Raw genomic sequence first — 57,671 nt, 5'->3', positions numbered from 1 at the left:
TGACCAGAATGCAGAGACCTACACCATTGAGCTAGCCACCGATCCCGGTTTTTCTAATATAATAGAAAACACCACTACAAATGAAAATACATTTACACCTTCTCAAACTGAATTTTATACAAGTTACTACTGGCGGGTAAAAAGTGATAATGAATGCGGAGCAAGTAATTTTTCAGAGGTGTTTACGTTCAAGACATCATGCAAAGATCCGGCTAATATCACAATCACCGACATTACCCATCAATCAGCGACTATTTCGTGGACAGATGATTTTTCTTCAGATTGGGAGATCAGAATTATTGAAAATGCCCCAACACCAATAGAAAGAAACATAATGTCCAGCGCCAGGTCATACAATATTTCAGTACTAAATTCCAGTACTGATTATGACGTTTTTGTAAGATCATTATGTGGAAGTGATTTTAGCAGTTGGATAGGACCTCAAAAATTCACCACACCAGTTTCATGCCCGGCACCTTCAGATTTTGTGGTAGAGGACATCACTTCTGACGCTGTTAATTTATCGTGGATCAGTCACGGAAGCGAGACAGCATGGGAGTTGGAATACGGATTGGAAGGATTTGCACCCGGAACAGGGACTAAGATTTTAACCACTACTAACCCTTATGAGCTGGAAGGATTGGATGAAGGCGTAAATTATGAGGTCTACCTTACCGCTGTTTGTGGTCCGAATACCGGAGATGATGATAGTTTTATAATTGGCCCGGTACAATTTAAGTTCCCTATCAATTATTGCGAAATAGGTAAGTTTTATGATACCGGAGGACCTCAAGAGAATTATGGAGAAAATGAGCGTCTTGTGATGGATATTTATTCATCAGGAGAAAATATTCCGGTGACAGTTGCATTCAATGCTTTCGATTTGGCAGAAGGTGATCTTATGTGGATCTTTGGACCAGATGTTTCTCGTGAAATCTACAGTGGAACAGATAGCCCGGGAACAATTACCTCAGAAAAAGGTAGGATAACTGTTTGGTTTGTCGCGAGTGATAGTGAAACAAGCGCTGGCTGGGATGCTACCGTGATTTGTGGGGCTCTGAGTTGTCCAATGCCTTCAGGTTTTGTTGCAGATAATACAACCGCCAATACTGTTGATCTGTCCTGGACCAGTAATGGAAGTGAACCACAATGGGAATTGGAATATGGAGAAGCAGGATTTGCACAAGGTCAAGGCACCAGGGTTTTAACCGACACCAACCCGCACTCATTAACAGAGTTGTCTGCAGATACAGATTATGAGGTCTACCTTAAAGCTGTTTGCGGTCCGAATACCGGGGATAATGATAGTCCTTGGGTAGGGCCACTGGATTTCACCACACCGGTTTCATGCCCAGGTTGTAGCAATGAAACACGACCTTTTATCACCATCTGGCAGACTACAGCGGATCACAAAGAAATTACCATCCCTACCAATAGCGACAGTGGCCCTTACAACTACACGGTCGATTGGGGGGATGGAACTGTTACTGACCAAACCGGAAATGCTACCCACGAATATTCCACCCCGGGAGAGCACGTGGTAAAAATCACTGGAAATTTTCCTCATATCCATTTTAATGGTCGTGAGGGATCAGGTAAGATACAGGCGATAACACAGTGGGGAGACATCCGGTGGAAAAGTATGAAGGAGGCCTTTGAAGGATGTAGTAACCTGGAAATCATCGCCACGGATGCCCCTGACCTGTCTGCTGTGAAAGACATGTCTAAAATGTTTCAAAATGCAACTTCATTCAATCAGGATATCAATGGTTGGGATGTGAGCAAGGTAATAGACATGACCGGGATGTTCGAAGGAGCTACTTCGTTCAATCAGGACCTGGGCAGCTGGAAGTCTCATGCTATCAATAGACGTGACATGTTCGATGACTCAGGTTTGGACTGTACCAACTATTCGCTAACCCTTTTTGGATGGACGAATAATACGAGCGCAAGCGATGTCCACCTGGGAGCTGATGGCATGGAATACGGGACCGATGTCTCTGACTTAATCAATGAACTAATAACTAATCGTAACTGGGTCATTAATGATCACACAAGTTCTGGTGGCAAATGTTTGCCTTTTGAGATCGATCACGAATTGGTCACTGGAACGGTCACTCCGCCTAATGCGGGAAGCGTGCAGGTTTATCCAAACCCGGTAAAGGAACAGCTGAACATCGTCCTGGACTCGAATCATGGAAAGATACAGCAGATGGTCATCCGAATGGTTTCTGGCCAGGTACTAAGAAGAAAGACAGTTTCGCAAGGCGACCTGGCTGATGAAGGAGTGCTTTTCGTGGATATATCGAACCTGGCAACAGGCCTCTACTTATTGGAAGTACAAGGAATCGGAACCAGCTCCATTTTCAGGACCAAATTCTTTAAACAATAATTCTCCGGAAGTTGAGTAAACCTCCCCCGATGAGCGGGGGGTCTATGAGGGAATATGGAGACCACGCTCCCTCAAAAAGTTCTTTAATAGGTCACTGTTAACTAAGGCGAGTGTGAGGTTATAGGTCAAAGTAATATTTATAACACCTGACCTCTGAGCTTCACACTAACCAAGATGCGTAGTTGTTAAATTACTCTCTGGTTCATACATAGATAGCTTTTAACGGTTAAACTGTGAGCACACATGCGGTTCTTTGGTATGCTCCGACTTAAGGGACCGATTTTTGGTATGTTCCGGCTTAAGGGAGCGACTGTAAGTGACAGTGGCCCCTTATTTTAAATCATTCATCCTTAGCCTCCTTCATCATCTGATAGGGTGATCATCTCGCTTGAATTAAAATAGGGTTGACTGAAGTTGATCACTCATTACCTTTTATTTTCTGAGTTTGAATGGAATTACGCGCTCAAGCCTATGAGATCAATTCCGGAGATCTACAAGAACTGGTGAAAAAATAATTTTTTAAGTACAGCTAACCTTACATAAATCAATAGTTAGCAATTAAGATTAATCATTGTAAACCAATATCAGAGATTAAGTAAAACCCTGTCAACTTATTGGACTGTACATCAAGCTATTCAGGACAAGTCACTTCAAAGTGTACACTCATGGCGTACAAATGCATAATTTCATCGGGGAAAAAGGATTGTTAAAAAAGAAACTCTATTCTGATATGTAAAAATAAATACTTCAAAAGTGAAACAACACAAAAAAAACAATATGATGAGGGTTTTCGCATAGATTTTAATGTTTTTCGCATGCATGATTTGCCCCCCTCTTTTTCATCTTTGAATAAAAATATTTGACACAACGTATTCTTAAATACTATTTCATGGCAATAAAAACACTCACCGAAAAACTTGAAAAGGAATACCAGGAACAGAGCCTTGCTTATGACAAGTTATACTCAGAGAAGGATGATGCCGAAGCAAACTTTGATCGAACATTGAAACTAATGAAAGTTCTGTCCCAAAATGATAAAGACTTACAGAATAGATGGGGGTTACAAAATGGTAGAATCTATGCGATTGAATCATGGATTGAAAGCTCTACAAGCTTTTATAATCGGTTACTCAAAGAATATAATCGGTTACTCAAAGAATCTGATTTTGTAGCTAAACTTGGGAATTTCAAAGCAACTACTGACCAACTGAATGCAGTGAAAATGGCCATTGAAAACCTTAAAAAACTGCACAATGAAGCCACCGCTGAGAAAGGACAAGCTCAGGAAGCAGCCCGTCTCAGAAATGAAAAGCTCGATGAACTAGACGACTATGCAACAGAGTTAAAAGCTATAGCCGAATTCGCTATGTGGTATGAAAAGACAAAGTGGTATGAAAAGACAAAAAGCTGTTTACGGCTGATTTAAAGAACGTCTACCAGGCACTCAACCGGCAGATGGCAGAGCAAACCTTAGAAGAACCGGCAAAAATGGGAGCATAAATACGGTTATCTACACTATAGTATTACAAATAATAACGGACGATTATTTTCGTTGCACTTTCAATAACTAAGATATCTTATTGCTTCTTGAAAAAGTATGGTAAACTTTAATAAACGAATTAAGAAAATAAAAAAAATACTGGAAAGAAAAAATTGGACTCTTTTACTATTAAGCATTTTATTTATTGGTCTGATCTCTTGTGGGGACGATGATGATCCTGCAAATAGTATTGAAACTGAACATGCAGCTACAAAGCAAAAATTAATTGGAGAATGGAGGCTTGTGAGCAGTACAATTGAGGGAGAAGCGGTAGGGACAGAAGATTTTTCATATCTACAAGAATCAACAGCAACTTTTAATGCAGATAATACTTATGAGCTTGTTTATATCAAACGTAACGGTAATTCATCCTCAACATCGATTTTAGCCGGAACATATACAGTTGATGATGTAAATAGCGTAACTTTTTTTAATTCCGCATCTGACATTGAATTAATAGATGATGCGCTACAAATCACCTTCAATACAGATGATGACAAAGCGCGGGTTGACATTTTTATTAGAGCTGATAATGAGGAATTTGCGGATGATGAAGAAAGTAGCGGGAATCTATTAGAGGGCGACGAAGATGACAGTTCAAACCCACCGAATTCTTCCTATGATGGTTCAGCAATCATAGCCCGGATACAAGGAAAATGGGAGATAACCAATGTATCGGATGATTGCCTAAAAAAGAACACGCTTGAATTTGTAGGTTCTGATGAAGTTATTTTCACACAACATCAAAAAACGTTCAATAGAAATGACCTACTGGAATACAATGTTAGTGTAAGTTATCCTCTACAATCAGATTTTTCGGGTGTCGTAATACAAGGATTTAACACTATAACGTTTGATAATACTGCGGATTGCAAGTTTATAAAGAAAAGTAGATTAAGTTATCAGGTTCAAGATGCCGAAACCATACTAATCCAAGAATCTTCCAGACTGACTTTTAAGATTATAGATGATACTACCATAAATTTAATATGCGAATGTCCCGATGAACAGATAATTCAATTTGTTTATATAAAAACATAAGAAAAAATGATGGTGAAATGCTTGTTGAACTGGAAACAACTCGACCTTGGGAGAGTTGTTCTATTTCAACAATGCCGCATAATATTGATAATAAATTCCGCACACATCTACTACTCTCCTTCCCTCCTGTCCTACGTCCCTTGCTACAGCATGGTAATTCCTCGCTCCGCGGGAGTGGCAAAAGAGTGCTGTGATTTTCAATGGAATGAAAGTGATACTTTTAATAACAGGGTTACCCCCCTTCCCTCCAAAACTTTATGCCGACCACGGCTCGTTTCCCCCTGCCCGCTTTGCTCCCTGGCCCATCACTAAGACCATTCACCGGATGGTTTCTTAACGCTCGACCCTCTCCTGGTTAGGAAAAATAACCCAGTGAAAAGCGTCTAAGCCATTTAACCTAACACGATGAGCATTATGTAGTAACAAGACCTCAATTACCTCAGAAGGCTATTCAGACTTTAGAAATTTATAAGATCGACTTTGATTGGTCCCTGATTCCCATATTGTCAGGATGTAAAGACCCCTTTTGAGTAAGCTTACATCAAACTGATAGTTATTCGATCGATTGACTGTTTTTTTGATGAGATTTAAGCCACTTATATTATATATACTGAGTTCTGACCCTTGTGGAATGCCAAGAATATTCAGGTAATCTTGGGTCGGATTTGGATAAATATTAAAAGGATTTTCAGATGAATCAAAAACTTCGTGTAACTCCCAGGCCCCAGCTACACGGGCCCCACTTGGTGGAGGGGTAACCTGATCAATCACCAGCCTGGGCGCCAACTCATAATCGCTCTCTCTACTGGTAAAGTTCATATAATTACCATCCGCAGTTTTAGTTCTTAAAAGGAGAGATACTTTTGTACCATTATAAATGGCTTGAAGCACGGCGCTAGTGACGTCCCACTGGTAAAAACCGGTTGTTGAATTCACCACAGTTGATGATACCAGAGTCCCAAGCGAATCAATATCATTTCCTGTGACGTTAGTTTCATCCCAATCATGTGAGTTCGTGTTAAACACATTAACCTCAGACATACTCCCCCCCGAGCCCTGAATGGTGAAGGTGTTAAGGTGCATTTTAAGCGTTATGGATTCAGGGGCGCCAACGATTGCAGACACATCAAAAGAAACCACAACGTCACGATCAAAAGAGGGGTTTGTCACATTCTTGATGGTAAGTAAGGATGAGTTATAATTATTTCCCGAATAGCTGCCGCGCCTGACAAATGTATCATGATCAGATACCAAAGGATTTATTTCTTGCCGGATGTCCAGCCTTGGGGCAAAATCACTTTCCTTGCTGTCGAATGATAAGTAATTGGCATCATTAGTGGCACATTTTAGTAAGAGAGAAACCAGCGTATCTCCATTATTTAATACATCCTGAACCGCACTGGTCACGTCCCATTCATAAAGCCCCAATGCTGACGATACGGTTGTTGAGGAAATGACATTGCCTGTGGTATCAATATCAGCACCTGTGACTGTGGTTTCATCCCAATCGGAAATACCGGCTTTAAAAACCTGAATCTCACTTGTTGAAGCGTTTTGTTGACCAAATGAGTTTAAATACATCTTTAAAACCACTTTTTTGGGAATTATGCTGATATCGCTGACATTAAATAATAGCAGGGTTTCACGGTCATAAGAGTTATCGTTGGCTCTTTTGATCACCAAGGTCGAAGTGTTGTAATTATTGCTTTCGTAAGTCCCTCTTCTTATATAAGCATCTTGAACAGATAAAGAAGACAGATGGCTCGTTCCCATATAGACTCGACCCGACGGTGGCGCTGCGTAGCCTGCCTCAAAATTTTGCGTGTGATCATATGTTCTTCCGGCAGCTTGAGCTTCTTTCTTACCGTCAATCGGTCCTGCAAAAACATCGGCATTTGCCCCATATTGACCCAGGAATAGGGTATCTCCACCATGGTTATTTTCTTTGAAGTAATTATTGTAAACATAGTTGTCATTCAAAGACATGTCATGCTTGACGGACCATGTGCCCATTATAGCGTAATAACCGACCGGCATATCAGCCGGCAGAGTTACTCGGTTACCCTCTACCAGATTGTATCCCGAGTCTTCTACATGAAAACTTATCTCCTGGTCAAAATCGTTGTTATTCAACACGTTAAACGTAGATCCTGTCCCTTGCATAGTGATATGCCTGATCTCTGTGACGCTACATTCCGTTACCAAGTTATCCCGTCCTCCAATCATAAAGTATCCCATGGCCCCTCCTCCTTTATTAAAGGCTCCTTTGACCCTTACATTTCTGATGGTATTATGATACGCATTACCTGAAATCCATAAAGGGTGCCGGCCACTATTGTAGATACTGACATCATCGACCCAACAATTATAAGACTGGCTAATCGAAATACTCCGATTTGTTACATCGGGAAGTTCGTTACATGTATCACATCCCCATTTATTGATAGGTGTTGTATGGTAGGTCCCATCTCCTACCGGAAACATTCCTCTAAGTGTCATTCTATAAACACCGCAGTTATTGTCATTAAACATAGCGATAGCGTTTCCGGAATTAAATTTTATCAAAAGTTCTGTTCCGGAGCGACTTTCTCCTACAAGGGAAACCCCTGTTGTCATTTTTATAGCTGCTGTCAGGTCATAGGTGCCATTGGGTAAATAAACCCAGTTTTTGCCTTCTGATTTGGCAGAGTCTATCGCTTCCTGTATACCTGCGCTGGTAAAAGCGGTAACATGGACAGCATTAGCACTTGTAAAGGAATCCGGCACAAAGGGAATGCCGCCGTTTACTCCTGCCATATTCCATCTGGTAATAAGCGAGTCTGGTAAAACCGGCAATTGGCCAAAGGCAATTTGACTACAAAGACATACTGATATTAAAATAAAAGTAAGATTTCTCATATAATTTTTCTGATAGTTAGTACATCTAAAATGCTTATGCACGTTTAAAAACTCTTTCACTATCATTCAGACTTTTTGAACAATTGTTCGTTCTTTTTTTTGGGAGAAAAACAGTCCTTAGATTTGATTTAGTTTTGTAAGCCAGACCGACTTGGCGTTAAGATTTATTAAACTTGATAATTAATGAATTACTGCTACATAAACTTCATTTTGATTTTCCTGATCAGTGTAACTTTTATGAGTGAAGTCAGTGGTCAGCCTAATCTAATTCCTCTATGGCCATCGAACAGTGATGCCGTCAACACAAGTAAATCTGAAAAAACAGATCCGAACAGAGATATCCTTTGGATAGAGCATGTACAGATTCCTACCATAGAAGTCTTTCTGCCAGTCAGGCGACACTCCACAGGAATGGCGCTTTTAGTTTGTCCCGGAGGTGGTTACAGCGGCCTGGCTTACGATTGGGAGGGTACGGATATCGCCAAATGGCTGAATACTCAGGGAATAGCAGCCTTTGTTTTAAAATATCGCCTGCCCAGGACTACTTCCGAAAAGGATGAGTCAACTTATGCACTTCAGGACGCGCAACGTGCTTTGAGACTAATACGATATCATTCAAATCAATGGAATATAAATACCGACCAGGTTGGAGTGATAGGGTTTTCGGCGGGAGGTCATCTGGCTTCAACTCTGGCAACTCAGTATGATCAGAAAGTCTTCGGTAGTACTGAGCCTGTCGATGCTTTAAGCGCACGACCGGACTTTGTGGCACTCATTTACCCGGTAATTACTATGAACGCAGATTTTACGCATAGCGGAAGTCGAAAGAACTTAATTGGCCCAAATCCAAAAAAGGAAACGATAGATCTTTTTTCAAATGAACTACAGGTAACCCATAGAACCCCTCCCACTTTTATTGTTCATTCGTCTGATGATAAGGCAGTTCCTGTAAAGAACAGTCTACTCTTTTATGAAGCTCTCCGGAAAGCCAATGTTTCTGCCGAAATGCATATCTATCCGGAGGGAGGCCATGGTTACTCCCTTGCTATTGGAAAAGGCTACTTACAAAACTGGACGGACCGGATGGCTGACTGGTTAGTATCCCTGCAAAAAAGGCGACCATGAAATTATTCTTATTACTCTTTACAGCTTTCATGTATTTTACCTGCCAGTCGCAAGGAAATCACAACTTCACCAGGTCGGAACTACTCTTCGAAGATACAGGGACCCATAACTGGAAGGACCAATGGATGCTGGACGGAGAGCGGTCTCAGGTGATTAACACACCTGAAGGCATGGAACTTATAGCAGGTCCGGAACATGGGAATGACACCTGCCACACCGTCTTATGGACGAAAAAGGTTTTTGAAGGGAATTTGCTCATTGAATACGATTATACACGAACGGATACCACCACGCGATGTGTTAACATCTTGTATTTTCTTGCTACGGGCAAAGGCGATAAAGAGCATCCGGAAGATATTTCCTTATGGAATGATCAACGACGGGTTCCCCGTATGAAAACGTATTTCAATACTATGAACACCTACCATATCAGTTATGCAGCTTTTGGGGCTAAAGAATTTTCGGGAGATAATGATTACATACGATTAAGAAGGTATGATCCAAACGGCACGGGCCTGAATGGAACCGATGTAAGTGGTGATATCTTCAAAACCGGTCTGTTCCACCCCAATGAGACCTATCACATTAAAGTCATCAAATTTGAAAGCCAGATTGAGATGCATATTCAGCACAAGGAATACGCCGGGCACCGACTTATCTGTCAATGGGATGTGAGTGATTTTCCTGATTGTGACAACGGAAGAATCGGATTGCGACACATGTACACGCGAAGTGCCCGATATAAGAATTTTAAAGTTTGGAGTATCGACAAATAAAACGGAACAATCCATGTTGAAGAAAATAACATTCACCCTGCTCTTTTACATTAGCATTATTTGCATCTCAAATGCAGAGATCACCTTACCCGCCATTATTTCTTCCAATATGGTACTACAACGGAATACCGAAGTGACTCTTTGGGGATGGGCGGATCCTAAAGAGAAAATTACGATTCAAACCTCCTGGCTAAGGGATGCCATCAAGACGCAAGCTGATAAGGAAGGCCATTGGAGAATCGAATTAACAACAACCAATTCAAAGGCAGCACAGTCAATACGAATTACTGCGAAAAATGAACTTTATCTTGAAAATATCCTCTTCGGAGAGGTGTGGTTATGTTCTGGTCAGTCCAATATGCAGCAGCCAGTGAAAGGCTACAGCGCACAGCCAACATATGGAGGTCTGGAGGCGATCGTAAATGCACGAAATCCGAATATAAGATTGTTCAATGTAAAAAAACACGGATCTACCACTCCCTTAGAAAACGTAAAAAGCTATGAATCCTGGGCAGAAGCATCACCCGTATTAGTTTCGAAGTTTAGTGCGGTTGGCTATTTTTTTGCCAGCAAGCTTCAGCAAGTACTGGATGTTCCGGTTGGTATTATCCACACCTCCTGGGGTGGCAGCTTTGTGGAAGCCTGGATGAGCGAAGAGGTGCTTTCTGAATTTCAACGTGTAGACCTGAGCGGCACAAATGAAGACACCAAAATGAACAAAACGCAAACGATGCTGTTCAATGCCATGATCAATCCTCTGATTCCTTACACCTTAAAAGGATTTCTGTGGTATCAAGGTGAAGCCAACCGTTTCAAGCCCAATGAGTACAAAGAACTATTCCCTGCAATGGTGAAAGACTGGAGAGTACGTTGGGGAGGAAATATGCCCTTTTACTTCGCGCAGATAGCACCTTACATGTATACAGGTAATGATGTCTATCAGGATGTTCAAAATACTGCTTTCATTCGTGAGGCACAACTTGAATGCGCAGATCTGATACCAAACTCAGGAATAGCCATCACTATGGATCTGGGTGATTCCATATGGATCCATCCACCAAAGAAAAAAGAAGTTGCGGACCGGCTCTTGTATCAGGCTTTAGCCAAAACTTACGGTTTAGGTGGAATCAATCCCGATGCTCCACGGTACGATAGTATGGAAATCCGGGAAGATAAAATTCAATTGCACTTCAAGCATGCTGAAAACGGTCTCTATGCCTACGAGGGTGAGATCAGGAACATAGAAATAGCCGGTGAAGACAAAGTATTCTATCCGGCACAGGCCAAAATTGAAAAGCGTCAAAAGTTATTGGTATGGAGTGAAGAAGTGAAAAAACCGGTGGCGGTCCGCTACGCATGGCAGAACTGGGTGGACGGTTCACTATACGGTACGAATATGCTACCTGTGTCCTCCTTTAGAACCGATGATTGGGAATTGGACCAAGAGGTGAAGAGAAGCAAATAACCCAAATTATCTATTCATTCGTGAAATAAGGAACAGCCGAGTTATGGCTGTGCACATGGTTAGGTTCGTTTACATTTGGAAGTAATTGCACTAATTGATCAACCGAGCTATGTTTCTTGTTATCGCTTAGCAGATTAACCCACTCGTGTTCATCTTCTTTAAGATCGTACAACTCTTCTGATCCATCATTGTACCGAATGTAGTGCCAGTTTTCATAAAAGACCGAATGATTGTTGGGACCATAGGTGGTCACAACGCTATAATCCCTACCGGATTTTTCTCCCTGAAGTAATGGCAAAAGGCTATTGCCTTCAAGATGGTCAGGGGGTATCAGTTCACAGATCTTTGCCAGCGTAGGATACACATCCAAAAGACTAACCGGTTCATCGGTTTTTGCGCTCTTAATGCCCCGACCGGCCCATATCATCGGAATATGAGATGACCGTTCCCAAAGAGTGCCTTTCTGAAACAGTCCCTTCTCCCCCAGGTGGTAACCATGGTCGGAAACAAGGACGACGATGGTGTTTTCAGCATATGGGCTGGATTCCAATTTTTTAAGTACCCTCCCGATTTGGTAGTCTACAAAATACATGCTGGCCAAATAGGCTTTTACAGCATCCTCCCACCTGCTTTCCTCTAACATCCAGTCCATATCTGGCATAGCGGGCCATTCGGTGATCTTTTTGCCTATCTCGGGCACATCCTTCCAATCTTCGGGTAAATACGCTGGGGTCTGAATACTGTCACTATTAAATGCATCCAACCATTTTTGAGGAACATACCAGGGTACATGCGGACGCATAAAACCTGTGACCATAAAAAACGGTTTGTCATGTTGCTCTTCAAGACGGGCCATGGTCCAATCTGCTATTTGCTGGTCAAATGTTAAAGAATCATGGGCCGGATAAGCTCCCCAATCTGTTGAAGTGCCGGGCGGTTTATCAAACCAAACCGGGTCATATACAAAATGCTCCTCCGGTCTCGGATCAAAATCGCAATACCCTCCATATTGGTTAAACACCCTTGCCTGATCTCCTAAGTGGAAGACTTTGCCCACCCCCATGGTTTTGTAGCCATTTTTTGCAAAGTAATCAGGCAGTAGCTTTGCCTTCAGGTCTCCGTTTCTTACCTGGTTTACCAAACTCTTGTCCTGGATATGAAAATAAACCCCGGAAGTGGATGGTCGTAACCCGGTGAGCATGGAAGACCTTGACGGACCACAAAGTGGCGAATTGGAGTGGGCATTCGTAAATGCCATTCCTCGATTCGCCAGTACATCAATATTGGGTGTTTTTGCTTGCGGATGACCTCCCAGGTATGCCGTCCAATCGTTTAGATCATCAACCATAATAAGTAGGACATTAGGTCGGCCAGCCGGATGTTCGGTTTGCTGGCAGGCCACTAACATCAACAATATGAAGGTAGTTTGAACCGTATACTTCAACATAAAAAAATACTTAAAAACGTGTATGAACAAGGTCAACTCACTTGATGCAATAAATCGCTTAAATGGCTAAAGATATCTCAAATCCTATAGTCCGTGGGGTTGAGTTATTCTTTTATCAACCTGAATGTATAATAATAATCTGAGCTTTTTATGTTCATTAAATAGATACCTGGTTGGAGACCTGAAACATCAAGCTGCAAATCATTCCCGCTTTGGTTTTCCATATTCAGAAGCTTTATTTGCCGGCCAGAGGCGTCTAACAGCTCCAGGTTTGCTCTTTCCGGTATACCTGTAATGACCAAACGATCCTTCATTGGATTTGGATACGTCCTGAATTGTTCAACAGCGACATTCAAAACGGTGGAAACTTCACTTTGTTGTTTGTGTCTGGCATTGCTGTTGCTATAACTTGTCCATGAAATATTATCTATAGCAATTGAATTATTGACAGATATATCCGATGCATTTTCTATGGCAATTGTAACACCTCCTGGCTTATTGATACCGTACACTTCAAACGTGTATAAACCTTCTTCTGAATAATACAGTGAGTCTTCCGGTTCACCATCGATAAGGAGTCTGATTTTCCGCTCGTTTCCTGTGTCCCAAAGATTTTTACAAGTCACCATAAAATTCCCAATCCCACCGTTAATTGTAGCAGATGCGCCAACTTTACCGCTCCGCATATAAATGTTTTTGGTACCGTCAATACGTCCGGATTCACCTTTCCCGTTCACTGTCCACATGAATCCATGATCTCCTTCATAGGTTATATCATTCCCCCAACCGACAAGTGTTAGGTTATTGAAGGTCTCAATATAATCAAAATAAGAAGGAGGAGGTGAATAAGAACTCCACTCAATATTGTCCATGGCAATTGAATTATTGTCAGATGTGTCTGATGCATTTTTGATGGCTATCGTAAAATCTCCCGGCACGTTGATATTATTAACCGAAAAGTCGTAAATATCCGTACCAGTATGCACGAGAGAATCCACCTCATTACCATTGATCAAAAGTTTGATTTTCCGCTCATTTTCTGTATGCCAGAGGTTTTTACAAGTCACTTTAAAGTTCCTGATCCCTCCTTGGATCAAGTCGGATTTAGCCCCAACCTTGCCACTCCTCATATAGATGTTTTTGGTACTGTCAATACGTCCGGATTCGCCTTTACCGCTCACTGTCCATGTGAATCCATGATCCCCTTCATAGGTTATATCATTCCCCCAACCGACAAGTGTTAGATTATTGAAAGTTTCGACATAATTGTGAATAACAGGTGTAAAGTACCAGTCTTGTTTCAGGCCCTCCCATTCATTAATGGCCTCTGCAATCCAGCTTGGAACACTATCCGTTCGTTCTATAAGCTGAGCTTCGAACAAAGATTCCGGAGATACTTTTGTTCCGTTACTTTCTTCATATTTGGTATTGATAAAGTTGGTATTGGCTGCTCCGTGGTATCCAACCACCATGGGATTTACCACGGTCAGACCACAGTAGTTGCCCGAACATAGGTTCCAAAAATCCAAGGTTTGATTCTGTGTGCCTACCTGCTCTATATTCCACATAGTAAGTCCGGTCAGGTGATGTGGCAAGTTTTTATAATTACCCCCTACATTATCCGTTTCTACCTGGACGTAGAGGTCTATAAGGTTCGTCCTGGGCATTGAGGCATGTAAATCGAATCCTTTCCCTTTTCTGGCATCTACTCTCCAAACCACCGACCCTGCTACACCTCCGCTCATATCAGCGCCATGAAATTGACCGTTATTGGTATTGTCCCAAATCAATCCCTGAAGTATTCTTGAGGATCTGTATCCAGCCTGTGTCAGTGCGTGTCCCGCATTACCATCTACCAGGATATTCAGAATACTTGATGCATAAGACCTGGCGGTAATCTTGGCGCCCATAGTAACATTGGTAAACCGACACCTTCTTACCCAGGAGTGTGCTACGTTTCTCAAATCAACACCGTTCCATCCGTAATCATGGTAATTATTCTTATGATGGACAAACTGATCCAGAAAGTTGCCCTTTATATGGATGTCTTCAAACCCACAATTTTCCAACAAATAATTCGTCCGTACTTTCCAGTTATAAGTGGCCTTAAATGTATCTATTAATGGATCCTTCAGGTAGATTTTGTTATTTACCAGATCCAAAGAGTCAATTTCATGTGTTTCATCAAGCAACACGCCATTATTGATCTGAGTCCATATGACCTTTGTAGGCCGTCCTTCAAGAAAGTCGCTATTGGCAACGGTGGTAGCATCCATAAAAATCCGGCAATATTTAACTCCCACAAAACGGTCTGCATTTGCTACCGTCACGACCTGGTCTCCACGGTTAGCCGTACCTACACCTAAACTGGTTTTATTATTCAGCCCACTTACTTGAGAGAAATTGAACAACGCACGACTTTGGGAACCATTTGTGGTATCCATGTGATTGAGCATATTAATGACGGTTCCACCATAGGCCGACCCGCTTCCTCTTAGTACTATGTTGGATGAATTTATCGTTATAGGTTGATTATTTAAGACCACCGTATTGACCGTGTACTCTCCGGGAGGGAAAAAAACAACTCCGCTGCCATTGGCCTCTGCAGCATCAATAGCCGCCTGTATGGCTGCTTTATCGGAGAGGCCGTCATCGGGAATTGCACCGTATGCCGGATCTGTGACATCGAAAACCTGGTGATTGACATCCGGAATACCTACCTCACCTCTCATATAGCCGGCATAAGAGTAATCCGGAAGCAAAGGGATATTTGGGTTTGAAATGACTCCGGTATATTTCTGCCATATCAGCGCATCCTGAGAAAATGCTGAATCAACGGAAAAGGAAAAGCAGAAGAATGTAACGAGCATCACGTTGGCAAATAACGGTTTGGTCTTCATATTAATTTACGTTTGGATCATGCTAACTAATTTATTGTATGGCTCTATAGAAGTCTGTCAAAATAGTACATATCATGATCAAAATCATACACATATCAACTCACCCATCCTAACTAACGTGAGTTCGAGATAACAATCCATAAAAAAGACTCCCATCGTCACTGCGAGCCTTTTTTGGCTCTAAAGATGGGTTAACCTGGCCTTCGCCAGGTCAAACGAAAACAGGATGCCAAGAAATAATAGTACAATGATGATTTCCCTTTGCTTAGAAAATTCCTTAACATGTTTCTTCGGATAAGAAAATGGTATCATAAATTTTGTTGCAAGGAGCACAATAGTGGCAAGAGACTCGCAACTGCCTTCCTTCCGGAAATAAAGCATTACTAAGAACCATTAATTTTGAAGGGGGTTTTACACTTTTATGCATATGAAGTCAAATGAACTATGATAGCCTCCTACCATGATTTATTTCAACTCCAGCTTTTCAAAGCCGGAATAGTCGCCACGAATTTCGTAAAACTCCTTTTTCAACTCTTTCAGTTTAGCAGGGTTTGAATCTGCAAGATTATTCAATTGCCCCGGATCGTCTTTTAGATTGAAGAGCATGAAGTTCTCTGAATTTCCTAATTCAATATTTACGTCCTTGGCGATAGCCTCACCATTGTATGGTGGGATCATAACCCAATCACCCTTCTTGAAAGCGGTACGCGTGTTGGCTTCTATAACGAGCGACTCCCTCCCTTTGTCAGAATTTCCAAGCAATAAGTCGAGCATGTCTTCACTGTCACTCTTTTCTACCTTTTTCCCTACTAAACGGCCTATTGAGGCCAGTAAATCCATCTGGCAAATAAGGGCATCCGATTGACCCGGGTTGATCTTACCCTTCCAGTAACTAATAAACGGCACCCTTGTGCCTGCTTCAAACAAACTGTATTTTCCTCCTCTTAATCCACCCTTCGGATCGTGGGTACCAAGTTTTTCAACTGCATCATCATAGTAGCCATCATTTAGTACGGGGCCGTTATCACTAGAAAAAATAATAAGCGTGCTTTCCAGTATACCTTCTTCTTCCAAAGCCTTCATTATTTCGCCAATGCACCAATCTGCTTCTACTATGACATCTCCACGCGGGCCTAAGCCGGACTTCCCTACAAACCTTGGATGTGGTGTTCTGGGAACATGGGGTTGCTGCATGGGCAAATACAAGAAGAAAGGGTCGTCTTTGTGGCCTTTAATGTACTCTCGGGCCTTGGTTAGAAAGTGATCCGCCATTTCTTCATCTACCCACCTGGCAGCTTCACCGCCTTTCATGTAACCAATCCTGGGTATGCCATTAACAATACTGCTGTTGTGACCATGGTGCCACTTCATTTTAAGCAATTCGGGGTTGTCTAGTCCTGTAGGCTCTCCATCAAAATTTTGAGCGTAATTAACCTGTATAGGATCATTTGGATCTAATCCCACCACCAAACCATCTTCAAGGTAAACAGTAGGCACCCTGTCCTGGGTAGCCGCCATAATATAGGAGTAATCAAATCCTACCTCGTTAGGGCCAGGAGAAATGAGTTCATTCCAATTCGCACTTCCATTTCCTAAACCAAGATGCCACTTACCAACAATGCCTGTTTGATAGCCTGCGCTTCTTAATAGTTTAGGTAGTGTTTGCTGCGCAGTATCAATAATAAGCGGAGCCGTACCGGGAAGGATCTTTGCGCTTTTGCGCCTCCAGGGGTACTCGCCTGTTAGCAAAGCGTACCGACTGGGAGTGCACGTGGCTGAAGTAGCATAGCCGTTGGTAAATTTCATGCCTTCATTGGCCAGTTTGTCGATATTAGGAGTTTGCAGTTCAGTGGCTCCATACGAGCTAAGGTCACCATAGCCTAAATCATCTAAATAAATAACGATGATGTTAGGCCGGACCTTTATGGTTTCTTCTTTCTCAGCGCTTTTTTGGCAGCCAATGGTAGCTACAAAAAGGATTGAAAAAGCGTAAACCGCTTTCCATTCTGATTTAAATCGTTTTATACTATTCATTTGAAAAACACTTTGGCATATTAAAATGGGCCTGCTATTTCCGATAATTCACCAACTCCTGACTCGTTAAATGGCTCTACGGCAAAAAAGTAGTCTATATCCTTATTTAAGCTGCGAATCGTTAACCCGGACTTATCATAGACCAGGTAATTCTGGTAAAGCTTACCGGCGTCGGTCCCAAACCTGATATTATAGCCCATGGATTCAGGAATTGCTTTCCAGTCAAGATGTACATCCCTTTTGTCGTTTGAATCGCGATTCGCTTCTATAATTTCACTTTTGTCAGGTACTGCTCCGGGCTTTAGGCCAAATACGCGAAAACCAGACATAGCAAAATTGCCATCCGGCACGGCTACATTCGTTAGTTTCAAATATCTTACCTGTATTGGATCAAAGGTAAGGTAAATGTGAGATCGATCCGATGTATTTCTGCTGTAGTCTTCAACCGTAAACCAATTCTCGCCATCTTCAGATCCCTCCAGAATGAAAGCGTGTCTTTTGTCAGAAGAACGACCATAGAGTTCGGTGTTTACTTCAGCAAAATTGAGTTGAACGGCATGAACGGTTGAAGTCGAAAGCAGGTCCAGTTTAATCCACTTATCGGGTTCCCCGGATGAGGCCGACCAACTGGTTCTCACTTCTTCATCATTCACGTTAGCTATTGGAAATCCATTCAACGTAGATGACGCGTATGCCGGCTTTTTATAGGAAAGCAACATCCATCCTGTGAACAGGTCCTGATCGGTTACTTTTTGCTGTGGAACCTTCATAGGGTAGTCACCGAACCGGGTATATGCATAGAGCACATCGTCTTTATCAAAGAAGGTCGGGTAAATGCCTACTCGTCTTTCGAACTTGTGTTTTTGAGAAATCACTAAGGTGCCGGCATGCCAATAGTTATCGAAGGCGTCTTTGAAAGTACTTCCATGGCCTGCCCCACAAATGAACCCTTCAGGCTTATAAGCGAAGGGGTTATGCGCTGCCAGTTCAAAAGGGCCTAATGGTGCATTGCCGACATACACACCATCGGAATATGACTTCTCCAGTGTTCCAGGGGCAGCATATTGCAAGTAGTATTTTCCATTATGCTTATTCATCCATGGGCCTTCTAACCAGGGAGATACATCCTTTTTTTTGTTATAGTCACCACGGATTTCCCACCCCAACTGTTCCGGATTAGGGTATATGATTTCTTGAATGGGTCCTTCAAATTTGAATGTCATATCATTAATTTTAACCCCGTAAAGAGGATCGACATTTGAGCATCCCCAATACAGGTAGAGTTTACCATCATCATCCTGGAAAAATGCCGGGTCCCAGACAGGTATTTCCAATGAGTCATTGGCCATTTCCCACATGCCGGAAATTGGGTCAGCGGACTTATAAATCACACTTTTTTCTTTTGATGAGGCTAGAAAAAACACCGTATCTCTAAGTACAATGGCTGTTGGCGCATACTCTTCCGTTGGTATCTGATCTGTTTCCACGAGTTGCCATTTGGCCAGGTCATCCGAAAACCAATAGCCTCCTGATTTAGAAGCAAAGAGAAAGTAATTTCCCTTAAATGAAATTATAGTAGGGTCTGCAGCCTCCCTTCTTGATGGTGTTTCCGGCATGAAACGATAGCTTACATCGATCGGGTTGCAAATTGTTTTAACCACAATACCCGAACCCTTATCTAAAGTATCAGAACCCCCACAAGAAGTGATCACTATTACACCGCAGAAGATCAGGTTTACTTTCAAACCTATTATCAGGGCTTTTCTGCTTACAGTTTGTAAGAATGAAATCAAATCGTCTTTTACCCGGGCGAATATCATTCTATTTTATTGAGTTAATTTCTTCATTCAGGTAAGCGGGTATATCGCCTAGCCTTTTCCGTAGTTGGTACAAGTACAAGGACGAAGGTTCTACAGCTCGTCCAAGTGATTTGACCACTCCGGCATTCATAAATGAAGTTCCCTCTCCCTGAAAGCCAACAATAACTGGATTGACAGCCGTCAATGGTCCGTACTTATCAGTTGGCGTATCTTCCATCAAATCCCAAAAATCAAAACCCGGTCTCGGACGGGCAGTTTGTGTAAAATTCCAAAACACCAGGCCTACGGAATGGTTTGGCAAATTCTTATAGTTAGCGCCGTGACTCGCCCGGCCTACACTGTCTCCATCAAAACCTGCCATTTCACATTCATCCCATAATGTAAACCGGGGAACATTCCCGTGTGCGTCTATTCCACGATTGATACCTGTAAAGCGTAAAATAACCGTACCCACGGCTTCATGAGAAGAATCCGGCCCATGCCACTGATTCGCATTATCCGAACAATATGCCATTAATACCCTTGTGCTTCTGGAAGAAACAAAACTACTGTGGCCGCCATTTCCATCTACCTGACAATTGAGGATCGTTCCTGTCAATGATTCGGAGAAAGATACGGCCCTGTTTACATCTTGAAAGGTACAGTTCCGAACCCAGGAATTATGAGTTCTGGACATGTTTACTGCTGTGAACCCCCCATCATGGTAAGCGTTTTTATGGTGAATGAAAGGTTCATCAAAGTTTCCTTCAAACCGAATATCCTCAAATCCACAGTTCTCTATAAATGAAAGCTTTTCTAACTGCCAAGGCTCCTTAGTATACATATCTACAAGAACAGGCGCCTTGAACGTTACTTTCTTACCTGAGACTTTTGCTACCTGGTGGATTTCATGAATAACAGCTCCTTTTTCATTAATAGTGGTCCAAATTTTCCGGGTTTTCTTGCCTTCCAATAGTCTGTCATTGAGAAAGGTGCCTTGCGCCCTAATAAGCAATAAGTCCCCCTTCTTTAGTCCATGAGACCCTTTAAGCATAATAGACTTATCGCCAAGCTTCACATCTCCTGCCAGGGACCCTTTGATCGGTTCACCCCCCTTGCCTCTAAATGAAATCATCGGGGGAGTCGTCCAAAGCTTATCCGGATACTTTTGCGCAAGAGGTTCTTTCATGTGAAGAATAGTGCCATTTTCTCCACTTCCCGCCCCCTTGAGAATTACATTACTCGCACTTATCAGGATTCCTTTCTTCTTTCCTTTGATTTCGTTAATGATGTATTTCCCACTGCCAAAAAGTACTATTCCACCCTTAGCTGCTTCTGCCTTGCGAATTGCCTTTTGTATAGCCTCCTGGTCGGAAATGTCATCATTTGCCACCGCTCCGAAATCCTCAACATTAAATACGGGTAAGTCGTACGTTACCGGAAGTTCACTTTCACCAAAATTGTAACCGGCATAGGAGTAATCTATCAGGTCTAATTCTTCTAATAAACCTTCACCTGTTTGAGCCACGCTATTTGAAGCACAAGAAAAAAGTATGGCGGAAAGGAGTAGGTGAAAAATAGCTTGGTTTGATTTCATAATATAGTTATTTATCGTTGAAAAATCATGTCACACAGGTTTCTGTTTTTGACCATTAATTCTTTCGAAAAACTTTGAATGTTTTATCCACAACACTATTCGTAAGATGAAGGTAATACAGGCCCGGTTTGTACACCGACATATTGATATTCGTTTCGAGACCCTCAGTGGAGCTTCTTACCAGTTCTTTTCCAAATACATCGTAAAGTACAAATTGAAATGGAGCGGACCCACTTGCCTGAATACGAAGTACATTGTCAACCGGGTTAGGAAAAACCAATACGTCTTTATTCAACGTTTCATTTCCTAAAATCACCCTATTTACTTCAAATACCACAGAGGCTGTTGATGACAGCTCCTCAAGGTCAGTGGCAATTACTTTCAACGTATAAACGCCTGGCTCCAGGGCAAGAAGGGCGGTTAGTTGATCCTGAGAATCCCATGAAAAAGGAGCAGTGGTTTTTTCATCGATCAATACATCATCCAGAAAAAGCTCCACCTGCTTTATTTCGGAGAAATCATCCATCACGGAAATATTCAGATTGATAGCGCTGCCATTATCAAAAACGGACCCGCTTGTTGGAGAAATGACATTGATCGTTGGAGGTTCATTCAACGTTACGATTATCTGGCTTTCGGTTCGCTTTCCGGAAACGTCCTCTGCCATCACCTTGATCATGTACGTATCTTGTGTCAAACTCGAGAGTTCTTCAAACGTTTCGGAGGGAGACCAACCAAAGGGAGCGTCTGATTTCGTACTGATCAACTGATCATTCAGGTACAACTCCGTTTTAGATAAACCGATGTCATCGGTCACTTCGATATCCACACTCGTAATACTTTTCATTTTTGCTCCATTAACGGGAGAAATAAATCGGATCACAGGTGCCTCATTCACCGCATAGAATACAGTCACTTGCCTTTGCGATGAAAGGGATTCATTATCATATGCGATGGCTTTCAGGATATTATCGCCTTTTACCAGGTTTTGCAACCCGACCACATCCGTTCCCCAGAAATAGGGAGCTTCGTTATCTGCTGAAATTAACTGGTCATTAAGAAAAAGCTCTACTTTGGCTATATTTTCATCGTCATAGGCGAATACTTCTACTTCTAATAATTCATTTTCCTGAAGACTCTTACCTTTAATGGGTGTACCAAAACTCAGTACAGGTGCGGCATTCTGCGCATTACCAAGCGTGGTCCATGATATATTATCGAAAGATACCGTCCTGCGATCATCCGGGTCAGAGGTACTACTGGCATTCCTTATTTGAATGCTGAAATCCCCTTCAATATTCAAGTCATCCACATCCACCGTATACTTTTGATCCTGACCTGTCTGAGTATGCGTCTTTACCAGTGCATCATTTACATACAACTCAACAGTACGCTCATTTCCGTTGAACTTGTTCAGGCACTCAACGGATAACCTGGTAATTCCGCCCTGAAATGTTGATGAAGTAATGCCGGTAACTTGCTTATGAAAATAAACACCCCTACCCTCAATATCACCATTGATTCCCTTGCCATTGACATTCCATATCCAGTTATCATCACCTTGAAACGTTTCAGTACCCCATCCATCCAATACCATATTTGAAAAGGTCTCCGTGTATTGCGAAGGCGCATTGCTACTATCTGTGATTTCAAAATTCATGAGCCTTTCTGTTTCAAGCCCGTCATCATCAATCACTACGGCACGTAATTGATGGGAACCCATGTCTAATCCATTTAAAATGGATTCGTCATGCCATATGAAGGGAGCATCAGTCCGGGTTCCTATGGGTACATCGTCAACATAAAGTGACACCTGGCCTACTCCAAAATCATCCTCAACGTCCAATTCAACTAACATGATTGAACCTTGCCTGATTTCAGTATCAAGTGGTTGCAAAAACTGGACCTTAGGACTTTTATTAAGACCTGATACGGCAGGTGGATTAGCTCCTGAAATTGCGTAAAGTGTATTTCCTACGGGTGCGTTATCAGCTAAAACAGGAAAGTTATTGATATGATCATCAGGGTTTCTTCCAATTTTAATAGGTCCTGAATACACTTTATTAGGGTCTGACCATGGCGTTTTCGACCCGAAATCATGATTGAGCTGCAAGCAGCGATTGTTAAACAGGAAATTGGGATTTGCAGACACTTCATGAATGATAGACCATGGCCCCATAATGGCAAAATAGTTAGGTGCATTGGTATTGGTTTCCAGATAAGGCCCCCCTGATTCCACCGGAGGCATATCTTCCGGTAGGGTGATCCGATTGGCCTCTATCAGATTGTTTCCATCATCACCGGTATGGAAACTGACTTCCTGGTAAAAGTCATTGTCATACACCACATTGTACTCCACACCACCTCCCTGGAGCGAGATATGACGAAGATGCGTCATCTCACAACCGGTAATCAGGTTATCGCCGTCCTGAATAAAGAAGTAACCCTGAGCCCCTCCTGCTTTTCGGTGTGCCCCCTTCACCTTCAGATCACGAAAGGTAGTATGAGAAGCATCGCAGCGCATGGGATCTCTGCCACTGTTATAGATATTTATTTTGTCCAACCAGCAATCTGTAGATCTTGTGAACTTGACAGATATATTACCATTATTAGGCATTTCATCATTTTCTGGAATGCTATAGTTCCAATCGTATTTTGGCTCTCCCCAACCTCCTTGAATGGTGAGCCTGTACATTCCTGACTTTTCAACTCCATCCCGAAAGTGAAAACCGAATCCATCTAAAAAGTTTATGGTACAGACGACCCCATCTCTGGTCTCTCCAAGAATGGAAACATTGGATTTCATGGTGACCTCACTTTGAAGATCATATTCTCCATTTCTTAAGATCAGAAGACCCATTTCTCCATCCTTCAGGCTTGCATTTAATTCTGTTAATGCGGCATTAATATCTGCACTAGTTCCGGCCTCGATTATTTTTGTAGTGCTAAATGAATTTAAAAACGGAATACCTCCCCGGACACCGGCCTGAGCCCAGCACTCCATCTGAGGATAATTATCCTGGTTGGCAGCGATCTTTTCCTGATCAATAGAAATACCAGGATCAGCAATTTGTAATTGTGTGTAACCCGGTGAAACAATGACACCAGATATGATAAATATCAAGACTATTAATAAACTGTGCTTACCTCTAATCATTGACCTTAAGAATGCTCAATACTTCAAATAATTACTACCTATTCCCTTTGACACCCAACTATCTTGAGTTTCCTTTAGTAGTCTGGCCAGATGGGTCTTAAGTTCTCTCTCTTTCTTTTTGCCTAGTTCTTCCGGCTTTATTTTGTTTAGCTGGAAGGGATCTTTCTCATTGTCATAGCAGAAAATGTTATCGATTTCACCCTTTTTTTCCTCCACAACAAAGGTGTACTTGCCCGTATAAACGCCTCTGTACGTGTATCCCATAATCAGTGCAGCCTCCGGCTTTTTCTGATTAGATTCAGTATCCCTTATCAATGCTGAAAAGTTCGTTCCCTGTACTCCATCAGGTATTTTGTCCTCCAGCCCGGCTAATCCCAGCAACGTAGGCATAACATCCGGCACATTCACGATACGGTCTTCCACTCTATGCTTAAGTCGGTCTCCCCATCTGATCAAGAACGGAATGTTGAGTGATTCCATTTCGGGAACGAGCTTACCTTCTAATCCATGACTACCTAACATTTCGCCATGATCGGATGAAAAAACGATGATCGTATTATCATCGAGTTCCAGTTCCTCCAGCTTGTCCAGCACCAGGCCTATATAGTGATCCACGGCGCTGACATTAGCGAAATAATAAGGCGCATAATGTCCAACGGTGTGATCGGCATTATCATGTGTAAGCAGATGATCCAGATTGACTTTGCCATCCTCTGTGTACTGACCAAAGTACTCCATTTTAGTACTTTCCTCTGTCCAGGGATTGTGTGGCGGGTTCAATGACCACATCATAAAGAAGGGCTTATCAGGATCACGTTGCTCGTGAGTGACCTCTAAATATTTAATAATGGCTTCAGATTCTATTTCTGCATTGAACCGGCCTGGCTTGTATTGTTCACCGTCCGTTTTTCCATCTATGAGTAAGGGATCATTGGAATATACCAATGGATCAAAATGCACATCCTTTATTACTTGATAGAAGTAGTCAATACTATGGCGATCCGGTCCAGGAGGCACATAGGTATCATATCGATTGATATAGTGCCCTCCAGGAGGTTCGGTCGTTCCCTTGTAGGTTCCTTTTTCGTCAAATAAAGGATCATTTTTTAGCCAGTGAATTTTCCCAAAGTAAGATACGTCATAGCCATTTTCTGAAAAAACATCTGTCATTCCTTTGATATCGCTACGTAAAGATGCGTCTCGGTCTTTCCTGCAATTCGCCGCGACCCCATTCACATGAGGATACATGCCTGAAATTAACATAGCGCGATAGGGACTGCACAAAGGAAAATTGCTCAACGCGTTATTGAAAAGAACACTCTCAGAGGCTAGTTTATCAAGAGCAGGGGTATTTACCGGGTCTCCTTTTCCCTGGAGGTGTTCTCCGTACGCTGATTGGGACCAAATGCCCAGACTGCTGTTTCTATACTGATCCGGAAAAACAAAAATCACGTTTGGGGGCTTTTCATTTTGACTTTGATCATTAAATCGCCCGCATGCCATGATTATCAGCACCAGAAGCGGGGTGAATTTTAAAAAATATATAGACGGCTGTTTCATGTAAAAGGTGCGGTTAGATGGTAAAATGGTGTCTTCAAAAAATGAGACACCAGGTAGTAGAATGCGATTATTGCCATTCCGGTTTTTGATCAAGCGATTGATTTACGGTTACCTCTACCAAAGGATAGGGTAATGACAGGTGAATATTAACATCAAAGTTGTTGGGGCCTCTCAAGGCAGCCTGGTGATCCGCATTGCTGGCAACAAAATCAGGATGACCTTCAACAAAAGCCTTTACCTCGGCAAGTTTTTCATCTAACAGTTCCCATCTGATAAGGTCATGCCTTCGTACACCTTCAAAGCAAAGTTCTCTCGTGCGTTCATCCACTAACTCATCAAAGAATAACACTTTATCAGCAGCTACCGTAGGTTTTTCAACTTCAATGTTCACCAGGCCGGCACGATTCCTGACCTCATTAAGGTATTCAATAGCCAAGGCCGAGGGTCCGTTGTTCAGCTCATTAGAAGCCTCTGCATACATGAGCAATATATCCGAGTATCGTAATACGGGGAAATTGACGCTTGTGAAATTTCTATTGAGTTCACTGGCACTGTTTTCTAAGATGACAAAGTTCTCATTGGTGCCTTCAATATCTATGTCAGCATAATCTAACGGCTCCCACCTTTTGTACTTTGCCGGACAAAAATCTCTGGTGGCCATTTCATTCGTAACTCGTATAATATCTCCGGCCCCTGTTCTCTTGAATGTTGCAATATTCCATAGGTATCGTTTATCATTGTTCTGATCATACAACCCGGAGAGTATCGGATATACCCCGGCTTGGGCGAATCCATTCGGATCTCCCAGATTATTGTTAGACCCGAAGTTCAAGCCGTTCAAGGCACCCAGCCGGCCTACGGTAGTTCCTGTCAGGCCCTGGTCACGAAGGTTTTGAAAAGATATCTCAAATATCACCTCTGTCATATTATAAACCCCTCCTATGACATCCAGGAATACTTCTCTGTAGCCCGTAGTATCACTGGTGGTGATAAGACTATGGAACCCGTCATTTATCACCGCTTCGCAGTGGGTTATTGCTTCCTGGTAATGTGGCTGTTTGAACGGATAGCCGGACATCTTCATGTAAACCCTGGCGAGTAAACCGTGAGCGGCAAGCTTATGCGCCCTTCCCTGGACATAGCCTGCATCTACGGGATGAGGCAAATTCTCCGAGGCGAAAGTAAAGTCTTCCACAATGGCGTCATACACATCAGCCAAAGGTGCAGGCGGCACGTTATTATCCTCTTGATCTTTTGAAGAAGAAAGTCTCAAAGGCACCTCATTCCAGTAATTAGATAGGTTAAAGTAGCATAGCGCTCTTAAAAAACGTACCTCAGCCACCAATGCATTAAAAGCCTCTTCTGTTTCAAAGCTAGATCGGTCTATACTTTCAATGAAGAGGTTGGCCAGGTTGATCGCCTGGTACTGGTTTGTCCAATAGTTGAAGCTGAATTGATCAGCCGGTGTATTCCTGAATAATGACACAGCCCAATTCTCATTGAAACGCCTGTTGTAGTAATATTCATCGGTTCCGGCGCCTAAGATCAATTGCTCTCTTCCATAACTTTCATCACTGGCAAGCACACCATAAATACCTGCCAGGGCAATCTCAGCTTCCTGGGGCGTAGAGTAAAAACTTGCGGATTCCCAAACAGACTCCGGTGTTACGTCGAGGTAGTCGTCACATCCTATTACCATTATTGACAGAAGGATGATAGCTACATTTAATTTATTGAATTTCATTTTTATTAACTCGTTCATCTTGGTCAATTAAAAGGTTACATTAATTCCACCTGTAATGGTTACGCTTTGTGGGTAGGCCGACCAGTCCAGGTTTGGAGCGAGGGCCCTGGAAACACCATTTCTTGGCGCTACGGAGACTTCCGGATCGTACCCCGAGTAGTTTGTCCAGGTCACCAGGTTCTGGGCGGACATAAAAACACGTAATGATTTTGCGAATATGTTGGTCAGGTACCTCTCCGGAAGTCTATATCCCAGGGAAATAGTCTTTAACCGTAGGAAAGAAGCATCTTCCACATAAAAATCACTGATTCTTGTACCCAGTATTGGTCTGCCGAACGTCCTTGCATAGGTCAATGAGTGGATGTCGGTATCCGTGTTAGCAGGTGTCCATTGATCAAGCACTGCCACCAATCTATTTTGCCTGGAACCTGAAGGAGATTCCAATTCCACTCTGTTCAGGTTAAGAATTTCCGCACCATAAGACCACTGAAAAAACACCTGCAGTTCAAAACCTTTATATTCAAAATTATTGGTTATACCTCCTATAAAGTCAGGAACTGTATTACCAATTATATCTCTATCTTCTTCTGTAATGGTACCATCGCCATTCACATCAATGTATTTAACACTACCAGGACCAGGTGTCCCGCCATTATCAGGAATACCATCCTTAAGTTCATATATGCCCAGGTCATTGTTCCAGTTAAAATCATCCAACTGGTACAAACCATCGAATTGTAACCCGTATATCTGACCTACAGACTGACCGACCCGGGTAATGTAGGAGAATTCGTTACCCAGGTTTATACGTTCAGGGTTAGTGAAAATAGCGTCCTGCCCCTGATTCAAATTAATGACTTTATTTCTGTTAAATGCGATATTAAAATTGGTGGTCCATTTGAAGTTTTTCGAATCCAGGTTGAAAGACCTTAGTGTGATCTCAACTCCACTGTTTTCTACCTCCCCAACATTTTGTTGTACTCGCTCAAACCCTGTGCTGGAAGCCATATCGGCATTCAACAAAAGGTCTTTTGTTCGCTTCAAATAATAGTCCACTTCTCCTTGAATTCGTCCGTCAAGTATTCCAAACTCAGCTCCAATATTTAATTGTTCTGTGGTTTCCCATCGCAGATCAGGTACCCCTAAATTATTGATGATAGCACCAACTGCATAGTTCTCTCCACTGCCCCAAACGTATCCTGAACCTGTGTTCGAAGCGAGCGTAGTGAATGCATCAAAATCACCTATTCGGTTATTACCGGTGACTCCCCACCCTCCTCTTACTTTCAAATTTGATAAAACTCCGGTCGAGCTCATAAATGGCTCATCTGATACAATCCAACCGAGGGAAAACGAGGGAAAATAACCCCATCGGTTCTCTTCTCTGAATTTAGAAGATCCATCTGCTCTGAAGTTTACAGTGACCAGATAGCGATTATTCAGAGAGTAGTTAACTCTACCGAAATAAGACAGCAAAGTATTTTCTGAAAGTAAACTAGTTGGAATAGGCGATATTAATCCTATACTGAGATTGTCTATACCAAATACATCTGTTGGAAGTTGAGTGGCGCTTAATTGCGAATCTTCAAAAGTTCTTGTTTGTGCTTCTGTTCCCGCCATTAACCTAAGCCGTTGATTACTGCCTAATTTCGGAGCATAGTTTATTACCCCGGAACCAGAGGCCACTTGCACACGTCCGGTTCTGATGCTACCACTAATCCCGTCATTTCCGCGGGTGCCCTGAAAGGTGTTCTCACCATAAAATAATGTTCTTCTTCTATTCTCAGTTTGAAAACTTCCCACCGTGTTAAAGGTAAGTCCGGGCAGGATCTTGAAACGTCCTGTCAGCGTTCCTCTAAACAGCTCTCTACGGTCTATGCGATCTGTATTGTTTAGATTGTCTATGGGGTTAAAAAGAAACCTGCCTGATTCCTCATCGGGATCGAATCCATCTAACCCGTCATCATTTAATGGTTCCACCGGTCGGAAAACCAGTGCATCGCGAATAATATTACCACTAAAACCATTTCCATCTACGGTTGAACCTGTCCGATTAGACAGGCTGTATACGAGGTTGGCATCCAACTTCATCCAGTCATTCACTTCGTGTTTAACTCTTAGATTATTCACGGCTTTGTTGAAGCCTGTGTTTGTCACTGTACCCCCCTGATCCAGGTATTGTCCGCTATAGTAAAATTGCGTTATATCACCACCGCCACTAACCGAAAGGTTGTAATCTTCAAATCTGCCCTGTTCGAAAATTTCATCTTGCCAACTGGTGCCCTCGATATTCCTGTAGTTCTCCGGATCTCCCCAAACTCCATAAAAATTGCCGGTTTCACTACCAGGCGTATAGTCATCTAATATCAGAGCTTGCTCCTCTAAAAAGCTAACGTATTGGTATGGATTCATCACCTTGAGCCTTCGAGGAGCGTACTGTACCCCCATATTCGCACCAAAACTCACTTCTGTAGTACCATCTGTTCTTCCACCTTTCGTTGTGATCAAAATCACACCATTTGCACCCCTTGAACCATATATGGCGGTGGCAGATGCATCCTTAAGCACATCAAAAGACTTTATATCATTTGTATTAATAGATGCAGGATCAAAATCCACCAGCGGAACCCCATCTATTACATAAAGGGGTGAATTGTCTCCCGTTATGGAGTTACCACCTCTAATGACAATTTGAGCCGCTCCTCCAGGGGTACCATCCGGTGAAGAAACCTGAACACCTGCAATACGACCAGCTAAAGCCTGATCAAAATTAGAGGTGGGTGCAACTGCCAGTTCTTCAGGTTTTACACTTCCGACAGACCCGGTAAGATCACGCTTTCTTTCGGTACCGTACCCTACCACAACTACGGCTTCCAGACTTTGAATATCCAATTCCAATTTGATGTCAAATCTGGTCTGACCGGCAACTGGTATTTCTAATGATGTGTAACCCACAAAACTAACCGTCAAAACAGCATCATTCGGTACATCAATGAGTGTGAAGTTACCGTCTGTATCGGAAATGGTTCCGGTTGTTGTGCCTTTTATAATTATAGCTGCGCCAGGTAGCGCTTCGCCAGATTCACCATCGGAGACAACACCTGTTATCCTGTTCTGACCAAGTGAAATAATGGTAAGAACGCAGAAGAATAAAGTAAATAGTATTGATTTTTTCATGTCTGATATCATTGTTCGTAAGCAGTGATGTTAAAGTCAGACAGGAGGTACCTGCCAGATCTGTCGTAAGGGAAGGAGGAACTGATGGCACCTTCAAATGTCGTGTACACCCTAAATGCGACCGTCACATTCGACATACCAATGTAATCTACCATATCGAAGGTGCTTCTGACCCATTTGTCATCGGCATTCTTTGATGGGTCTTTCCCCCAAGGTGTATCTGTAAAATCACGGAGATTTTGGTCACCGGGATATGGATAACCTTCAAACTCATTACCCTCAATAAACTCACCGTCTGAAATGATATTGGATTCCAATTGATCCGTTACCTCAACCCAGGTGGCATTATTAAAATCTCCCCGATAATCTGTAGACACATACACCGCTAAAAATGACGGAGAGGATCCATCTGTGCTTAAGTACTCAACAAAGCGATTTTCAGAGAAAAATTCAGCTTCTATGTCGTAACCAAATTCATAGGCGCTTAAATCCTGTGCATTCATAATGGCCCAGGATTCGTGGGGCACTTGATTTCCTCCGGAAGGTTTAACCAAATTGATTTCTAACCTTTTCTGATTCGCATTTTCCGCCGGTCTATCGTCATCGGCAATCCCTGGTGCTGCGAGTCGATTCCAAAAGATCCCTGGATCACCTTCTTCCACTGTATGGATACGATAACCAAATTCAGTGTTTTCAAATTCAAACGTGGGATAGAACACACTCACGACCAACTTGGGTACATCAAAAGGACTATTGGAGATGTAAATGGTAATGGAATTAAAGGATACTATTTCTTCTGAAATATTACTTACCACATTAACAGTCGGAGAAACAATTTCCGGCTCCTCCGTGGGTGTATAACCACTATTCAGGGTGATCACGCCTGTTGTAGCATCAATGGTAAACTTGTCAGTATTATCACCCAGTTCAAATCGAAAATCGGGGTTCGCCCCAATGACAATAGGCTCCGTAGTGCTTGTTGTACCCCCTGAAGTGAGCAGATTCTGCCCCCCGGGTATGTACACCAAACCTGAGGCCAGTTGAGGTCCCAGATACAATTCGAACACCCGCTCAAATGTGGCAGAGAATGACTGGTCATCAAATACTGTCGTCATCTTAATATCAAAGAAATAACTACCTTCCACCAAGGTGTTTTCTCCTTCTATTTGTATACGTCCGATGTCACTTACATTAACTATAGGAAAAGTTCTGATGGTGTCCCCGTCTTCATTAATAAAGCCATCTTCCGGCGCTACCATTATCGTGTCAGGAGTACCATTTAGAATTGAAAAGAAATCATCGATGGTGGTATCACTTAACGGATTTCCATCCTCATCATGAACCGCCACAATCTCGAATGAGGGGATAGCTCCAAATGAATTGTAAGTAGGTGGAGCTGAAATCAGCACACCAAACTCCCTGGCTTGAACTACCGGGGAATATTGCAGGTCTGATGGCGCCTGTGGAGAGTTTGAGATCCCTCCGTCTTCAAAAGCATCTTCAACGCAACCGAGTAAAATGATTGACGAAGTAAGAGCTATAAACAGTAGATTTTTCATCATAGTTTGTATTTGTTATTTATTAGATCATTTTATCATAGAAAGATTTGGACTGATTGCCAGTAAATCGCTACCCCCTTCTGAGGAACTTCGTAGCAACGCTTCCAAATAATAGTAGTCAGCATAAATCAATGGTTTATCTATTTCGGCCCCATGCGGAATGCTTCCAACTGAGTGATTGAGGACAAACTTTGTTTTGCTTCCGAGGGGAACTAAATACTTATCAGAAGATAGGTTATCTATCAGCTTATGTGCAAAACCTTTAAATTGGTTATCTGTATATCCATTTAATTCAATGAGGGCAGAGGCAGTGATTGCAGCAGCTGATACATCTCTTGGCTCATCGGGAATGTTAGGAGCATCATAATCCCAGTATGGAATACCATCATCCGGGAGATTTGGGTTATTAATAATAAAGTTGGCTATCTGATGAGCCTGATCCAGATACTTTTTATCTTTTGTATAACGATAACAAACCGTGTAACCGTATAGTCCCCAGGCTTGCCCCCTGGCCCAGGCACTTTCGTGAGCATATCCTTGAGCAGTATTCCTTTTTCTTACTTCACCATTTTCAGGATTGTAATCAATAACGTGGTAAGAGCTATTATCCGTTCGAAAATGATTTTCCAGTGTAACATCTGCATGCGATATGGCTATTTCCCGATAGGTGGAATCCCCGGTCAACGCTGTCAACTCAAAGAGTAATTCAAGGTTCATCATGTTATCTATGATAACCGGAAACTTCCAATCTCTCTTAGACTGCCAACCTCTATCAACATTCCAGCTCTGAATACAACCCACCTTAGGATTAAATCGCTGCAGCAAGCTATTGCCTGCTTCTACAAGTACTTGTTTATAGGCATCATTGCCTGTCAACCGAAATGCATTACCAAATGAACAATAAAACACAAAGCCTAAATCGTGTGATTCCGTATTACTTTTGAAGGGCTGAATGCCTTGCTGAAATTTGATGGCAGCGTCTTTCCATTTTTCATCTCCGGTAGTCTCATATAAATACCAGCAGGTACCGGGAAAGAACCCTATGGTCCAATCGAATATGGGTTCACCGGACTCATTGTACCTGGTGGCCCATACGATTTCACCATTCTCCTCAGTTCTTGGAATCTTATTTTCCTGTAGCGCCAAACTTAGAAGTTCATTCGACTTCTTCTCAAAAGCTACGATCTTATCCGTTCTTGTTGAATCTCTTAAAACGGATACAGGTTCATCAACTGTTGTCTTTTTTGTTTGCTCACATCCAAACCAAATTAATAGTATAATTAGCCCCAGTACTTTTTTCATTATTACGCTTATTTATATTAATTGTATCTATCATATACTATCAATGGACTTCATACTCATACAGTAATAACCATCTTTTTGACGTGATAATCAAGATTTTATCTGGTGCCAATATAGGGGTATTTGCCACTAGGTAATTTCAATATCATTCCCAAATCCTTACTTATCGTACTTCTTTTGTATCGAAAAAATTGCTATTTCAGACCAATTTGTCTTTGGATGGTGTGTACGATTTGTACAGGATCGTGAATGATATGAAAAACCATTCTGACACAATAGCACGAAATTTAACAGGTTACTCATAGCGGCCCGGATGGTGATAAAAAAATCTTTTGTGCCTAGATTAGATAGACATTCATGATAAATCAAAAAATATATTTGACCATATTCCTCCTACTGTTAAAGACTGTGACAGTAAGCTCTCAAGGAATACAATTTGAAAGAATAGGCTTAGAAGACGGCCTGAGTCAGATATCCGTGATGGCTATTACACAGGATAAATACGGTGCTGTTTGGCTTGGTACCAGAAACGGACTTAACCGATATGATGGAAAACAGATTACAGCTTTTAAGTCTACCCAGTCCGGCAACAGTCTGGCAGAAAATCAAATCCAGAAATTAGACGCCAGGGACTCTCTGATCTGGATTAGTACTCCGAATTCAATAAGCTCCTTCAACCTGAATAATGAAACACTAAAAAGTTATCCTTTATTCGGGATATCCACCTTTTACGTGGGACTTGAAAATGTGTGGGTAGCTACAAAATCGACACTGTATATTCTTAATGAGCAAGTTGGTGAGTTTGAAAAACAAGAGATAAAGTTTCGTACCGGTGAGTTTGTAAAATCAATGACTATGTCCTCATCAGGTGATCTTTATTTAGGTACAAATATGGGTGTATGGAAAAAAAATGGCCGAAGTACCGCTTTAATCACCCAGGAAAACTACCAAACCATGAGTCTCTTCATTGACTCAAAAGAAAACCTATGGGTAGGAACCAATTATAGCGGTCTGCTAAAATTCAGAAATGACAAACTGATCAAGAAATACGACGAGAAAGATGAAATAAGCAACGACTTTGTCAGATGTGTAGAGGAAGATGAAGAAGGAAAAATATGGGTGGGTACTTATCGCGGTTTAGATGCCATTTGGCCGGATGGTAACATCACCCATTACGAAAATGATAAAAGTATTGCCACAAGCATATCTCACAATTCTATCTGGTCGCTCTTTAAAGATAAGGATGGAGCTATTTGGGCCGGCACCTATTACGGAGGCGCAAATGTTTTTCATCCTACTCAAAATATATTCACCTATTTTCCTGAGAATACAAAAGAAAATCGCAGCGTAAATTTCAGAGTGGTCGGACAGGTCATTGAGGACGCAGACGAGAACTTATATATCTGTACTGATGGTGGCGGTTTGAACTTCTATGATAGAAAACAAGGTAAATTTACCTATCATGTATCAAAAACGGATCAAAACAGCATTTCCGGCAATAATGTCAAAAGCCTGTTTTGGCATGGTGACTCGTTGTTATGGGTAGGTACTCACAGAGAGGGCCTCAACTCGTTTAACGTCAGTTCGGGCGAATTCAAGAATTTTAGGATTACCAGCGAAAAGATAAATTTTGCTACGGAAATATACTATATCACTGGAATGGATGAGGATTTATTAGTTGCCAGTGGCAGTGGGTGTTTACTGTTTAATACCAAAAGAAAGAAGTTTAGCCCCTTTCTTAAGCCTGAGCACGAGGAGTTGATATCCTCACCGGTGATGTCTATACGTAATGTGGACAACAATGAATTCTGGATTGGGACGGAAAGAACGGGACTATTTAAATATGAGAAGGATAAAGATATTCTGAAAAACTATCAGGGTGATTTTGGCAGTACACCAGAAGTTCCTGGTGACCGGATCTACGCTATTTTTAAGGACAGGCAACAAAAAATTTGGATTGGTTCTTCCAATGGGCTGGCGTTATATATGCCCAAGGTGGATAAATTTAAAGTTTACACTTCTGATGACGGACTACCGGGAAACATCGTTTATGGAATCGTAGAATCACGTTTCAGCGGATTAGTAGTACAAACAGACAAAGGCATCAGTTTCTATGATCAGGAAAAGGAACGCTTCAGCAGTATTTCTTATAACAACGGGCTAATGCTCCGTGAGCTTAGCCCTAACGGCATTTTTCTTGCAAGGGATGGCACCTTTTTCGTGAGTGGGATTGAGGGCATGGTTTCTTTCCATGAGCTGGACTATATCGATTTTAAGCCAAAATCCAATCCTACCATCACCGGACTATCTATCAATAATGAGGCAGTATCACCATGGAGCCATTCACGTATTTTATCAAACTCTATCATGGAGACGGATAACATTGAATTAAGTCGAGAACACTCTTCAATAACCATTTCTATCTCCGACATGCTCTTTACCAAATCGAATCGGCAAGCCTTGGAATACCAGATGAAAGGGTTTGATGATAAATGGATATCGGCAATAGATCAAAGTAAAATTACCTATACCAATTTGGATGACGGTACTTATACTTTCCGACTAAGGGCCAGCAACTCTCCTGAGCATATACGTGAGCTGGAGATCGTTATAAGACCACCTTTCTACCTTGCGTCCTGGGCCATTGCAGTGTATATCTTTATTGCCGTTATATTAGTTATCCTTATTAACTACCAGTACATCAAACAAAGCAAATTGACTTACAGTCTTGCTAATGAGAAGGAATTACATCAAAGAGATGAAGAGTTGAATCAGAAGAAAATCAGCTTCTTTACCAATATCTCTCATGAGTTCCGCACTCCACTAACCATTATGGCCGGACAAATTGACCTTTTACTCGAGAACGGTAATTTGGGGCATTTCACCTATCGTAAACTTTTGAATATTCAAAAGAATACACTTCGGCTAAAAAGTCTTATTTCAGAGCTCCTGAACTTTCGGAAGCTGGAGCAGGGGAATCTGGACCTGAAGGTGGAAGAGCATGATTTCATCACCTTTATAAAAGAGGTGCATACAAGTTTTGAAGAACTGGCATCACACAGTCAAATAGACTATTCCCTGAATTCGGATTTTGAACAATACCTGCTTTTCTTTGATCACAACCAATTGGAAAAGGTTTTTTACAACCTGCTCGCCAACGCATTCAAATTCACACCTGAGGGTGGACAAATTATTACTAACATAACCGAAATCAACAGTCAATTAAATATTTCAGTCATTAACTCAGGTTCTACCATACCAAAAGAGGAAATGGAGCGGGTTTTTGATCGCTTCTATCAATTGGATAACATTACCAATGCAAAGTCCCGTGGTACGGGTATCGGCCTTGCACTTGCCAAAGGGGTCGTTGACGCACACGGCGGTAAGATAACCGTAAACAGTTCATCACAGGACAGCCTTACTACCTTTACTGTATCTCTCCGGAAAGGTAAAGAACATTTTAAACCAGAGGAACTTCACAGTTCGTCCGTCAAGAGGATCACCATTGACAAACCGATGAAAAGTGCACAACTGAACGAATTCCCGGAGCGTTCGGAAACCATATTAATTGTGGAGGATAATGTCGAAGTAATGAACTTTTTAATTGAATTGATAGGCCCTCTTTTCAAGGTAAAACAAGCCTCAAACGGATTAGAAGCCATTGAGCATGTCAAGGAAAACCCTCCGGGCCTGATACTGAGCGATGTGCTGATGCCTAAGATGAATGGGACAGAAATGTGCGCTAAATTAAAGGCAGACATCCTGACATCACATATTCCGATCATACTGTTGACCGCCAGAGGTTCAGATGAGCATCGAATAGAAGGGTTAGAAACAGGCGCAGATGACTACATCTCTAAACCGTTCAATTCCAAAGTTTTGATTGCAAGGATCAATAACATACTGGACAATCGGCAAGCGCTTCAAAACAAATATGGTGAAAGTCCAATACGGTTTGCCCGGAATCTCGCAAAACGTAAAATTGATAAAGAATTTCTCGATAAAGCGCACGACTTGATCCTAACCAACATAGAAAATACCTCTTATGGCGTAGAGTCCTTCGCCAGGGACATGTCCCTGGGTAGGACCAACTTATTTAGAAAGATCAAAGGTGTCACCGGTCAAACACCCAATGAATTTATAACAAATATAAGGTTAACAAAGGCCGCTCAACTGATCTCAACACATCCGGAAATTTCTATATCGAGTGTTGCCTATTCTTGCGGATTTAGTAATCCAAGTTATTTTAGCAGAGCCTTCAAAAAGAAATATGATATCTCACCTGTGGATTATAGGGTGAAATCGCAGATTCAGACCACTTGATAAACGACTTTACTCTAACACTACTTTGTTAGATTTAAGTTATTGATAATTAGATCATAGTATTGAGTCGTGAGTCTTTAGTAGGCTACGGGCTAGCGGTGAAATTTGTTTCCTTTCCGAAGGGTATTAGGTGCACCATACTTACAGGCCATGCTTCTCCGCTAAACAGGCTATTTTTCACCTCAAAAACGCTGGGATATAGAGAGCTGGCAGCATAACAGGTTTTATTTCATGGTAAAATTTAGACCCTATATTCTACACGGCCTCTTCAAACTTACCACTCAATACTATGGACTGAATAGCGATCATCGGTTCGGTGCTTGTTCAGTCTCTTATGGTTAGGGACTTTTTTAGTCATACTAAGTAAGTTTTGAAATCGTATCCAATATCGCCCGTAAGAAATATACTTATTGCTGCTTATACCACATCTTTGGTCCGTCCGTTCAGTTTTTGTGGAAAATCATTTATATGAAATTGTTGATATAGCCTGGAGTGAAGATTACTCAGCTAGGCAATGAGTTATTTAATGTTATATTTCATGCGACCAATGGTAAATGACAATTTTAAGTAAATGATGAATGAGAAAAGTTTGCTGAAATCCATTGCTCTTGGAAGCGAAGAAGCCTTGGAGCAGCTTTATAATCATTATGGTGATCGGGTATATAACACGATTATCAGCTACACTAAAAATGCGGAAGACTCAGAAGAGTTGCTGCACGACGTCTTTATTACCATCTATAATACGGCACGAACATTTCAATTTAACTCATCGGTGAGTACCTGGATCTATCGGATCACAGTAAATAAATCGTTGGATTTTCTTAGAAAACAAAAGAGCCAAAAGCGCCAGGGGATCTTGACGTCTCTATACGTGAAAGACACTTCAGAAATCAAATACGAATCGGCTGATTTTGTACATCCGGGGGTTAAACTGGAAAATAAGGAAGATGCCAAATTGCTTTTTCGTGCGATTGACACCCTTTCTGAACATCAGAAAACTGCTTTTATTCTTACCCAGATCGAAGGGTTACCACAAAAGGAAGTGGCAGAAATTATGAATCAAACCCGGAAATCTGTAGAATCGTTAGTGCAGCGGGCCAAAGTGAATTTGCGAAAGGAATTAGAAAAATACTATCCGGAACGAGGGAAATCTAAAAATATTACGTCTGATTAAACAGCAGTATGTCTATGAACAAAAAAGATCGGATAGAAGAAATTATGCACAGTGTGGGCGGTATGCAAAGAGCCAAGGCACCCGCCGACGCTTTTTCGAAAATCCGGCAGAAATTAGCAGATCCACCTAAAGAACAGGAAACGTCGAGCTATCGATGGTTAGGTGTGGCAGCTGTAATATTGCTTGTCATTTGCTCTAATGTGGTCATCATTTCTAACTACTATAGTAACGAGTCGTGGAGCCAACACAGTGATTACCTGCAACTAACTTCGGACTTTAATTTGTACGAAAATGGATAAAAAAATATATACGATCGGTTTTTTTGTTTTATTAGTCGTAAATGCTTTTCTCGCATTTCTTATCATAAAGCGCCCACCCCACCCCGCAGCTCCACGTGACGCAAAAGACCGGATAAGCCAGGAACTGAATCTATCTGAAGAACAGAAAACGCTATTCTTCAAAATGGCCCGGGCGCATGGGCAGCAAATGAGGGAAATCCGAGGTGAGCAGCGCGCTGTTATCAAAGAGTATTTCAGCCAATTAAGTAATAAGCCATTGGGAAATGCCAAAGAAGAAACTCTTGTGCAAATTCTTGCCCTGGAAGAAAAGAAACTCAAGACTACTTACGCCCATTTTGAAGAACTTAGGGCCATCTGTACCGAAGACCAGCTGGCCCGTTATGATGAAATTATCAATGAGATGATCTATAGATTATTGGGCCAAAACAGGCCTCGAAACCGCTAATCCCATCTTACTGTGAATCCTCGCGCTGTCCTCTTCGTTCTCTACGGGAAGTAGCCATGCTTTGATAGATTTTGTATTGTTCTTCATTCAATACATCTGCTATCAGTGCATCTTTCTCTTCTGTTAGCGCCTCCATCTTTTCTCTTCTGCTCTCCCGATCATTGCTTTGCCGTAGTTCTTCCATTGTCTCTTTGAGCGTCACTGTGAACTCATCATAGATTCCATCGATAAGCAGCTTTTGATCCTCACTCAAATCGGTCACCTTCGTGTACAAAGTTTGCTTTTCCCGTGCAACCATCTCTTCAGGGCTGCCACCAGGCCTTCTGTCTCCCCTGGGCTGGCTAAATGTTGCCAGCGATAAGGTCAAAAGAGAGACAGAAAGTAAAATTTTCATTCCTTTTTTTATCATGTCTTTTCTTTGATTTTCTCTTTAGATGCATAATCGAGAAAAATCCCTCGCTCGGTTAAAGTTTATACTATAAGAATTTTCGGATGCTTCAAAAGTTTTTATGCCGGAAGCGAAGGATAGATATCCTGTCTTCGTCTAAATCAACATAATCAAATGGTTTAGACTAATGAAAAGCATACTTCTAACCATAGGGACGCTAAACACTCTTTTTTTAGTGGTCGCTTTTTATAGCGCCGCCGGCCCTGACCATTGGAAAGATACAGGTCAGGGCTACTTCGGATGCTATGAGCTTATAGACAAAACTTACGGCACTAAAACCATCGTGACAGTTACCGGGAATATTCGCAAAATAGTCACCAACGCACTGCCTAATCACGAAACGGGTAATTTCCCAAACCCTGGTAATCCCAATACCATTTCCGAGCAAAGAAGGACTTACGAACTTCCATTAAGTCCTGTTTACAAGGGTCAGGCCAGGTGGGTAAGAGAACCGGGGGTAGCGCTTAACGGAATCAAATTCGAACCGCAAACGGCCGTAATAGTTCAATGTGGGAGTGGTGAGCACTATTGGGTGGAAGCCTTGCAGGACTTAATTGACCTTGGGCTGGATTTTAATCATGCACATGTACAGCCCACCGGGGCATATCACTACCATGGTACACCCATCAGCCTGATTGAAATGCTCGATAAGGAGCAGGATCCGATCCATATTGGTTTTGCAGTAGACGGGTTTCCTATCTATTACTCGGCGAAAGGTACTTATAAATCGAGCTACCGCCTGTTTGATGAAAATCGGGAAGGCACAGATTGTGACTATTCAACCCCACACTTGAATAGAGAAATAATGATCGAAGACACCCTGCCCGATGGAACATTTGGTAGCGACTGGGAGTATGTACCTGGGCTTGGAAACCTGGATGAGTGTAACGGAATTATGCTCAATGATTCGTACGCCTATTTTGTAACGGATGAATTTCCCTATGTAGGCAGATGCCTGAAAGGTGAATTTGAAGAAGAGAAAAGGCATAAACCTTCCCCTGGAAACCACCCGCCCAAAGGTAGAGACAGACAGAACAGACCTAAAGGTGAAGGCCATGGTCATCCACATGATTAATATTTAATAAGACGTCGAGGGATTTAACCTTCATCCTCGCCAAAAAAGGAAGTTAAAATTCTTCTAACTATGAAACGATTCTCATTTTTACTATCCGCCCTTTTTACATTATTTAACCTCAACGCATTTGCGCATAAAGGAGGACATGGACCAGAAAACCTGACCAGGTGGAGAATTGATGACAAAACAGTAGAAGCTACCTTTTTAAAATCACACGAAGATCAGGTGTTTCTGGAAACCAGCTCAGGGACAATCATCATTTATGAGCTTTCAGAGAGCCTGGAGAAAAAACGAAAAACTATAGATGAATTACGAAGCTAAGAACGGTAGAATCTTCGGGTTGAAAAGAGCTGATTTATGTTATGCGTTAAATGATGAAAAAATTACTTTCAATGATTAGACTATTTGTTATTATCTGTATGCTCATCGCTCTGAATGGGTGTAGTTCCAACCCTAAGCAAACCAGCAGAGTGAATGTTTTGCCCTATTATGAAGAAGCCACCTTTACCCCAAAATGGTTTGAATCTGATGGAGATGTACCTTCAGATTTTCATCAAATCCCTTCCTTTACTTTACAAAATCAACTAGGCGAGACAGTAACCGAAAGGGATGTAGCTGGAAAAGTATTTGTGGTAAATTTTTTCTTCACGACATGCCTAGGTATTTGTCCTAAAATGACCAATAATATGGCCATTGTTCAGAGTGAATTTATAAATGATCAGGGTGTATTACTCCTCTCACACTCTGTTACTCCTGAGTTTGATAGTGTTGCCATTCTTAGAGGTTATGCAGATGCTAAAGGCGTGATAGACAGCAAATGGTATCTCTTGACCGGAGAGCGTGAAGCTATTTATGACCTGGGAAGGAATCACTATTTCGTTGAAGAGGATCTCGGTCTGGAAAAAGATTCTGATGATTTTATTCACACAGAAAATTTTATCCTGATCGATCAGAGCCAGCATATACGTGGTATTTACAACGGGCTAAATAAAACGGCAGTTCAGCAATTGATCGCTGATATAAAGATCTTGAAGAAGTCATAGGATCTAATTTCAAATCTATTTCGAGTGTATTTGCAGCATAATACGTCAAAAGAGAAAATTAACAGAGTAATGAAAAAAACAATAAGAACTTTAATTATCGGAGCATCGGTACTATTTGCTTCATGTGCTTCTCAAAATAATCAGAGTCAGGGCGGGTCAGGTGGCCAACAGCGTTCCGGAGGCCAGGGTGGCGCACCAAATTTTTCACAACTTCTATCTCAGATGGATGCCAACAAGGACGGAAAACTATCAAAGAGTGAAGTAAAAGGCCGTCTGGTTAATGACTTCTCCCGGATAGACTCAAACAGTGACGGGTTTATTACGGACAGTGAAATGGAAAATGCTCCGAGACCGCAAAGAGGTAGAAATTAGAAAAGGGTAGTCGCTTGGCCAATAAAAAAAGGCACAACGGTAAGCTGTGCCTTTGAAAATGATATAATCCTGAAAAAATTAATACTTATTCTTCGGGTTCAATAACCATGATGACATCTCCCTTAGATATGTTATCACCAGCTGAGAAATTAACTTCCTTTACAACACCATCAATTCCGGCTTTCATGCTATTCATCATTTTCATTGCTTCAAAGACGGCAACTATTTCGTCTGCGTTCACTTTGTCTCCTACCTTTTTCTTGATTTCTACAATCATAGCCGGAATAGAAGCTATTAATTTACCAGATCCGCCTTCTTCCACTTCCTGGGCAACCGCTCTGTGAGAACGACGTGATCGGTTAGCCAATTCCTGGCTGTACGGATCATTAATTTCGACGGTGAATCTTTCTCCATCCACGGTCACTTCCAGTTCACGCCTGGACCTGCCATTACCGTTTGATGTTAATTCACCGGCCAATGCCTTACGGATCAATCGTTCTTCTTTTTCCACTTGGCCAAGTGTACGAGGTTTAAATTCCAGTGGAATATCTTCCTGGCCATATTTCCATCTCAAGAAACGTTTACCTGTAACGGGGTAAAGTGCCACAATGAGTTCGTCATCAATATCCCGGGCCAATCCACTCGCTTTCTCTTTTGCCTCATCCAGTTCAGGCTCAAGAATGCTGCCCGGACGCTCTGTTGTGGGATTCTCACCTTTTGGATAACCTTCCAGGGCCTTTTTCTGAACCTCCGGATTAATCGGGTCGGTGGTTTTTCCGTACATTCCGAAGCAAAGGTCTTTTACCTGCTCGGTGATTTGGGCATATTCGCCTTCCTCTTTGTCAAACAGCACATTATTGACGGTTTGAACGCCAACAATCTGACTGGTAGGCGTCACTAACGGCACGTTGCCAAGGTCTTTTCTTACTTTAGGAAGCATCTGGAAAACTTCCTCAAGTCTGTGTAATGAATCCATTGCTTTCAACTGGTTCACCAGGTTGGAAAGCATTCCTCCGGGAGTTTGGTGAAGGATTACGCTGATATCCGTAATAGCATATTTTGGATTGTTGTCCAGGTGTTTATACTTAGGAATATGTACCTCCATTTCGTCAGCGATGGCAGTAATTTTCTTGATGCTCATCCCTGAATCACGGTTTGTCCCAAGCAAAGAGATTACAATTGGTTCCACTGCCGGGTGAGATGTACGGTATGCATAAGGACCAATACAAGTGTCCACAATATCAACCCCTGCTTCGATGGCCTTGAAGATCGCTAAATCCCCCATCCCTGAGGTAAAATGAGTATGTAAATTCAAAGGTATATCAGTGATCTTCTTGATCTCACGGATTATATTGTAGGCGTCGTAAGGTGCGAGCAAACCTGCCATGTCCTTGAGACAGATCGAATCAACACCAATCTCTACAAGCTCCTTCACCTTGTTTAGATAGTATTCCATGTTATACACCTCACCCCCCAGACGTTGCTCAGTCAGTGTATAACAAACAGCTCCCTGCAGGTGCTTTTTATTCTCTTTGATGACTTCTGCGGCTATCTCAAAGTTCCTAAAGTCGTTCAACGCATCGAAAACACGGAATATATCCATTCCATTGTCAATAGAACGCTGTACAAATGCCCTGACTACATCATCGGCATAGTTTCTGTAACCAACGATGTTCTGCCCTCTTAAAAGCATTGAAAATGGTGTTTGGGGCATATATTTCTTAAGCGTTCTGAGTCTTTCCCAAGGATCTTCTCCCAGGAAACGGTGCATTGTATCAAAAGTGGCACCTCCCCAGACTTCTACGGCATTGTAGCCTATTTCATCTATCATTTCTGCAACAGGGATCATATCCTCCGTACGCCCTCTTGTCGCAAAAAGGGACTGATGTCCATCACGCAAACTAACATCGTTGATCTTTATCGGGTTTGAGGCTGCCGGTCGGTTCGAGGCGTAATTAACTTCAGCCATTTCCAAAACCCCATGTTTATCGTAAGTCATATTATTGATTTCTAAGTTTTAGTTTAATAGGATATAAGATAGTGTATCATTTTAGTAAAAGGCGACCTCTCCGCTGAACATTTTCATGATCTTGTATTGTACGTATACGGGCGTGCTCACTCCAGGCCTGATTGATCGTCATGTTGCTTTTTGTGGCATTCTCCTTTTCCAGGTAATAGGCAATGGCAACCATAATGGCCTTTTTTTTCTTATCAACATTCATAGCCATACTTTTTAAAGTGGAATATTACCATGTTTCTTAGGAGGAAGCACCTCACTCTTATTTTCAAATGCTCTAAGGGCATCTACCAACCTTAGTCGGGTTTCGCATGGGCAAATCACATCATCAATATACCCACGATTTGCTGCCAGATAAGGAACACCGAATGTGTTTTCGTATTCTTCAATTTTCTCCTGAGTTTTTGCTTCTTTGTTTTCTGCCGCTTCAATTTCTTTGCGATAGCTTGAAATCACTTCAACAGCCCCCTTGGCACCCATTACAGCAATTTCAGCAGTTGGCCAGGCAAATACCTGATCAGCTCCCAGAGGCTTGGCACACATAGCAAGGTAAGCCCCACCATAGTCTTTACGTGTGATTACTGTAAACTTCGGAACAGTGGCCTCAGCATATGACCACAACAGCTTAGCTCCGTGACGGATAATACCGCCCAATTCCTGATCCACACCAGGTAAAAAACCAGGGACATCCACAAAGGTGATCAAGGGGATATTGAAGGCATCACATGTACGGATAAAACGACTGATTTTATCAGAAGCATCAATATCCAGACAGCCCGCTTGTATCAGGGGTTGATTGGCAATGATGCCCACTGAGCGGTTATCCAATCGACCAAAGCCTACAATTGCATTCATGGCATAATGTTGATGAACTTCAACAAAATCATCAGAGTCAATTACCGCTCTGATCACATCTTTCATGTCGTAAGGCCTATTAGCCTCATCGGGTATAATCGTATCAAGTTCTTCACAAACGCGGGTAGGATCATCTTCCATCTCCAGTTTTGGAGCTCCTTGCAAATTGTTACTAGGTAAAAAATCAAGCAGGTCACGTATAGCTTCAATGGCATCCTCGTCGCTTTCACATGCAAAATGTGCGTTACCACTTTTGCTATTATGGACCATTGCGCCGCCCAGTTCCTCAAATGTTGTTTCTTCTCCTGTTACCGTTTTGATCACATAAGGACTGGTAATAAACATGTGCGACTGTTTTTTTACCATAAATACAAAGTCCGTCATGATGGGAGAATAAACGGCTCCACCTGCACATGGGCCCATAATAGCAGAAATCTGAGGTATCACGCCGGAGGCACGGGAATTACGCATAAAGACATCACCGTAACCTTTTAAAGCATCTACACCTTCTTCTACGCGAGCGCCACCCGAATCATTGAGTCCAACTATGGGTGCACCGGCTGTAACGGCCATGTCCATTATTTTACAAATCTGAGAAGCATGCATCTCGCCCAAAGAACCCCCTCTCGAAGTGAAGTCTTGAGAAAACGCAAAAACAACACGGCCATTGATAGTGCCATGACCTATAATAACACCGTCGGAAGGAACGTCAACTTTTTCCATTCCTAAAGAAGTGGAACGATGCTGCACGAACATATCAATCTCACGAAAAGTCCCCTCATCGAATAGCAGTTTGATCCTTTCGCGTGCGGTAAGTTTGCCTTTTGTGTGCTGTTTGGCGACGCGATCTTCACCTCCCATCTGTTCAATTTGTGCTCGTTTTTGCTTTAATAGCTCATTTTTTTCAGATACGGTCATTATCTATATAGAATTTATTAGTACATTTAGTTAGAAACATAATGATTTTCGATGTTTTAAGATTTGTCATTAAGGAGTTTTAAGTCCATTTTTTGAGCATAGTTATTTTATGTAAATGCTAAATAGTGACTTAAAATTACTCTAATGCAACTCTTTCATTGAAATCCGGCACTAAATTATCTTCAGGTCAATTGAAAGAAGAACTAGTATAACAGGAATAAGGGTGATTTAAATCAACTTATTTTTATTGCAGATTACTTTGTTATGAAGTATAAATAACTATATAGTCCTTTCATGCACACGTATTTGCCATTCTCTTCACCCCAATTACACCATCTGAAAATGCAAAAAGAGCACCTTATTGATTAAGAATGCCAGTCCACGGCTTGTCTGCCCTTGAATATCAAAAAAATACTATATCGATTTCATGTAAGCGGCTAGCAAATTCATTCAGGGTCGAACAGTCCGGATTTGGCAAGTTGCCGACTGATGGCCGGGAGTTGATGTTCTTGTAGATCGGTATTGTATGTTCCGTAAAAAGCAATCACTAAATCTCTCGAAGTGGAGATATAAAGACCTTGACCTGCATGCCCCCCTTTGTAAAAATCACCATCTGCATAGATCTCGTCCCATTGATAACCAGCATGTTTCATTTCTTCTGAATACCATGATTTTTCTCTGAGATTCTCATTCACATTTCGAATTTTAGCTAAATGGTCATTAGAAATGATTGGATTGGCCTTTTTTCTGCCACTGGGAGTAAAAGCAAGGCCAAACCGGGCAAGATCCCGAAGTGTTGATGACATGCCTACAGAAGATGTAGCATCCCTCCCATTGTCCGCTTTCCTCATCAGTCCATTGTATTCGGAACCAATCTTTCTCCATATTTCCTGTTCTAAGAAATTGCTAAAGGTAAGACCACTAATTTCTTCTACCAGTAACGTTAATATGGCAGTATTGGCGCCCATATATTCGTACTGTGTGCCTGAAGGCTTGACAGATTTAGCAGCAGCTAAATCTTTAATGGGTTCAAAACTTGCATTAACCAATTGGCCATCTGACGCAATTCCGGAACTCATGGCAAGGATATCGACGATAGGAACACCTTCCCACCCGGAACCCTTGAGGTCTTCAAGATAGTTATCAATGGGTAGCTTAGTATCGATTAAGTCCATATCCTCCAAAATAGCAATGGAAGTACTAACGTAGATCTTCGTAACTGAGAAATTAACGTGAAAGTCAGTTGGGAACATTCTGGGATAGCCTTCAAAGACGATTTTACCTTTATGAATTATAATTAATCCGTCAACTTCTGCTTGCTGTATATATTCGTTTAATGGTTGGCCCTCTCCCGGATCTAAACCCGCTGCGGTAATAAAATTCTTCACATCATTTCTAGGTGTTTCTTCGAGGATTTTTGGTGTATCTGACCTGCGTATGAGTGAGTGTTTGTCTATTTCGGAGAAGTTTAGAAAATAAAACCTGTTACGATCACCCCCTTGTTTGTACCAACTACCGCCTTTATAAAGGTGTTGATGAAAGGAGTAAATCTCTTCTTTCGTAAACCCGGAATAATCATAAGTTTCATATTTTGGATCAGTAACGTTTAAAGTGCCAGCTTCGGTTTTTGGTTCGGTTTTACATGCGATAAGAAGAATTGAGATGATCCAGAGGTTTTTCATGAAACGTACTGTGTTTTAGGTTCGGTTTATGCTTTAATAGGTTATTCTTTTATCAAGTCTGATAACCAATACATACTGCGTACTGCCGTCATAGGAAACGCTGTTTGATGGCTACCCTCAATCACCACATGTTTTAAAAATAAACGCTCATCGTTTCTGGTTTTCAGTAGAGTAATAAATTTTTCGGCATGCTTGCCCAATTCCTTCTCCAATGCACCATATGAAATGAAAACATTGGCATTTAGGTCCTTATGTTTTAAAGCTGCATCAAGCTCAGATAGATAGGCAATATCGCCCTTAAGCGAAGGACTACCCAGAATGTAGTTTTTGAAGGTGTCGGGTTGTGTCAGTAACATGTAAGCGCCAAATTCACCGCCGAGTGAATACCCGAAATAAGTGCGACTGCCAGGGTCGGCTCGGTAGTTATTTTCTATATACTTAATTACATCGTTACGAATAAAAGTCAGATGATTACCAGCCTGCCCAAATTGATATTTAGCCTGATGTTCCGGGTTACTTGATTTCTTTGTTGAGTAATCCCGAAATCTACTTGCATGTGCCCCCACATCTTTTTTTAAATTTTCATTTATGTCTTTTTGCCAGGAAATTCCTACCAGGACAGCCTCTTCCACTATGTATTCGGCGGAACCGGATAGTATTTCAACGTGCCACATCGCATCAGTAAAGTAAATCACAGGATATTGGATGGCATTATTTTCTGAATACCCTTCTGGTAGCTTAATATAAAGTTTATATTGCCTGTCCATCTTGGTATCCTTTATAGAGATTACCTGTACCCGGGGCAATTTTAGATAAGACCTTTCTTCCGTTTTTGTATTTTCGTTTTCCATATTTTCCTGAGCAAAGGCCGTACTTGCGGATATGACATTCGCCAATAGTAGCATTGTCGTGATCCGAATTCCCCTCCTACTGTTAATATGTTTGATATACCTGACTAAAATGGTCATAAACTTTCATTGAATTTTACAGGTTATACATCAAAATTCATATGGGAGTTGTTGATTTGCATGGTTTAATATGCCAACTGCTCTATGTATGAATGAACAGCTCTAAAGAGTGAAAAATCTCATCATTGTGAACCTGAAGCCATTGAGCGGGTTCAATGAAAATGGTTAAAAAAAGTACTAAATCGCGTATTTCCAAATCTTTTTGTAAGCTTACAGTTTATGCACATGAAATCTTGGCGCAACTTTTTTTGGGTAGGCTCCATGCTACTTGTCACTTCTTGTTCTCAACATCCTGTTTTCAAGCAATACGATCCGGTATTCCAACCAGGAGATCAACAAGAATGGGCTGCAAAAAACAGGAATGATCAGGACTGGAAGAAAAAAATAGCATTAACGGATGGTCGGGTTTTCTGGTCCAGAACCAAAATTGACATTTTAGAAGCCCCGGAATCATTACATCCTTATGGTATTCGTTTACATGTATACGGAGAGTACGAGGTTTTTTGGGATGGGGTATTCATAGGGAAAAACGGAAACCCCGGACAAGAGGCTATGCTTGCTCCTGAGGGTAAAATGTGGGCTACTTTTATCATTCCTACCCATCTGACGGAAAAAGGAGAACATCTGTTGGCCATACGATCGAGCCTTCATTATTTTCCGGATCATGTAGGAATATTTGGATTGGAGATAGATTATTATGACGACATATTAACGGACCGGCTCATTGAAACTTCGTATATGCACATTTTTGCAGGAGCCTTTCTAATTGCGTCATTCTATTTTCTTTTTCTATTCTTGAGCGACAAAAAAGAATATCCGATGCTTGTTTTCAGTATTAGTTGCTTTCTCTTTTTTATCTTGATATTGACGGAATTCATTAAAGCCTATGTGCCCATTCATTACAGCCTTCATCATATAAGATTACAAGTCATCGGTATTCTAATGTTTGGTATTTCTTTTTTGATTCCGTTCTATTTTTCCATGCAATTTCCTTACCCCAAACGAAAACTCTGCCTAATCATTTATGCTGGTATTCTATTACTTATTTTCCTTATAAAATATGATTTCTTTGATTTTACAGCCCGTATTATGGCTTTAAGCATGTGTGTTTTTTCCTTCGGTATTGTGGTTTTTGGGGCTTATAAAAGAATAAGGGGCGCTCGTCTCGTACTATTGACACTTCTCCTATGTGTGCTTATAAATTTTGTCACTTCTTTCGACAAAAGCCTTTACGCAGGTTTTGGTCTTATTCTTCTTAGCATGTTGTATTTACTTTCTCTTAGAATCAAAGAACAACGATTGGCTTATGAAAACTCTCTGGTTCAATCCACGCGCCTGCGCCTGGAATTACTAAAAAAAAATATTCAACCTCATTTTCTGATGAATACGTTAACATCGTTAATAGATTGGGTAGAAGAATCCCCTAAGAAAGGAGTTTTGTTTATAGAAGCGCTAGCCAAAGAATTTGATCTTTTTAATCAGATAGAAAACCAAACACTGATACCTGTTTCTCAAGAAATAGCGCTTTGTCGTACACATCTTGAGATTATGGAATACCGGAAAGAGATAAACTATTCATGGGAAGAAGAAGGCATAGATCCTGAGCAAAAAATACCACCTGGAATACTTCACACCTTATTGGAAAATGGAATTACCCACAGTTTGCCCCTCGAAGGCAACAATATAAAGTTTAAGTTGATTTTTGAGTCAAATGCCCATTACAAGTGTTACAAATTTTTAACGTTTTCAAGAGGTGTAAGGCAAACTACCAGTAATAGAGAGGAAGGTACCGGAATTAAATACATAAAGGCGAGACTCAATGAAAGCTATCATTCGAAATGGGACTTTACTTCTGAAGCAACGGCTTATGGTTGGAAAAACAATATAAAAATATATTGCTAAGGACCATGAACATCTTAATCATTGAAGACGAATCAAGAATAGCCAAAAGAATTGCAAGAATGGCTCATGATATTTTTGGCAATGCCTTACAATCGATAAAGCATATTAATACACTCCATGAGGCATTGAAGTTTATTCAAAATAACTCAATGGACCTGGTTCTTCTGGATTTGAACCTTAACGGCGACAATGGTTTTGACATTCTTACTACAGCGGTTTCTGAGTCGTTTCATACGATCATTGTTTCCGCCTACAAGGATCAGGCAATTACTGCTTTTGAGTATGGAGTTTTAGATTTTGTACCTAAACCCTTTAACAGAGATCGGTTGGAACAAGCTTTTAACCGGGCAATTGCAAAAGAAAAAACAGGAACCCACAAGATTAAACTTTTGGCGATTAAAAAAAGAGGCAGAATACGGCTCATACCTATTGAAAACTTACTTTTTATTAAAGGAGCTGGTGCCTATACCGAACTTTTTCTTGCCGACGGAACAAAAGAACTGCATGATAAATCGCTCGAAAAGCTGGAACAGCTGTTATCACATTCTTTTGAACGCATTCACAAGTCATACCTGGTGAAGATGTCTGAAGTAAAGGAAATTATCGTAAAATCCGGGAGTAAATATATGGCCGAGCTAAAAAATGGAGAACGTATCCCTATTGGAAGAACAAAATACAAAGACATAAAGGCGAGGTGGCTGTAAAATACCCCTGATGATATGGAGGAAAAAACCTGGAAACAATTCCAGTCCATTTATTGCTCACATTTGCCATTCACACTCCCCTTCGCTTCTTCTAATTTCTTACAGGACGGATCTACTTCCTGACAATTTTTAAAAGTTTCTCCTGCTCTATCATCAAAACATAAATGCCGGAAGGAAAAAGTGACAAGTCAAAAGTGTAATCGAGCAGTTCGCCATGGATTACCCTCCTACCTTTGTCATCGTAAATAGTATATAAGTTTCCTATTAAATCTTTTGACGGATGTATAGTTATGATATTTGCGGTTGGGTTTGGAGCAATCTTTGTTTCTTCATACAAACTGGTTTCAAAGTATACGGATGCCTGTTGTGACATCTCACTTTGGCAGTTGATATGCACCCTGGCCTCGTATTGAGTACCAGGCCTTAGTTCCTCCAGTGAGACCTTAGTTAATACAGACTCTGTTGTCAGCCAAACATCGTCACCTGCTATGGAATAATCAATCGAATAGGAAAGACCATTAACATTGTCATCCCATGATAATTCTGCCGTAGTATGTTTTACAATGTCTGCTGATAAATTAAAAGGTACATAACAGGAAGTAGTAAAAGCTATTGAGCTAAAGTCTTTAGCACCCATACACTCGGGAGCAATGGATACCGTATATTGTGTTCCGGGAATTAAATCATCCAGGTAGAATGAAGTAGCGTTTGTAGAGGTTGTCTTCATTTCACCAGCAGTAGGTCCATATTTGATCGAGTAGTCGCCCGTACCGGATGCATCATTCCAGGTCATATTGGCGCTGAATGGTGTAATCGTATGAGTTATCAGTCCGGAAACTTTAGGGCAAGGTGTAGTGAAGGAAGTGTGCAGGAAGTCAGAATCAACATCGGAGCATGCTAATCTTCCTCTGACAAAATAGCGTGTTCCCGGAATAAGCGGAAATAGGGTTCCTGTTTCATCGGCTGCAGTCCAGGTAGTGTTATCAGTACTATATTCAATAATAGCATCCCTCACGAACTGGTTTGTACTCACCATGGCCTTATTAAAGGTTAAGGAAGTTATCGTTAATTCTGATGGTGCAGGACAAAGTGTTGTGAACTGGAGGTATCTGAAATTGGTAGGCGTATAGCATCGCCCCCTGTATCGTAGATCGTATGTCGTGCCGGGCAAAAGATTTGCCATTTGATTGGCATACCGGGAGACCGCTGTCCACTGGTTTTTACCGGCTTCCGAATACTGTACTTCCATGGAACTGAGATCGTATGCGTACAGGGAAGCGGAACGGCTGCCAATATTGTTGATAGTAAAACTCGAGAGGTCGACGCATTCAGTCGCAAACTCTATGTAATGATAGTCGTTATAGCCCAGGTAACACTTGGCACGGGCCCGTAACTTATAACTACCGGTCCGTATATTACTGGTCGTTGAGTAGATTTTATCCCACCGGTTGTACCTGGTAGACGCAAATTCAATTTCAAAATCATCCAGGGTTGTATTAGGCGGCAAGACGATAGTTACCGTAGTGCTTGATACTTCCAGTTCAATGAGTGATGCATCGAGGCAGTCACTCGGCGCATTTTGCCAGATCTCCATTAGATTGCCCTTGCGAGGATGAAAGCCATAACTAAGGCTGTTAATGACTTCTGGCCTTCCATCTCCATTTAAGTCATTAAGAAGAACCTTCGAACCGACCTCACGATTGTTTTCATTGATACCGTAATGTTCGAATAGTTCAAAAGAAGCATCCGATAGATCTTCACCCGGATCCGTATTGTTTTTGAGCAAAATAAATCTTCCATCATAATCGCCTACCAGCAGGTCTGCTTTCCCATCACCATTTATGTCACCTGCCCGTAATGAGCGTTGGGCGTGCTCATCCATTGCTGAAATAGGTTGTGGTAAGGTAATGTCCGGTCCTGCGTTTTGGAAGATGGTCATCTTTCCTATATCATTGAATGAATGGGAGACAATGTCTTTCCAGCCGTCATTGTTCAGGTCCTGGGCTTTATAATCCGTTAATCTGCTCCTGTTCGGGTCTTGCACAATGTTCTCCTCAAATTCAAAAACTCCCGGGGAGCTGTTATTCCGGAGTATTATAAAATAATCCTTATCGAGCATAGAAACCATTATATCAGGTGTGCCGTCATTATTCAAGTCTTCGGTGGTTAAAAACCACATATAACTGAACGACAGGTTTTTTGAGTAACGTTGCTCTAAGCTCGCCGGAGATAACGTACCTTGAGGACTTTGATTCCTGAATATTGTAAGATTGCTACTATCTCCGGACAATTGACGAGTGCATGCCACATCAATATATCCATCATTATCAAAGTCTTCAAATTGCATACGCGGCCAGTTGCCAATGGATAGATCTACAGGCGGTCCAAAAAAAACAGAACCGGGGACAGACAAATTCGGATATACTCGTAATCCATTTTGATAAACCCCAACGATATCCTTGAGTCCGTTCCCATCAAAATCGACTAGTGATTTAAAACTAAAGCCGGTGACAGGAAGGTTAGATTGTACAAATGAATCATTTGTAATATCACCTCCTGTATTCACATTCTGAAAAACGGTGACGCCCTGATAGTGAGATGCTATAATGTCAGGCTTTCCATCACCATCCATATCGTGGACAGCCATCTCATAAGCTGAAATATTGTTAAAAGCCGCCCGCAGCTGAAGGCTGTTGCTCTTGAATTCGCCTGTAAACGTAGGCACAAATTCGCGTATAGACTCAGCAACCCGGCCCGACTCGGTATCTAGTATGGATATAGGTCCGAATGATGCTCCTTTAGGTACTTTTACCCTTATTTCTGTGTCATTTGCTGATATCACTTCTGCCCTGGTAGCTCCAAAGTTCACCCAGTTCATCCCAGTTGTCCGGTTAAAGTGCCGCCCAGTAATCGTTACCTCCGTACCCACAGTAGCGGCTACAGGAGAAAAAGAATGGATAACGGGTTTCATTGAGGTAATAAAGCGTAAAGAGTCCGTCGTTGATGAGGCAAGATCATTAGTGGCTATCAACTTATAATAATAATGCTGTCGCGGTTGTAATCCTGCCACAGCCACAGACACATTTAAAAACTCTGTAGTATCCGGCAATGGATAGGACGATGAAACCAAACCCATCTCAGGAGTCGGTCCATACTCGAAGTAAAAAGACGTGGGCAGACTATTTGGGTTTACCTGGCCATACAATAGGGCACTGGTGTCTGTCACATCTACGGTGTGTTTTATTTTTACTAAGGGAACCAACGGAAGGGTTGTAAATTCTGTTGTGGCATATGAGTTACCGTTTTCATTGGTAGCTACAAACCTCACATAGTACTTGGTTTCGCTTTGTAATCCGGTGATAATACCCTTTACGCTATCTGTGTACTGATAAATGGAAGTAGAACTGCCAAATTCCGGTGTCGTTCCGTATTCAAAATGATAGGTTACGGTATCTCCTCTTGGAATAAGACTTCCTTTGAGTTTAACGGTAGTGGCCGTTATATCATAAAGATCAAAGCTTGTTATGATAGGTTCATCAATCACACCTACCGCATCCCAGGCCTTATCTACTTCCCGGTAGGCCACCGAGTTTGTTCCGTACAGGTCTGCCGTGGCTAACAATGACCCGATACGGCTGTCCAGGTAATCGGAAGAGGGTAGCAAATACTCCGTAAGATTACGATAAGCAATGGTTGCGGCCGTGTCCATACCGATCGCATTGACCGAATAGCTGACCTCCCTGTCATTTACACCACTCCCTCCGTCACATAAAAGATAAAACCAATAATTTTGAACCCCGGAATTCACATGAACACCTCCGTTATCTTCATACCCCTCATACCACATGTTACCCCGGTAAGTATCCGGTTGACCTTTAAGATTGGGCCGGCTCATATCTCTGATACCCCCTGTACTGCTATGCGCACCTAGCCGCCAAGTGACCGTATTACCAAAAGTTTCAAACTCTATGACCTTACCAAAGATATCTGCAAACGATTCATCAAGTGCTCCTGATTCGTTGTAGTAAATAAGATTGGCTTCATGATCGTTAACGCCATGGGTCAGTTCATGCCCTACAATATCCAGGTCTACAAAAGGGTTTATGTCACTACCATCACCAAAAGCCATGGCGTTGCCCGTCCAAAAAGCATTTCTCAAATTCTTATCAAGGCGTACATAGGAATTGATTTTAGCGCCTTTATTATCATAACTATTCCTGTTATGGTTATTGTAATAGTATTCATAAGCCTGTTCTGCCGCCCAATGGACTGATACACCATCTCTTTGAGAAGCAAGATTGTAGGTGCTGCCAGAAGAAAAAATATCATATACGCCTACCTGCCCGGATCCGAATAAAAAGAGGAATTTCAGGTATCCTACGTTTCTGAGGTCATACGTTCCGATACGCCCCCCGTGGGCCGTTAGACCTTCCAGGCGCGATGAATTGTTGCTGCTTAAGATCCTGATCGGCTTTTGACCATAGTAGTGGGTAAGCCCGGTCCCGGTCCCATATTCCGGGGGCGGTGTATCAGAGGAGCAAGTGTTTACCAGGCTTTCTTTATTGATCATTTCCCCGGTTTGTGCATCGATGGAAATTCTCCATCGTTCGATCATTGATACATCTACATCAAATTGAAAGGCAACCGAGAAGCTCTCAGGGGAAAAAGTGAAATTTTTTGAAACAATTAATTTCTTGCCATTCCTGAACAGTGTATCGGCTGTGTCAAGATATTTCACGGCAAGATTAAAAGCCTGCTCTTCGCTAATCGTGGTGCTTACATCTTCAAGAGCAATATCCAGCATGGCTTTGCCGTTTGCGGAGGTCACAAAGCCATTCTTTTCATGAACCCGATACCCCAACCCTGCTATGGGAATGTCCTGAAAAACCTGTTGCATAAAATGATGCCTCATGCCAAGGTCATCCGAAGTAGATTGTGTTTCAACGAAAGAGAATTTGGCCGGTATGTTCAAATGGTGGTTAATATTGGTACGAAAGGCAGTGCCTGTCACCGCTGGCCCATCAAACACTATTGCCCGAGGCGCTTCATAGGTGCGGTTATTGGCATTGTATATTTTACCTGTCCCTGGGTTGGGTGCAATGACGTTAGCTACGCTTAACGGTTGCTGTGCCTTTATTTGGCTTGCCAAAAAGCTGATAAAAATTAAAAGTAGAATTTGCCTGCCCATCATTTTACTTTATGTAACCAATCCTTACAATTATGCATGATGAAGTGAACAGTTAAGCGAGTATCAGAAGCAGGGAGATGACCGGACCCGAAGACCTCTTCAAAATTATCATTAGCGTCAGTTGAGCCGTTGACTGTTATTGTATTGGTAATCATCATGTTGTGATCTGGCGTATGAATGGGCTCAGAAACCTGTAGCCAGGTAGGTTCACTAATGTGTGAATCATTTGCAAGTTGTTGTTCTTCTATTTTGTCCATATCCATAAGCTGCACTGAAAATCCAGCTGCTGAAACACCTAACCGCCTACCTGGAACAAGGGCCCGAAAATCAATTTCGTCATTCCATTGTCCTCAACAAACTTCAAGCCTTGGTTATCTTGGCCGATCCTTTATTACAATATATGATAACTATAAATAAGAGAAATTGGCGTGACTTCTCTTTATTGAACAAAGCTAACCGATATGACTTAAAGTTTGAACCATGACCTCAATTATCGAGTCGATTTTATCCTTGGTTAACTTATTCAAAGCTCTAATAATATCATGCTTGTAATTTATCAATACCATTGGGTGTATGGCTTGCCAATTCAAAATTGGAATCTTAGTGAAAACTAGTACTTCGTTCTATAAATAGTATTACAAACAAACAATATATATCTTTGGTAAACCTTATCAAAGATGCGTACAACACAGAAACCAAAATTAATACTTAGTTCAACGGAGTTGAATAAGTTGAAAACCATTTC

The 57,671-nt window shown here is 41.8% G+C and carries 36 protein-coding genes (1 of these 36 running past the window's edge); 16 read left to right on the top strand and 20 right to left on the bottom strand.

Translation table 11 applies throughout. The features are described 5' to 3' along the window. From FNH22_RS27860 to FNH22_RS27850, 3 genes are all read left to right on the top strand, one after another. A protein-coding gene (locus FNH22_RS27860) for a reprolysin-like metallopeptidase (protein ID WP_143401807.1) crosses the window boundary here: on the top strand, window positions 1–2,392 show its 3' portion. 2,333 nt of this gene lie to the left of the window's left edge; only the last 2,392 of its 4,725 coding nucleotides appear in the window; its start codon lies off the left edge, out of view; the stop codon is at window positions 2,390–2,392. A gap of 889 nt (window positions 2,393–3,281) precedes the next feature. Next, complete coding sequence (locus tag FNH22_RS27855) at window positions 3,282–3,818, top strand: hypothetical protein (RefSeq protein ID WP_143401806.1); 537 nt, start codon at window positions 3,282–3,284, stop codon at window positions 3,816–3,818. A 171-nt stretch (window positions 3,819–3,989) separates the two neighbouring features. Further along, window positions 3,990–4,973, top strand: a complete 984-nt coding sequence (locus FNH22_RS27850) for a DUF5004 domain-containing protein (RefSeq protein ID WP_143401805.1) — start codon at window positions 3,990–3,992, stop codon at window positions 4,971–4,973. A 447-nt stretch (window positions 4,974–5,420) separates the two neighbouring features. On the opposite strand, the gene FNH22_RS27845 is transcribed toward FNH22_RS27850, so the two are convergent. After that, entirely contained in the window at window positions 5,421–7,769 is a 2,349-nt protein-coding gene (locus FNH22_RS27845) for a DNRLRE domain-containing protein (RefSeq protein ID WP_185154455.1), read from the bottom strand. Window positions 7,770–8,054: 285 nt separating this feature from the next. On the opposite strand from FNH22_RS27845, the gene FNH22_RS27840 reads away from it, so the two are divergent. From FNH22_RS27840 to FNH22_RS27830, 3 genes are read left to right on the top strand one after another with little or no spacing between them, the layout of a single operon-like run. Further along, entirely contained in the window at window positions 8,055–8,996 is a 942-nt protein-coding gene (locus tag FNH22_RS27840; RefSeq protein WP_143401803.1) for an alpha/beta hydrolase, read from the top strand. Then, window positions 8,993–9,772, top strand: a complete 780-nt coding sequence (locus FNH22_RS27835; RefSeq protein WP_143401802.1) for a DUF1961 family protein — start codon at window positions 8,993–8,995, stop codon at window positions 9,770–9,772. Before FNH22_RS27840 ends, FNH22_RS27835 begins: the two co-directional genes overlap by 4 nt. Window positions 9,773–9,785: 13 nt before the next feature. Continuing rightward, window positions 9,786–11,237 carry a sialate O-acetylesterase gene (locus tag FNH22_RS27830; RefSeq protein ID WP_143401801.1) on the top strand — a complete coding sequence of 484 codons (1,452 nt, stop codon included), beginning with the start codon at window positions 9,786–9,788 and terminating at the stop codon, window positions 11,235–11,237. Between the two features lie 10 nt (window positions 11,238–11,247). On the opposite strand, the gene FNH22_RS27825 is transcribed toward FNH22_RS27830, so the two are convergent. The 11 genes from FNH22_RS27825 to FNH22_RS27775 all read right to left on the bottom strand — a co-directional run bounded on the left by FNH22_RS27825 (window position 11,248) and on the right by FNH22_RS27775 (window position 33,513). Next, the gene (locus tag FNH22_RS27825; protein WP_143401800.1) at window positions 11,248–12,684 is read right to left on the bottom strand and encodes a sulfatase; all 1,437 of its coding nucleotides are present in this window, start codon (window positions 12,682–12,684) and stop codon (window positions 11,248–11,250) included. 104 nt (window positions 12,685–12,788) lie between these two features. Beyond that, window positions 12,789–15,584, bottom strand: a complete 2,796-nt coding sequence (locus tag FNH22_RS27820; RefSeq protein ID WP_143401799.1) for a DUF4955 domain-containing protein — start codon at window positions 15,582–15,584, stop codon at window positions 12,789–12,791. A gap of 465 nt (window positions 15,585–16,049) precedes the next feature. Continuing rightward, on the bottom strand, window positions 16,050–17,618 hold the full coding sequence (locus FNH22_RS27815) for an arylsulfatase (protein ID WP_143401798.1): 1,569 nt from the start codon (window positions 17,616–17,618) through the stop codon (window positions 16,050–16,052). A 20-nt stretch (window positions 17,619–17,638) separates the two neighbouring features. Then, a complete protein-coding gene (locus FNH22_RS27810) occupies window positions 17,639–19,438 on the bottom strand; it encodes a family 43 glycosylhydrolase (RefSeq protein WP_143401797.1) in 1,800 nt (599 codons plus the stop codon). A 1-nt stretch (window position 19,439) separates the two neighbouring features. Beyond that, window positions 19,440–21,014, bottom strand: coding sequence for a DUF4955 domain-containing protein (locus tag FNH22_RS27805; RefSeq protein WP_143401796.1), 1,575 nt, complete (start codon window positions 21,012–21,014; stop codon window positions 19,440–19,442). A gap of 55 nt (window positions 21,015–21,069) precedes the next feature. Further along, complete coding sequence (locus FNH22_RS27800; protein ID WP_185154454.1) at window positions 21,070–24,138, bottom strand: Ig-like domain-containing protein; 3,069 nt, start codon at window positions 24,136–24,138, stop codon at window positions 21,070–21,072. Between the two features lie 48 nt (window positions 24,139–24,186). After that, a complete protein-coding gene (locus FNH22_RS27795) occupies window positions 24,187–25,731 on the bottom strand; it encodes a sulfatase (protein ID WP_143401794.1) in 1,545 nt (514 codons plus the stop codon). Between the two features lie 67 nt (window positions 25,732–25,798). Then, on the bottom strand, window positions 25,799–27,493 hold the full coding sequence (locus FNH22_RS27790) for a RagB/SusD family nutrient uptake outer membrane protein (protein ID WP_143401793.1): 1,695 nt from the start codon (window positions 27,491–27,493) through the stop codon (window positions 25,799–25,801). A 9-nt stretch (window positions 27,494–27,502) separates the two neighbouring features. Then, window positions 27,503–30,652: a TonB-dependent receptor gene (locus tag FNH22_RS27785; protein ID WP_221420365.1), complete on the bottom strand. Its 3,150-nt coding sequence runs from the start codon at window positions 30,650–30,652 to the stop codon at window positions 27,503–27,505. Between the two features lie 8 nt (window positions 30,653–30,660). Beyond that, entirely contained in the window at window positions 30,661–32,214 is a 1,554-nt protein-coding gene (locus FNH22_RS27780; protein ID WP_143401791.1) for a hypothetical protein, read from the bottom strand. A 24-nt stretch (window positions 32,215–32,238) separates the two neighbouring features. After that, on the bottom strand, window positions 32,239–33,513 hold the full coding sequence (locus FNH22_RS27775) for a glycoside hydrolase family 88 protein (RefSeq protein WP_143401790.1): 1,275 nt from the start codon (window positions 33,511–33,513) through the stop codon (window positions 32,239–32,241). 408 nt (window positions 33,514–33,921) lie between these two features. Between FNH22_RS27775 and FNH22_RS27770 the strand changes: the two genes are divergently transcribed. The 4 genes from FNH22_RS27770 (at window position 33,922) to FNH22_RS27755 (ending at window position 39,754) form a co-directional block, all read left to right on the top strand. Next, window positions 33,922–37,836, top strand: coding sequence for a hybrid sensor histidine kinase/response regulator transcription factor (locus FNH22_RS27770; RefSeq protein WP_185154453.1), 3,915 nt, complete (start codon window positions 33,922–33,924; stop codon window positions 37,834–37,836). A 571-nt stretch (window positions 37,837–38,407) separates the two neighbouring features. Then, window positions 38,408–39,010 (top strand): RNA polymerase sigma factor, encoded by a 603-nt coding sequence (locus FNH22_RS27765; RefSeq protein ID WP_143401788.1) that lies wholly within the window; start codon window positions 38,408–38,410, stop codon window positions 39,008–39,010. A gap of 14 nt (window positions 39,011–39,024) precedes the next feature. Then, window positions 39,025–39,309, top strand: a complete 285-nt coding sequence (locus FNH22_RS27760) for a hypothetical protein (RefSeq protein WP_143401787.1) — start codon at window positions 39,025–39,027, stop codon at window positions 39,307–39,309. Continuing rightward, on the top strand, window positions 39,302–39,754 hold the full coding sequence (locus tag FNH22_RS27755) for a Spy/CpxP family protein refolding chaperone (protein WP_143401786.1): 453 nt from the start codon (window positions 39,302–39,304) through the stop codon (window positions 39,752–39,754). Before FNH22_RS27760 ends, FNH22_RS27755 begins: the two co-directional genes overlap by 8 nt. A gap of 7 nt (window positions 39,755–39,761) precedes the next feature. On the opposite strand, the gene FNH22_RS27750 is transcribed toward FNH22_RS27755, so the two are convergent. Beyond that, window positions 39,762–40,148 carry a hypothetical protein gene (locus tag FNH22_RS27750; RefSeq protein WP_143401785.1) on the bottom strand — a complete coding sequence of 129 codons (387 nt, stop codon included), beginning with the start codon at window positions 40,146–40,148 and terminating at the stop codon, window positions 39,762–39,764. Between the two features lie 181 nt (window positions 40,149–40,329). Between FNH22_RS27750 and FNH22_RS27745 the strand changes: the two genes are divergently transcribed. The 4 genes from FNH22_RS27745 (at window position 40,330) to FNH22_RS27730 (ending at window position 42,692) form a co-directional block, all read left to right on the top strand. Then, window positions 40,330–41,277 carry a YHYH protein gene (locus FNH22_RS27745; RefSeq protein WP_143401784.1) on the top strand — a complete coding sequence of 316 codons (948 nt, stop codon included), beginning with the start codon at window positions 40,330–40,332 and terminating at the stop codon, window positions 41,275–41,277. Between the two features lie 69 nt (window positions 41,278–41,346). Beyond that, window positions 41,347–41,598 carry a hypothetical protein gene (locus FNH22_RS32190; RefSeq protein WP_185154452.1) on the top strand — a complete coding sequence of 84 codons (252 nt, stop codon included), beginning with the start codon at window positions 41,347–41,349 and terminating at the stop codon, window positions 41,596–41,598. Window positions 41,599–41,669: 71 nt separating this feature from the next. Next, the gene (locus tag FNH22_RS27735) at window positions 41,670–42,320 is read left to right on the top strand and encodes an SCO family protein (RefSeq protein ID WP_143401783.1); all 651 of its coding nucleotides are present in this window, start codon (window positions 41,670–41,672) and stop codon (window positions 42,318–42,320) included. A gap of 69 nt (window positions 42,321–42,389) precedes the next feature. Next, a complete protein-coding gene (locus FNH22_RS27730; RefSeq protein WP_143401782.1) occupies window positions 42,390–42,692 on the top strand; it encodes an EF-hand domain-containing protein in 303 nt (100 codons plus the stop codon). Between the two features lie 85 nt (window positions 42,693–42,777). On the opposite strand, the gene FNH22_RS27725 is transcribed toward FNH22_RS27730, so the two are convergent. The 5 genes from FNH22_RS27725 to FNH22_RS27710 form a co-directional block, all read right to left on the bottom strand. Next, window positions 42,778–44,691 carry a pyruvate carboxylase subunit B gene (locus FNH22_RS27725; RefSeq protein WP_143401781.1) on the bottom strand — a complete coding sequence of 638 codons (1,914 nt, stop codon included), beginning with the start codon at window positions 44,689–44,691 and terminating at the stop codon, window positions 42,778–42,780. Window positions 44,692–44,737: 46 nt separating this feature from the next. After that, window positions 44,738–44,914: a hypothetical protein gene (locus FNH22_RS32185; protein ID WP_185154451.1), complete on the bottom strand. Its 177-nt coding sequence runs from the start codon at window positions 44,912–44,914 to the stop codon at window positions 44,738–44,740. A gap of 11 nt (window positions 44,915–44,925) precedes the next feature. Further along, window positions 44,926–46,482 carry an acyl-CoA carboxylase subunit beta gene (locus FNH22_RS27720; protein WP_185154450.1) on the bottom strand — a complete coding sequence of 519 codons (1,557 nt, stop codon included), beginning with the start codon at window positions 46,480–46,482 and terminating at the stop codon, window positions 44,926–44,928. 446 nt (window positions 46,483–46,928) lie between these two features. Then, the gene (locus FNH22_RS27715; protein WP_143401779.1) at window positions 46,929–48,164 is read right to left on the bottom strand and encodes a serine hydrolase; all 1,236 of its coding nucleotides are present in this window, start codon (window positions 48,162–48,164) and stop codon (window positions 46,929–46,931) included. Between the two features lie 41 nt (window positions 48,165–48,205). After that, window positions 48,206–49,132 (bottom strand): alpha/beta hydrolase, encoded by a 927-nt coding sequence (locus tag FNH22_RS27710; protein ID WP_255518176.1) that lies wholly within the window; start codon window positions 49,130–49,132, stop codon window positions 48,206–48,208. Window positions 49,133–49,357: 225 nt separating this feature from the next. Here FNH22_RS27710 and FNH22_RS27705 point away from each other — a divergent pair, with 225 nt between their 5' ends. Both FNH22_RS27705 and FNH22_RS27700 read left to right on the top strand, forming a co-directional pair. Continuing rightward, entirely contained in the window at window positions 49,358–51,034 is a 1,677-nt protein-coding gene (locus FNH22_RS27705) for a histidine kinase (RefSeq protein ID WP_185154449.1), read from the top strand. Window positions 51,035–51,039: 5 nt separating this feature from the next. Continuing rightward, complete coding sequence (locus FNH22_RS27700; protein ID WP_143401777.1) at window positions 51,040–51,738, top strand: LytTR family DNA-binding domain-containing protein; 699 nt, start codon at window positions 51,040–51,042, stop codon at window positions 51,736–51,738. Between the two features lie 112 nt (window positions 51,739–51,850). On the opposite strand, the gene FNH22_RS27695 is transcribed toward FNH22_RS27700, so the two are convergent. Further along, window positions 51,851–56,887, bottom strand: coding sequence for a M4 family metallopeptidase (locus FNH22_RS27695; protein WP_185154448.1), 5,037 nt, complete (start codon window positions 56,885–56,887; stop codon window positions 51,851–51,853). Window positions 56,888–56,925: 38 nt separating this feature from the next. Continuing rightward, a complete protein-coding gene (locus FNH22_RS27690; protein ID WP_143401775.1) occupies window positions 56,926–57,183 on the bottom strand; it encodes a hypothetical protein in 258 nt (85 codons plus the stop codon). Window positions 57,184–57,671: the final 488 nt, after the last annotated feature.

The organism is Fulvivirga sp. M361 (assembly GCF_007097395.1).
Taxonomy (GTDB): Bacteria; Bacteroidota; Bacteroidia; order Cytophagales; family Cyclobacteriaceae; genus Fulvivirga.
The sequence above is the reverse complement of the archived record's forward strand: the minus strand, read 5'-3'. Positions and strand labels throughout refer to the sequence as shown.

Bases quoted from the DNA above. Each gene is read 5' to 3' on its own strand.
- FNH22_RS27855 (WP_143401806.1), top strand. From the start codon at position 3,282: ATGGCAATAAAAACACTCACCGAAAAACTTGAAAAGGAATACCAGGAA.
- FNH22_RS27840 (WP_143401803.1), top strand. From the start codon at position 8,055: ATGAATTACTGCTACATAAACTTCATTTTGATTTTCCTGATCAGTGTA.
- FNH22_RS27790 (WP_143401793.1), bottom strand. From the start codon at position 27,493: ATGAACGAGTTAATAAAAATGAAATTCAATAAATTAAATGTAGCTATC.
- FNH22_RS27785 (WP_221420365.1), bottom strand. From the start codon at position 30,652: ATGAAAAAATCAATACTATTTACTTTATTCTTCTGCGTTCTTACCATT.
- FNH22_RS32190 (WP_185154452.1), top strand. From the start codon at position 41,347: ATGAAACGATTCTCATTTTTACTATCCGCCCTTTTTACATTATTTAAC.
- FNH22_RS27705 (WP_185154449.1), top strand. From the start codon at position 49,358: ATGAAATCTTGGCGCAACTTTTTTTGGGTAGGCTCCATGCTACTTGTC.
- FNH22_RS27810 (WP_143401797.1), bottom strand. From the start codon at position 19,438: ATGATATTCGCCCGGGTAAAAGACGATTTGATTTCATTCTTACAAACT.
- FNH22_RS27780 (WP_143401791.1), bottom strand. From the start codon at position 32,214: ATGATGAAAAATCTACTGTTTATAGCTCTTACTTCGTCAATCATTTTA.
- FNH22_RS27775 (WP_143401790.1), bottom strand. From the start codon at position 33,513: ATGAAAAAAGTACTGGGGCTAATTATACTATTAATTTGGTTTGGATGT.
- FNH22_RS27725 (WP_143401781.1), bottom strand. From the start codon at position 44,691: ATGACTTACGATAAACATGGGGTTTTGGAAATGGCTGAAGTTAATTAC.
- FNH22_RS27730 (WP_143401782.1), top strand. From the start codon at position 42,390: ATGAAAAAAACAATAAGAACTTTAATTATCGGAGCATCGGTACTATTT.
- FNH22_RS27825 (WP_143401800.1), bottom strand. From the start codon at position 12,684: ATGTTGAAGTATACGGTTCAAACTACCTTCATATTGTTGATGTTAGTG.
- FNH22_RS27830 (WP_143401801.1), top strand. From the start codon at position 9,786: ATGTTGAAGAAAATAACATTCACCCTGCTCTTTTACATTAGCATTATT.
- FNH22_RS27710 (WP_255518176.1), bottom strand. From the start codon at position 49,132: ATGACCATTTTAGTCAGGTATATCAAACATATTAACAGTAGGAGGGGA.
- FNH22_RS27835 (WP_143401802.1), top strand. From the start codon at position 8,993: ATGAAATTATTCTTATTACTCTTTACAGCTTTCATGTATTTTACCTGC.
- FNH22_RS27700 (WP_143401777.1), top strand. From the start codon at position 51,040: ATGAACATCTTAATCATTGAAGACGAATCAAGAATAGCCAAAAGAATT.
- FNH22_RS27805 (WP_143401796.1), bottom strand. From the start codon at position 21,014: ATGAAATCAAACCAAGCTATTTTTCACCTACTCCTTTCCGCCATACTT.
- FNH22_RS27755 (WP_143401786.1), top strand. From the start codon at position 39,302: ATGGATAAAAAAATATATACGATCGGTTTTTTTGTTTTATTAGTCGTA.
- FNH22_RS27850 (WP_143401805.1), top strand. From the start codon at position 3,990: ATGGTAAACTTTAATAAACGAATTAAGAAAATAAAAAAAATACTGGAA.
- FNH22_RS27845 (WP_185154455.1), bottom strand. From the start codon at position 7,769: ATGGCAGGAGTAAACGGCGGCATTCCCTTTGTGCCGGATTCCTTTACA.
- FNH22_RS27820 (WP_143401799.1), bottom strand. From the start codon at position 15,584: ATGAAGACCAAACCGTTATTTGCCAACGTGATGCTCGTTACATTCTTC.
- FNH22_RS27745 (WP_143401784.1), top strand. From the start codon at position 40,330: ATGAAAAGCATACTTCTAACCATAGGGACGCTAAACACTCTTTTTTTA.
- FNH22_RS27735 (WP_143401783.1), top strand. From the start codon at position 41,670: ATGATTAGACTATTTGTTATTATCTGTATGCTCATCGCTCTGAATGGG.
- FNH22_RS27750 (WP_143401785.1), bottom strand. From the start codon at position 40,148: ATGAAAATTTTACTTTCTGTCTCTCTTTTGACCTTATCGCTGGCAACA.
- FNH22_RS27690 (WP_143401775.1), bottom strand. From the start codon at position 57,183: ATGGACAAAATAGAAGAACAACAACTTGCAAATGATTCACACATTAGT.
- FNH22_RS27815 (WP_143401798.1), bottom strand. From the start codon at position 17,618: ATGAATAGTATAAAACGATTTAAATCAGAATGGAAAGCGGTTTACGCT.
- FNH22_RS27795 (WP_143401794.1), bottom strand. From the start codon at position 25,731: ATGAAACAGCCGTCTATATATTTTTTAAAATTCACCCCGCTTCTGGTG.
- FNH22_RS27765 (WP_143401788.1), top strand. From the start codon at position 38,408: ATGATGAATGAGAAAAGTTTGCTGAAATCCATTGCTCTTGGAAGCGAA.
- FNH22_RS32185 (WP_185154451.1), bottom strand. From the start codon at position 44,914: ATGAATGTTGATAAGAAAAAAAAGGCCATTATGGTTGCCATTGCCTAT.
- FNH22_RS27720 (WP_185154450.1), bottom strand. From the start codon at position 46,482: ATGACCGTATCTGAAAAAAATGAGCTATTAAAGCAAAAACGAGCACAA.
- FNH22_RS27715 (WP_143401779.1), bottom strand. From the start codon at position 48,164: ATGAAAAACCTCTGGATCATCTCAATTCTTCTTATCGCATGTAAAACC.
- FNH22_RS27760 (WP_143401787.1), top strand. From the start codon at position 39,025: ATGAACAAAAAAGATCGGATAGAAGAAATTATGCACAGTGTGGGCGGT.